General features: G+C 53.0%; 40 protein-coding genes (2 of these 40 only partly in view). 7 read left to right on the top strand and 33 right to left on the bottom strand.

Annotated elements, in window-relative coordinates; genetic code table 11:
* The 5 genes from ACFSKT_RS12145 to ACFSKT_RS12165 all read right to left on the bottom strand — a co-directional run.
* A protein-coding gene (locus tag ACFSKT_RS12145; protein ID WP_377721272.1) for a response regulator transcription factor crosses the window boundary here: on the bottom strand, positions 1-1158 show its 5' portion. 204 nt of this gene lie to the left of the window's left edge; the window shows 1158 of its 1362 coding nt (coding positions 1-1158); its start codon is at positions 1156-1158; its stop codon lies off the left edge, out of view.
* Positions 1155-2894 (bottom strand): sensor histidine kinase, encoded by a 1740-nt coding sequence (locus ACFSKT_RS12150; RefSeq protein ID WP_377721273.1) that lies wholly within the window; start codon positions 2892-2894, stop codon positions 1155-1157. Before ACFSKT_RS12150 ends, ACFSKT_RS12145 begins: the two co-directional genes overlap by 4 nt.
* Before the next feature lie 166 nt (positions 2895-3060).
* Positions 3061-7410: an InlB B-repeat-containing protein gene (locus ACFSKT_RS12155; RefSeq protein ID WP_377721274.1), complete on the bottom strand. Its 4350-nt coding sequence runs from the start codon at positions 7408-7410 to the stop codon at positions 3061-3063.
* Between the two features lie 464 nt (positions 7411-7874).
* Positions 7875-9800, bottom strand: coding sequence for an ABC transporter permease (locus tag ACFSKT_RS12160; protein WP_377721275.1), 1926 nt, complete (start codon positions 9798-9800; stop codon positions 7875-7877).
* A complete protein-coding gene (locus ACFSKT_RS12165) occupies positions 9787-10554 on the bottom strand; it encodes an ABC transporter ATP-binding protein (RefSeq protein ID WP_377721276.1) in 768 nt (255 codons plus the stop codon). Before ACFSKT_RS12165 ends, ACFSKT_RS12160 begins: the two co-directional genes overlap by 14 nt.
* 202 nt (positions 10555-10756) lie before the next feature.
* Here ACFSKT_RS12165 and ACFSKT_RS12170 point away from each other — a divergent pair, with 202 nt between their 5' ends.
* Both ACFSKT_RS12170 and ACFSKT_RS12175 read left to right on the top strand, forming a co-directional pair.
* Complete coding sequence (locus ACFSKT_RS12170) at positions 10757-11428, top strand: response regulator transcription factor (RefSeq protein WP_377721277.1); 672 nt, start codon at positions 10757-10759, stop codon at positions 11426-11428.
* Positions 11425-12456: a sensor histidine kinase gene (locus tag ACFSKT_RS12175; RefSeq protein ID WP_377721278.1), complete on the top strand. Its 1032-nt coding sequence runs from the start codon at positions 11425-11427 to the stop codon at positions 12454-12456. Before ACFSKT_RS12170 ends, ACFSKT_RS12175 begins: the two co-directional genes overlap by 4 nt.
* A 168-nt stretch (positions 12457-12624) precedes the next feature.
* Here ACFSKT_RS12175 and ACFSKT_RS12180 read toward each other — a convergent pair whose 3' ends face one another.
* The 5 genes from ACFSKT_RS12180 to ACFSKT_RS12200 all read right to left on the bottom strand — a co-directional run bounded on the left by ACFSKT_RS12180 (position 12625) and on the right by ACFSKT_RS12200 (position 19547).
* Positions 12625-14421 carry a sensor histidine kinase gene (locus ACFSKT_RS12180; RefSeq protein WP_377721279.1) on the bottom strand — a complete coding sequence of 599 codons (1797 nt, stop codon included), beginning with the start codon at positions 14419-14421 and terminating at the stop codon, positions 12625-12627.
* Positions 14418-15878: a response regulator gene (locus ACFSKT_RS12185; RefSeq protein ID WP_377721280.1), complete on the bottom strand. Its 1461-nt coding sequence runs from the start codon at positions 15876-15878 to the stop codon at positions 14418-14420. The genes ACFSKT_RS12180 and ACFSKT_RS12185 overlap by 4 nt, the downstream gene beginning before the upstream one ends.
* A gap of 117 nt (positions 15879-15995) precedes the next feature.
* A complete protein-coding gene (locus tag ACFSKT_RS12190) occupies positions 15996-17588 on the bottom strand; it encodes an extracellular solute-binding protein (RefSeq protein WP_377721281.1) in 1593 nt (530 codons plus the stop codon).
* A 118-nt stretch (positions 17589-17706) separates the two neighbouring features.
* Complete coding sequence (locus ACFSKT_RS12195) at positions 17707-18603, bottom strand: carbohydrate ABC transporter permease (RefSeq protein ID WP_377721282.1); 897 nt, start codon at positions 18601-18603, stop codon at positions 17707-17709.
* On the bottom strand, positions 18597-19547 hold the full coding sequence (locus ACFSKT_RS12200) for an ABC transporter permease (RefSeq protein ID WP_377721283.1): 951 nt from the start codon (positions 19545-19547) through the stop codon (positions 18597-18599). Before ACFSKT_RS12200 ends, ACFSKT_RS12195 begins: the two co-directional genes overlap by 7 nt.
* 260 nt (positions 19548-19807) lie before the next feature.
* Between ACFSKT_RS12200 and ACFSKT_RS12205 the strand changes: the two genes are divergently transcribed.
* On the top strand, positions 19808-20749 hold the full coding sequence (locus ACFSKT_RS12205; protein ID WP_377721284.1) for a ribose-phosphate diphosphokinase: 942 nt from the start codon (positions 19808-19810) through the stop codon (positions 20747-20749).
* Positions 20750-20887: 138 nt separating this feature from the next.
* Here the strand turns inward: ACFSKT_RS12205 and ACFSKT_RS12210 are convergent, their stop codons facing one another.
* The 3 genes from ACFSKT_RS12210 to ACFSKT_RS12220 form a co-directional block, all read right to left on the bottom strand.
* Positions 20888-22681 (bottom strand): response regulator, encoded by a 1794-nt coding sequence (locus tag ACFSKT_RS12210; protein WP_377721285.1) that lies wholly within the window; start codon positions 22679-22681, stop codon positions 20888-20890.
* A 175-nt stretch (positions 22682-22856) separates the two neighbouring features.
* Entirely contained in the window at positions 22857-24197 is a 1341-nt protein-coding gene (locus tag ACFSKT_RS12215; RefSeq protein ID WP_377721286.1) for an erythromycin esterase family protein, read from the bottom strand.
* Between the two features lie 43 nt (positions 24198-24240).
* A complete protein-coding gene (locus ACFSKT_RS12220; protein WP_377721287.1) occupies positions 24241-24819 on the bottom strand; it encodes a sensor domain-containing protein in 579 nt (192 codons plus the stop codon).
* Positions 24820-25150: 331 nt separating this feature from the next.
* Here ACFSKT_RS12220 and ACFSKT_RS12225 point away from each other — a divergent pair, with 331 nt between their 5' ends.
* Positions 25151-25633: a DUF2975 domain-containing protein gene (locus ACFSKT_RS12225; protein ID WP_377721288.1), complete on the top strand. Its 483-nt coding sequence runs from the start codon at positions 25151-25153 to the stop codon at positions 25631-25633.
* A gap of 14 nt (positions 25634-25647) precedes the next feature.
* Here ACFSKT_RS12225 and ACFSKT_RS12230 read toward each other — a convergent pair whose 3' ends face one another.
* Positions 25648-26538: a TetR/AcrR family transcriptional regulator gene (locus tag ACFSKT_RS12230; protein ID WP_377721289.1), complete on the bottom strand. Its 891-nt coding sequence runs from the start codon at positions 26536-26538 to the stop codon at positions 25648-25650.
* 139 nt (positions 26539-26677) lie between these two features.
* Here ACFSKT_RS12230 and ACFSKT_RS12235 point away from each other — a divergent pair, with 139 nt between their 5' ends.
* Positions 26678-27253 carry an isochorismatase family protein gene (locus tag ACFSKT_RS12235; protein ID WP_377721290.1) on the top strand — a complete coding sequence of 192 codons (576 nt, stop codon included), beginning with the start codon at positions 26678-26680 and terminating at the stop codon, positions 27251-27253.
* Between the two features lie 41 nt (positions 27254-27294).
* Here ACFSKT_RS12235 and ACFSKT_RS12240 read toward each other — a convergent pair whose 3' ends face one another.
* The 18 genes from ACFSKT_RS12240 to ACFSKT_RS12325 all read right to left on the bottom strand — a co-directional run bounded on the left by ACFSKT_RS12240 (position 27295) and on the right by ACFSKT_RS12325 (position 53260).
* Positions 27295-29829 carry a beta-mannosidase gene (locus ACFSKT_RS12240; RefSeq protein WP_377721291.1) on the bottom strand — a complete coding sequence of 845 codons (2535 nt, stop codon included), beginning with the start codon at positions 29827-29829 and terminating at the stop codon, positions 27295-27297.
* Positions 29830-29950: 121 nt separating this feature from the next.
* Positions 29951-31243 carry an ABC transporter substrate-binding protein gene (locus ACFSKT_RS12245; RefSeq protein WP_377721292.1) on the bottom strand — a complete coding sequence of 431 codons (1293 nt, stop codon included), beginning with the start codon at positions 31241-31243 and terminating at the stop codon, positions 29951-29953.
* A gap of 62 nt (positions 31244-31305) precedes the next feature.
* Positions 31306-32136, bottom strand: coding sequence for a carbohydrate ABC transporter permease (locus ACFSKT_RS12250; RefSeq protein WP_377721293.1), 831 nt, complete (start codon positions 32134-32136; stop codon positions 31306-31308).
* Positions 32136-33053, bottom strand: a complete 918-nt coding sequence (locus tag ACFSKT_RS12255) for a carbohydrate ABC transporter permease (protein WP_377721294.1) — start codon at positions 33051-33053, stop codon at positions 32136-32138. Before ACFSKT_RS12255 ends, ACFSKT_RS12250 begins: the two co-directional genes overlap by 1 nt.
* Positions 33054-33318: 265 nt before the next feature.
* Positions 33319-34395 carry a LacI family DNA-binding transcriptional regulator gene (locus ACFSKT_RS12260; RefSeq protein ID WP_377721295.1) on the bottom strand — a complete coding sequence of 359 codons (1077 nt, stop codon included), beginning with the start codon at positions 34393-34395 and terminating at the stop codon, positions 33319-33321.
* Between the two features lie 270 nt (positions 34396-34665).
* Positions 34666-35706 (bottom strand): hypothetical protein, encoded by a 1041-nt coding sequence (locus ACFSKT_RS12265; RefSeq protein WP_377721296.1) that lies wholly within the window; start codon positions 35704-35706, stop codon positions 34666-34668.
* A gap of 24 nt (positions 35707-35730) precedes the next feature.
* Positions 35731-36651 (bottom strand): ribokinase, encoded by a 921-nt coding sequence (rbsK, locus tag ACFSKT_RS12270; RefSeq protein WP_377721297.1) that lies wholly within the window; start codon positions 36649-36651, stop codon positions 35731-35733.
* 43 nt (positions 36652-36694) lie between these two features.
* Positions 36695-37699 carry an NAD(P)/FAD-dependent oxidoreductase gene (locus ACFSKT_RS12275; protein WP_377721298.1) on the bottom strand — a complete coding sequence of 335 codons (1005 nt, stop codon included), beginning with the start codon at positions 37697-37699 and terminating at the stop codon, positions 36695-36697.
* 40 nt (positions 37700-37739) lie between these two features.
* Entirely contained in the window at positions 37740-38102 is a 363-nt protein-coding gene (locus ACFSKT_RS12280) for a Rieske (2Fe-2S) protein (RefSeq protein WP_377721299.1), read from the bottom strand.
* Between the two features lie 3 nt (positions 38103-38105).
* Positions 38106-39215 carry an amidohydrolase family protein gene (locus ACFSKT_RS12285; RefSeq protein ID WP_377721300.1) on the bottom strand — a complete coding sequence of 370 codons (1110 nt, stop codon included), beginning with the start codon at positions 39213-39215 and terminating at the stop codon, positions 38106-38108.
* Positions 39216-39343: 128 nt separating this feature from the next.
* Positions 39344-40171, bottom strand: a complete 828-nt coding sequence (locus tag ACFSKT_RS12290; RefSeq protein WP_377721301.1) for a helix-turn-helix domain-containing protein — start codon at positions 40169-40171, stop codon at positions 39344-39346.
* Between the two features lie 56 nt (positions 40172-40227).
* The gene (gene uidA, locus ACFSKT_RS12295; protein WP_377721302.1) at positions 40228-42018 is read right to left on the bottom strand and encodes a beta-glucuronidase; all 1791 of its coding nucleotides are present in this window, start codon (positions 42016-42018) and stop codon (positions 40228-40230) included.
* Entirely contained in the window at positions 42003-43256 is a 1254-nt protein-coding gene (locus ACFSKT_RS12300; RefSeq protein ID WP_377721303.1) for a polysaccharide pyruvyl transferase family protein, read from the bottom strand. The genes uidA and ACFSKT_RS12300 overlap by 16 nt, the downstream gene beginning before the upstream one ends.
* Before the next feature lie 251 nt (positions 43257-43507).
* Entirely contained in the window at positions 43508-45277 is a 1770-nt protein-coding gene (locus ACFSKT_RS12305; RefSeq protein ID WP_377721304.1) for a choice-of-anchor Q domain-containing protein, read from the bottom strand.
* 177 nt (positions 45278-45454) lie between these two features.
* Positions 45455-49549, bottom strand: a complete 4095-nt coding sequence (locus tag ACFSKT_RS12310) for a sugar-binding protein (RefSeq protein WP_377721305.1) — start codon at positions 49547-49549, stop codon at positions 45455-45457.
* A gap of 192 nt (positions 49550-49741) precedes the next feature.
* Positions 49742-51325: an extracellular solute-binding protein gene (locus ACFSKT_RS12315; RefSeq protein ID WP_377721306.1), complete on the bottom strand. Its 1584-nt coding sequence runs from the start codon at positions 51323-51325 to the stop codon at positions 49742-49744.
* 50 nt (positions 51326-51375) lie between these two features.
* A complete protein-coding gene (locus ACFSKT_RS12320; RefSeq protein WP_377721307.1) occupies positions 51376-52257 on the bottom strand; it encodes a carbohydrate ABC transporter permease in 882 nt (293 codons plus the stop codon).
* Between the two features lie 37 nt (positions 52258-52294).
* A complete protein-coding gene (locus ACFSKT_RS12325; RefSeq protein ID WP_377721308.1) occupies positions 52295-53260 on the bottom strand; it encodes an ABC transporter permease in 966 nt (321 codons plus the stop codon).
* 256 nt (positions 53261-53516) lie between these two features.
* Here ACFSKT_RS12325 and ACFSKT_RS12330 point away from each other — a divergent pair, with 256 nt between their 5' ends.
* The gene (locus tag ACFSKT_RS12330) at positions 53517-55886 is read left to right on the top strand and encodes a helix-turn-helix transcriptional regulator (RefSeq protein ID WP_377721309.1); all 2370 of its coding nucleotides are present in this window, start codon (positions 53517-53519) and stop codon (positions 55884-55886) included.
* A 63-nt stretch (positions 55887-55949) separates the two neighbouring features.
* Here the strand turns inward: ACFSKT_RS12330 and ACFSKT_RS12335 are convergent, their stop codons facing one another.
* Positions 55950-56879, bottom strand: coding sequence for a LysR family transcriptional regulator (locus ACFSKT_RS12335; RefSeq protein WP_377721310.1), 930 nt, complete (start codon positions 56877-56879; stop codon positions 55950-55952).
* A gap of 113 nt (positions 56880-56992) precedes the next feature.
* Between ACFSKT_RS12335 and ACFSKT_RS12340 the strand changes: the two genes are divergently transcribed.
* Positions 56993-57671, top strand: partial view of an oxidoreductase gene (locus tag ACFSKT_RS12340; protein ID WP_377721311.1) — the 5' portion only. It continues 413 nt past the right edge of the window; the window shows 679 of its 1092 coding nt (coding positions 1-679); its start codon is at positions 56993-56995; its stop codon lies off the right edge, out of view.

Below are 57671 nucleotides of genomic sequence, written 5' to 3' on the forward strand. Positions count from 1 at the left end.
GAAGCATTGGCTGAAATAGCTGCTGCTCATGTTGACCATCTGCGCCATCTCGGCTGCGCTTACCGACTGATCCATCCTCTGCTGCACGATATTCATCGCCTTGGTAATGCTCGTCTGGATTTCCACCGAATATTGAGGCTTAAGATTGGCTTGGAGGATAAGTTCCCTGGCTCCTCTCAGCCATTCCTCGAACTGGACCCAGCTGGCGAACGTATCTTCGATCTCGATCGGCGCCGCCGCGATATGCTGATACAGCTTATTCCACTCATCGGTCAGCGTATAGAACATTCTCGCCAGCCGAATCGGGGGCAGTCTCATCGCTCTCAGCGCCTGGATCCGCTCCGCGAACAAGGCCTCATCGAAGATCCACTCCGAGGACAGCCAGCCTTGTTTGATCGCGCTAATGGAGAAGCTCGCTTCTTCTCGATTCCGATTCAAGCGGACTTCACAGTCGGAGACAACGGTGCAGGACGCGGCAGGATCATAATCGTAGAATAGGTCATGATTCCGGTACACCCGAAGCAGCTGCATCACGGATTTATGGTCGAGCTCCGCCAGATCGCGGAAGCAGACGAGGGCGGCCTCCCGTCCTGCAGGAACGGACTTGGGCCTGCTGGTCCAATACCAGACGCCGGCATCCGCCTCGACCGCCCCTTCCTCCCAAGTCTCGTCCGGCTTCGCGTCCGCCCCTTGGTCGACCAGCTTGTACAGCACGTATACTTCATCGGCCTCTGTCAGGTCTCCCTTATTCGGCGCTGCCGGAGCTCGTTCGGTTCCCTTCTGGCGCATCAAGGCCGCAATCCGGCCAAGCACATCCTCCAGCTGCTCCTGCTCGAGCTGCGTCTTCGAAATGTAGTCGATAGCGCCGAGCCGAAGCGCCTCCTGCACGTATTCGAAGCTTTGATGCAAGGTCAGCACCACGATTTGAACATGCGGGTATTTCGATCTTGTCTCCCGCATTAATTCGATGCCGGACATCACCGGCATGGAGAGATCGGTAAGCATTAAATCCACCTTATTGCTCGCCATGAACTGCAGCGCGTTCTCTCCGTTATTCGCTTCTCCGACCACGACCATCCCGTAATCCTGCCAAGGCATAAAGGTCGCAATTCCTTTACGGACGATCTTCTCGTCGTCCACGATTAGTACGCGAATCATCGCTCTTCAGCTCCAATCACCGGAATGATCAGCGAGACGGTCGTTCCTTTGCCTACCTCGCTCTTCAGGGCGAAACGGGCCTGTTCCCCGTAGTTTGCTTCCAGCACGCGCTTCACGTAACGCATGCCAATCCCCATTCCCATTCGCTTGCTCGCTTCCGCTTCGCCAAGCAGCAGCTGGTCGATTCTCTCTTGAGACATGCCCGCGCCATTATCTTGAATCGTAATTTTCAATTCGTCGTGCAGTTGAATATTCACGTGAATGTAACCGTCGTCGCTCACGCCGTGATAGAGCGAGTTCTCCACGAGCGGCTGCAGAATAAAGCGGGGAATGGTCAGCGACATCGCTTCCTCTTCCACGTCGATATCGACATCGAACCGGAAATCATAGCGAATCTGCTGCAGGGTCAAATATTCCTGCAACGCTTCGATTTCGGCGCCGATCGTCGTCGCCTCGCCCATTTTGCCTAAATTGTAATTGAGCAGCCGGTTGAGGGAAAGCACCAGCTTGTCGATCTCTTTCTGCCCGTTCATCGTCGCAAGCCAGTGGACGGTATCGAGCGTGTTCATCAGGAAATGCGGATTGATCTGGTATAAGAGCTTCTCGACTTCCAGATCGGCTCTTCGCTTCTCCTTCTGCTCGATCTCTCCGTATAGATCCCAGATTCTCGTCTTCATATTGCGGATCTGGTACAACAGATAGTCGAACTCCGGTATATGAATCGCATCCGTCGGCTCCTTTACGTTGGAATGGAGCAGCGATTTAATCTCTTTATTGAATCGGTCGAGCGGCCGGTACACCATCTTCCACAGAATCCATGCGGTTAACGCCGCGGCCAGCAAGAAGAAGAGGAAGAAGCCGGTGATCTGCAGCAGCCATTGGTTTTTCTCGCGGTTGAGCTCGTCTTTGGGAAGCACGGACACGAGACTCCATCCCTGATTGCTTGTCTCGATATACCAGGCATAGCTTCCATAAGTTCCGGAGACTGTCTCCTGGCTGCCCCTCGGGAACGGCCGATCTTGGGGGAAGCGGTCGCCGAGTTGACTATAGGCGATGCGGTCGTCGTTGTCCAAAATGAGCAATCGGCGATTCGACGTCTGCCCATGGGTAGGCTCGAGAATATTTTTCAGCACGTTGAATCCCGTCTCTATGTACAGATACAGGTTCTGCTCCGGCAGATTGACGCGGCGCATCGTGCTGATGACAGGCTGATTAATGGAGCGATTGATGCTCAAATGCGGACCGAAATACGTAATATCCGGATACTCCGCCATGACGGGAAGCTCGCCGGGCTCGAAGCGGTTATCGCGGACGAAGAAATTCTCGAAATCGTAGGTATGCGTATCCGGGGCATAATACATGGTCAACCCGACATTCGGATTGGAAAATACGATCACGTTCAGCTCGCTCTTGATCTCGTTGCGAAGCTGCAATTTCTCATAGGGCGCGCTCGCGTGCTCGAGCCGTTCGAACAATTTATTCGTCCCGCCGTCGAAAGCGAGCTGCTGGGAGACGTGGTTTAAGTTATTCAGCGTGTTCTCCATCGCGAGCAAATCCTGTTCCAGCTCGCTCTTAATCGAGCTTTCCACCTTGTTCGTAATGATGGAATCGATCGTATAAAAGGAAACCACCCCGAGACAAATAAACGGGATCAAGCTGCTCACGATAAAAATCGAGATGATTCTATTCTTGAAGGTAACCTGTTTGAAACCGCCGCGCAGTATAGGTTTGATCATCGTTCCCCTCCCGTTCAACCATATTAACACGGCCAGCGGGTCTGTCACTACACGTTTCGACACAAAACGAGACGGCTGACTGCCTTTGCGGCGGAAGCGAGTTTAGGGCCTCCCCGCCTTTCAAACCGGCATAGGAGGCCCTGACTCGCAATCGTTCTATTTCATCTTATCGCTTGTTGATCACGTTCAAGATGGCTTGCGCGGTTTCGGCGCGGCTCGCGTTGGACGCAGGGTCGAAGTTACCGTTTCCTTTGCCTTGCAGAAGCCCTGCGGCGATGGCTTTATTGACGCCTTCTACAGCCCATGAGGAGATGCTTGCGCCATCCTTGAGATCGGCTGCAGCTTGACCGGACGCTGCACTGGCGCTGTTCTCGTACGCATAGGCGCGAACGAGCAGGACCGCCATTTGTTCACGGGTGATGGTCCCGTTCGGATCGAATTTCGTCTCCGATATGCCTGTGACAAGCCCAGCTTCATAAGCGATCGCGACTTCGTTCGCATACCATTGGCCCGCTTGCACGTCGTCGAACGGAAGCGCGCCGGCTGCTTTCGTCAGGCCAAGCGCCCGCACGAGCAAGGAGGTGAATGCAGCGCGAGTGGTAGGTCCATTCGGCGTAAAGAGCGTATCGCTCGTGCCGTTAATGATGTGCTTCGCCGCCAATACTTCCAGCGTCCGGGCAGCCCAGTGGTTCGAAGGCACATCCGCGAAGGACTTCGCATATTCCAGCACGGCATACTTGCTCAAGTGCTCAAGCGTGACCGTCACGGTCTGCTTGACGGGATCTACGCTGCCGCCAACATATTCCCATGCTTTGGTGCCTTCGTTGTAATAATAGACGCCCAGCAGGTCTTCATCCGCCTCATGACCATAAGGCAGGGAAATCTCAACGCCGCCGCCTACATGGCGGATATCGGTGACTTGGTTGCCGTGCTTGAGCTTAAGCGTCATGTCGTAGACCGCGCCTGCAGCTTTCGCGCGCGCCCCACCGCCAACGGCCGGAGCATTCGCGAGATCGCCGGCCGTCGCCGAAGCGAAGGTTACTTCCATACTTGCCCCGGGCGGATTGCCCGCCTGAGTCAGCCATTGCTTCAGCGCCTCCGCTTGAATCGTAAGCACCGCATTCGCGGCTTTCACCTGGAGGGATAATCCGCCGATATCCTGTACCGGAATGGACTTCGACGTCATGCCGCTGCCAAGCTCCACAATCGCTTTATCCCCGTCCTTGACTACATCGGATGGTGCAGGCGTCGAGGGCATAGGGGTGCTAGGCGGTGGCGTCGTTGGCCCTGGATGGCTCGTTGTCCAGTGCGCGTAGATGCTCGCGGGCGCGGTCAGCCAGCTGCCCTCGAATACTCGGACGCCGTTGCTGTTGTAATACTGTTGGCCGCTACCGTCTGCGTTTGCGTAGAAACCTTGGAACGTATATCCATCTCTTTCAGGACGGCTGATTCCAAGCGGCAGTTTGCCGCCGTAGGCAACCGATACGCTTTCCGTACCGCCCGACCCGCGCTGAGGATCCAGCGCAACCGTGTAGGTATTCGCCGTAAAGCGGGCGTAGAGGGTCAAATCGCCGACGGAGCCCGATGCAACGCTGGCGAGCTTTGCGCTCGGACGGAATTGCGGGTCGGTAAACCAGCCGTCGAACGCATGCCCTTCCTTCGGGCTCGGGTCGGTCAGATTGAAAGTCGGCGTTTCAATAGTATAGGCGGCCGGTTCGCTGCCCGGCATAACGGCGGAGACTGCACCGTCTCTATAAGTGATGGCGTAGGATGCCAGGTCCCACTTGGCGAAGAGCGTCGTCGCCGCCGTCACGGTGTCGGTGCTAAAGTTCCACGCCGTCGCGTAGGCAGAATCCTTGTACCATCGCCCGAACGTATAACCGTCCCGAACCGGAGGCGCCGGCTCGGCGATGGCGCTGCCGCTCACCACGTTAGGGATGGACGCGACCTTGCTGCCACCCTGGGCATTGAACTCGACCAGGAATTTGTCGGCTTCCAGCTGAATCCATCCGGCGTAGAGGGTCAGCGCGTAGATATGATCGTCGCCGAGCGTGTTGACCACTGGGGTATCGAAGTTATACTCCTGCGTCAAAGCCGAATCGGTGTACCATTTTCCGTCGAACAGATAACCGGTGCGGGTCGGATCGACCGTCGGACGGGTCGCTTTTTCCCCTTCCCGGACATACTGGTTGTCGACCGTGCTGCCGCCCGACGTGTTGAAGATCACGCCGTTGCGCCCTGGCGGGAATATGCCGCTGGCCGCATAGCCGATGTTGTTGCCTGCGGCAAACGCCGTGTCCCAGTTAGCGCGGGCGTTGTTGCCGCTATCGGAGGAGCCATTGATGTTCAAGTTCGATGCGCTGCTGCCATAGAAATATAATTGCTCATCATTAAGCATGGAGGCGGTAATCGCCGGTTGGTTCGTTTGTTGTCCCGCGTTGTTGTTGAAAATAATCCCGCCGACGGCAGACCGGGGCATTGTAATTTTGTACCAATGGGTATCGACGCCGTTATATTTCATTCTCGTCATCTTGCCGCCGGGCCAGCCGCCGAATAGCTCGGGATTGAAGCTGTACGCCCATATTCCCGTGCTCGCCCAGCCTTGGAAGCTCGCGTTACGGTTGATGGACAGATACGCGTTGACGTGCGTCGGCTCGGCGACCGGCGGGGCGACCTCTTCTTCAGGCTCGACCCTCGTGTAGGTAAAGGCGCTGGTGATCCATTTGCCTCCCGCCGCTTGGCCTACCAACGTCACGGTGATCGGATCGTTGTAGTTGCCGCTCACGGTGATCATATCGTCATGGTCAAAGCTAACGGCGTCGCCGTTGTTAATAGCGTAACTGGCGTTGGTCACACGGACAGCCGACATCCGGAGCCGGAGCTGGTTGCCGGTAAAGCTGTTGCCGGCGATCACATCGTCGTCGCTTGGCAAAGCGGCCAGAACGGCGGAGCTTGCGTCCTCCAGACCCATCAGAACCACGAGGCCGGGGTTCGAGCTGGTGTCGGTGTTGGATACTTTCGCCGGGTTGCCGGGTAGGGTCCCGCTGATCCTGCCGCCCGCTACCGTGAAGACGTTGGATGGATTCAGCGCGTTCGCATAGTAGCCGTCCTTCAAGAACTTCACCGGCACGCTGCCCAGAACACGGTCGGTCGTACTCGCGTTAAGCAGCACCGCGCCGCCGCCGTCCGCGGTTGTGCCGCGCTCGATCATGACCGCATTGCTGCCTAGACTGACCAGATTCTCGTCCCGTCCCGCCATCGCGTTGTGGAACTTGTTGACGGCCACGACTTCGGGATGGCTCCACTGCGGCCGGTTGTTATCTACGTTGTCCGCGGTCAGCACGCTGGTTCTCTGGCTTCCGTCGGCGTTGACATTACGGGCGAAGAAGAGAGGGGATGCGTCCTTGCGGGCGGCAATCATGGCCCAGCCCTGTCTGATCTGCTTCGGGCTGAAGCTCAGGGACTCTCCTTCGTTGTTGTAGGTGTCGTGGGATTCCACCCAAGGCACCAGCCGGTCGGCCGTCAGACCCTCGGCCGCGTAATCCGCCCATTTGTCGAGACGGCCGATGTCCCCTAGCTCGAGGACGCCGCGCACATCATGCCCGTACCGGGAAGCGGTCATGTCGATGTACTTGGCATAGCCGGCCATTCTGTCGTTGTCAGGGTCTCCCCCTTGCAGTACCTCGCCGTATTGGAAGTTCTCCTTGCCCTTCTCCTCGAAGTAGGACTTGGCGGCGCCGGTCACGTTTTTCACGTAATCGCTTGCGAACTCCCCTTGCGGATATCGCTCATTCGTCGCGCCTGCAGCCATGCTCGCCGGGGAAGGCGCGTCGTCGTCCAGCTCGATGTGCTTGATGGCGTCATAGCGGAAGCCGCTCGCGCCGGCGTCGATCATATCCTTCAGATACGCGATGAAGGAATCTTGAACGAACTTCGAGTGCGTGTTCAGATCCCTCAGGCCGCTGATCATATTCGGCTGGGTCAGAAGAAAACGGTCGTTATACCCAACGCTTGCGCTCACATTGTGGAAATGGGTGTTGTCATTCCACGGGGCATCCGAGTTGGCGGTGCTCCCCATGTGGTTCGCTACCACGTCGACGATGACCTTGATGCCGAGAGCTTCGGCGGCGGTGGTCAAGCTGACGAACGCGTCCCTGTCGCCGTACCGGTTGCCGTTGCCGCCAGCGAACATGTTGCGGGGCTGATAGGCAAAATACCAGTTGGTCCCCGATGCGCTGCCCATGATGGGCGACGTCTGGATCGCCGTGTACCCGGCGTCCGCGATGGCCTGCAGATTGTCCTCGATGACGCTTAAATTCCAGTCGAAGGCGTGCAGGATAACGCCATCCCGGATGCGTTCCGGCGTAGCGCTGCTCGCCGTGGAGGCCGCCGATGCCGGCACATCCGTTGAAGATTCGGCCAAGGCCGTCGCCGGCAAGACGACCGAGACCATCAGCACCAGCGCGAGAAGCAGACTAAGGAACCGTTTGCGGTTCAGTGGATAGGTTTGTTTCATGGAAATGTGCAGTCTCCTTATTGATCAAATAGAGATGACGTGCCAAAAGGCAGCTTCACAGAATACCCTTTGACGAAACATGCAGACTGTTCCTTAAATGCCGTGCCGCGTAGATCACCGCCTTCGGATGGAAATGGATGTAATCGCTTTCAAAAAGACCTGTCGATTACTTCCTCATGATCGTGATGCCCCCAACTCTTCACCGGCATTTGCATCTAACACGTGGTGAATGATTTCCTCCTTCACTATATCACCGCAGCAATGATCCTAAGGTAGAGATCGGTTGCGAGTGTAGACGATTATGATGCGAGAAAAAAATGCGTTACGAAAATTATCTATCTTCTTTTCATCCGAATATCTAACTAAGTCCGTGCTCATATGGGAGTCGCTCTTTGTGAAAACGATCCAAAGTCGTAACGCAAAAAGGAACAGTACCAATTGATTACTGTTCCCTTCACTATTACTTAAGCTTTCACGATGCGCCGATAAGATTGAACGGTTAATCCGTAGTAGCCCGTATAGATGATCACATAAGCGGCCATCGACATAGCGATCGGGGCGGCCGCTTCCTTGCCGATCAGCTTGAAATCCATGAGCACCTGCAGGAATAGCGCGCCATGCAGCATCCCTACCACGAGCGGAAGTCCGAACACGAATAGCGATTGCATCGCGATGGAGACCGCAAGCTCCCTTCGGCTCACGCCGATGTTCCGCAGCATTTCATACCGGCGGATATCCGATTGCGCCTCCGTCAGCTGCTTGAAATAGATCATGCTTCCCGTAGCGGCCATGAATACGAGTCCGAGAAAGCCGAGCACGAACAAATTGACGCCGCCCGCTTCCAAAATCCCCCGATACACGGCGTAATGCACGATCAGCTCCGCTTCGTTCGCATCCAAACCTAGCAAGGCTTCTGATGTTGCCCGAGCCGATCGCTCCTCCTCGACTTTATAAGCCTTGTAGATCGCGGGCGCCGACTGGCGGGCGAATTCGCCATACAAGGCATCGCTCGCCACGACGATGAGGTCAGCTGAGCTTCCGTTCATGACCCTCTCGTCGAAGAAGCGGACGAACGTCACTTCCCGGTCATCCCCGGCTTGCTTCAACATGATCGACCGCCCGACGTAATCATCCGCTTGATGGTCCGTATTCATCGGTTGGACGATCGCCGCCTCCTGCCCGTTCAGCCGGACCAGCTCCGCTCGGCCCAACGCGCCGGCGATCGCATTGAAGGCGGCAGCCGATATCAGCTTCACCGGCATTTCCCGAGCCGACATTTTCGATGGCACGACCGTAAGCTCTGACGCGTCCGCCGTTGCGCCGATGATCGGAATATCCAACTTGGCCACGATTGGATGCTCCTTATCCGCGGCTATTACCCTCTCGATCTCCGCGTCGAGCTTATCGCCCTGGGCAAGGTGCGTGTAACTGAAAGGAGCCGTCATCGCCGCTTCCCGATCGATTTCGTCATACGAGCTGGCCCCAATGCTGACCGCAATGATCGTGACCGCGCTCAGCAAGGAGACCATCGTCAGCATGCGTACATTGCCTTTCATGCGGAACAACAGCTGCGCGGCGCCGACGAATCGGACGCCCTGATAATAGCGCGCCTTATCCTTGGCTAACAGCATGAGGCATCGTACGGCGGCGAATCGGAACAGCAGGTACGTGCCGGAGACGATGCCGATCATGAACAACAGCAGGGTGATGCTGAATTGCGTACTGGTGGCGATCGGCTGATGGATAAGCCAGTAGCTGGCCGCTAGCACCAAGACCGCCAGAATGGCGACGACCGGCGAACCGTTCGGCCGCGCTTCCGCCTGCTTCTCGGCCTGAAACAGCTCGATGAGCCGGAGTCGATAGATGAGCCGATAGGCATGGATCGAGGTGACCACGATCAATATCATGAACACGAGGACCGTATTCCCGATTGCCGACGGCGACAAGGTGAAGCTGATCTCAACCGGGGAATCGAGCAGCCGGAGCATCATCAAGGTGAACAGCTTGGATAAGAGCGCCCCGATGACGATGCCGACGATCAGCGCCAATGCGCCCATGATCATATTTTCATAGAAGAGCATCCGTCCAATCGTTTTCTTGCGTACCCCTAGCAGCGAATATAAGCCGATCTCCTTTTTTCGCCTACGGTTGAAGAAGGAGCTCGAGTACCAAATGAACACCGCCGCGAACAAAATCAGCAGGATCGAGGCCTGCAAAAATATCGACTGCACGCCGCGCGACGACTGGATCGCATTTGCGATCTCCGTGCTGTATTGCAGCGAGACGAACGTAAAGTAAATAACGATGCTGAACACCATCGACGCCACATATAAGAAATAGCTTTTGAAATTGCCGGCGATGTTTTTGCGCACGAGGCTAGATAACGTCATTGACGCCACCTCCGAACACGTTCAGCACATCGAGCACTTTCTTGAAAAACGCTTGGCGGGTCGCGTCGCCCTTCGCCAGCTCGGTGAACAGCCGGCCATCCTTGAGGAACAGCACTCTCGTGCAATAACTGGCCGCGTAAGCATCATGCGTGACCATCAGGATCGTGGCCTTATCCTGCCGGTTCAGCGCTTGCAGGCTGTCCAGCAAATCCGTCGCGGACTTCGAATCGAGCGCGCCGGTCGGCTCGTCGGCCAAGATGAGACTCGGTCTGGCGATGATCGCGCGGGAAGCGGCCGTTCGCTGCTTCTGACCGCCGGATAGCTGCGTCGGATATTTATCCAGGATGCCGCGTATCCCGAATTTGTCGGCGATTGCGTCCACGCGCCGTTCCATCTCCCCGATCGGGGTACGGGACAAGGCCAATGGCAGCCATATATTTTCTTTGACCGTCAGCGTATCGAGCAGGTTATAATCTTGGAAAATAAACCCGATTTTCTCGCGCCGGAACGTCGACAGCTGCTCCTCGCTCATGTCCAGTAGGTCGGTTCCGTCAATCCGGATGTCGCCGGACGTCGACTGGTCGATCGTCGCCAATAGATTCAGCAGCGTCGATTTGCCCGAGCCCGACGGTCCCATGATGCCGACGAATTCGCCCTCCCGCACCGTAAGGTCGATCTGCTCCAATGCCGTGCTGACGATGCCCTTCGCGCCGTACACCTTCGTCACATTCGTCGTTTCCACAATGTTCCTCATCGCGTCCCGCCTCCATTATCCTTAAGAGTCGTCTTTTTGAACTCTTGCTTTAAACTAAGCTTTATACCTTTATTGTATCGAAAGCTTTCCTCGAGTGGTCTTACAGCTTTAGGGCGCTGCCTTACATTTTTGTCACCCTTGCCGATTCGGTTGTACGGGTATGGGATTAATGCTACTATTTTTTGGTAGGAGGGGATGTAGGATGAAAATCATGATTGTGGAGGATGAGCCGACGATCCGCGACATGCTCGGCGAGACGCTTCGCAAATGGGGCTTCGAGACCGTCGAGGCGGAGCAGTTCGATCAGGTGCTGCAAACGTTTCAGACCAGCAATCCCCATCTCGTCCTGATGGACATCAACCTGCCTTCGTTCGATGGCTTCTACTGGTGCAGCCAGATCCGGCAGCTGTCCCAGGTGCCGATCCTGTTCCTCTCGTCCCGCAATACGCCGATGGATATGGTGATGGCGATGAATATGGGCGGGGACGATTTTATCCAGAAGCCGTTCTATACGGATGTCCTCATGGCCAAAATTAACGCGATTCTTCGCCGAACCTATACGTATGTGGATCCTTCGCATAGCTTCATCGAGCATGACGGGGTCGTGCTGAACGTGAAAGACGCCACGCTGCACTGCGGCGACCGGAAGGCCGAGCTGACGAAAACCGAGTTCATCTTAACTCACATGCTTATGCTGCATAAGGGCTCGATCGTCACCCGCAAGAAAATGATGCGCGCGCTCTGGGAGGACGAACATTTCGTGGACGACAATACGTTGACCGTCAACATGACCCGGTTGCGCAAGAAGCTGGCCGAGCTCGGGAAAGAAAGCTTCATCGCGACCCGGAAAGGCGAAGGGTATATGATCCCATGAGCTTCTATGAATACGTGAAGGATAAGCGCTACTTCTTGGCGTTGTACGGCGGCATCATGCTGTTCGTCTCCCTGCTGATGGCCGTCAGCGTCAGCCCCTCTCTCGGCATGGACAACATCATCTATATGAACGCCGCTTGCCTCCTCGCAGTGACCGCTTATTTGGCGATCGGCTATCGGTATCGACGTTCCTTCTACCGAGAGCTGTCCGAACTCCTGACCCGGGATGGGGAACAGACGGCGGCCGCGCTCCCCGAACCGCAGACCGCCCAGCAACGGCTGTTCGTCGGCGTCATCGCCAAGCTCCAGCGGGAGCATATGAAGCAGATGCAGCGGGCGATCGCCGAGCACCGGGACCATCAAGACTTCATTCTGTCGTGGATTCACGAGGTGAAGCTTCCGATCGCGGCCAGCCGCCTCGTCATGGAGAACGGCTCGGACAAATCGTCCGAAGAGCTGATCGACAAGCTGGAGGACGAGCTGGGCAAGATCGATAATTATGTCGAGCAGGCGCTGTACTACTCCCGCATCGACTCGTTCTCGAAGGATTACTTCATCTCGGAGGTGCCGCTCGAGGCGGTATTGAAGGAATCCGTCAAGAAATTCGCCAAGCTGTTCATTACGAAGCGGATCCGCCTCCGTCTGGACGAGACGTTCCCCTACATCCACAGCGATCGCAAATGGCTGGGCTATATCATCGACCAAATTGTGGCCAATGCCCTGAAGTATACGCCCGAAGACGGCGCGATTACGATTCGCTTCGAGGAAGACGCCTATGAGCGGCGGCTTCGAATCGAAGATACGGGGATCGGGATCAAGCAGGAAGACCTCCCGCGCGTGTTCGACAAAGGCTTTACCGGCACGAACGGCAGAAGCTACGCGAAGTCAACCGGCATGGGGCTGTACTTGGCCAAACAGATGGCGATCAAGCTTGGCCATGATTTGTCCATCCTGTCGGAGGAAGGCCGGTATACGAGCGTGACGATCCATTTTCCTAGAGCAGGGACGTACTTGCACTGGAAGGCGTAACGAAAGGATGGCAGCTGCGGGGTATAACGGGCAAAAAACCGGCTTCCGCCACGAGACGGAAATCGGTTTATACCTGCGACTCATCCCGCGGGAGCTTAATTCCGAGAACCCTCAGGCAGACCAAGGGGGCTTGCCCCCCGCAGCGTGAATACTCGGTTAAGACAGGTGCTATTCCAATGCAGGAATTTTCACCGTCACGGTCGTCCCTTGGCCGAACCGGCTCGCGATGACGATCCCATATCCCTCTCCGAACAGCAGCCGAAGCCTGAGATGAATATTGGTTAGTCCGATGCTTCTCTCCGATGGACCGTCTGGCAAGCGCTTCGGATACGCCATGTCCAGCTTGGTTTGGAGCGCGGCCAGTTCCTCCGGCTCCATTCCCTTCCCCGTATCCATAATACGGAAGCACACATCCCCATTAGCGTCTATGAACCCGCTTATTTGGAGCTGCCCCCCTTGGTCCATCCGCTCCAGCCCGTGATAGACGGAATTCTCCACGATGGGCTGGAGGATCATCTTGGGCGTTTTCATCTCCAGCAGCCCCTCTTCGACATCCATGCCCATCGAGAATTTATGTTCATACCGAATGGAGATGATTTTCATATAAGCCTGCATGCAATCCAGCTCTTCCCTGATCTCGACAAGCTCGTCTTTTTTGATGCTGTAGCGGAAAATCTTAGACATGCATGACGTCATCTGCGCGATCTCTCTGCTTCCGTATTCCAATCCGATGCTGCTGATACAATTCAGCGTATTATAGAGGAAATGAGGGTTGATCTGGCTCTGCAAGGCCGAGAACTCCACCTGCCGCTGGCTCAGCTCGGACTCGTATAATCTAGCCTGGGTATTGAACATATCCCGGGCCATCTCCTCCATCTCATCCATCATCCGGTTGATATCGCGGGCCAGCGAGCCGACCTCGTTCGTAGACCTGACTTTGATGCGGAAGCCCATGTCTCGCCTCCCCACCTTCTTCATATCCATCACGAGTCCCATGACCGGTCGCATCAGATTGTTCATGAAGAAACTGCCGAGCAGGATCATGCTGAGAATAATCCCCATCATCACGATCATGCTAACCTTCCGCATCGGGTACATGTCCGCTGTCAGCTCATGCACCGGAATCATGCTCACAACCCGCCAGCCCTCTGCTTGCTCCAAACCCTTGACCTGAACCAGAACAGCTTCCCCGTCGATGGTGGTCTTCACGCCTTGCTGCAAGATTTCCTTATCCATCGACAGAACATCCTTGATCAAGGCGCCGCGGATATTAGCATTCGTGGACGCAATGACCTCATCCCGGCTATTCAGCATATAAAGGATCGAGTTCGGCGTCAGTTCCGTATTCTCTACAAGCCCCTGCATCTTGTCCCTATTCACCATTATGGTACAGTAACCCGTAATTTGAGCAAAATGGATTCCCCCGATGGATTCCACGATCGGCGCTATATAAAAGAACTGTTCCGCTCCCGTGTTGTCGTCTTTAAACATGGTGGTGAATAGCCCTTTCTCCCGAAGCGAAGGATCATCTTTATACGTTTGGATAAAGGTTCGATAACGAGCTTGATAAAACACATCGGCGCTTGAAGACGTTAGACTCATTCCCCGAATGTCGTTAATGACGATGCCGTCCACATACGAATTAAAGGATCTCATATATTCCATGAGATCCAGCGCATAATTACCGCTATCGAACGCCCGCTTGTAATCATCCGTCGCGACGGCGAATTCCTGAATTAATTTGCTATTGACCGCAATGCTGGTGCTGGTCCTGATATCCTCAAACACCGCATCGATCTTGCGGCGTGTTTGCTCGATCATCTGGTTGCTGAAATTGGCTGCCCTGCTCTGGGTTAAATGAGAGAAACTATAAAAAAAATAAAATTCCATGACGGCGAACAGAAGGATAGAGAAAAGAAAGATAAGCCATAGCTGATGCTTCAATTTCAGTGTACTGGTCTTCATGGCCCCCCGCTCCGTCCCTGTTCGCTCTTCCTGAATTTGGCGGGCGTCATCCCGCAATGCTTCTTGAACACTTTATTGAAATAGTAATATTCCACGTAGCCGGTCTGAATGGCGATTTCCTCAATAGACAGGTTCGTTTGCTTCAGGAGCTTGCGGGCTTTCTTGATTCTGAGCTCCGATATATATTCCGAGAAAGTTTTGCCCAGATTCTTCTTGAATAATTGACAACAATATACTTGATTGATGAAGAATTGGGCGGACAAATCCTTCAAATACAATTTCTGGTCAAAGTGTCCGTCGATGTAGGCGATCATCCGGTTGAAGCAGGACAGGATGTTCCCTTCCTGCAGGGAGCGGCTGTTCCCTTGCCTGATGGAGGTGAGGACGTCGCGCAAAAAGCCGCACAGCGATTCAAAGCATTCAAAACGATCTTGGATCTCGGCATAATTCAGAAATTCCAGCTCCATATCCTGCAATTCCATCGCATAGGCGTTCGTAAGGATCCCGACTGCCTGATTCCACAAGTAGACGACCTCGCACATGCCCAGTCGATGGTCCCGGAAGTATGCCTGCAGCCCATTCATATACCCATCGATATCGTCAAATTGACTCTCCTGAATGATGCGATAGAGCTCGTCAATACACGGTTTCGCCAGATGGAGCTTCGGCTCGTAGAGAACGGCCCCTGCAGCCGCATCCAGAAAAGCCTGGGAGGCGGACAGATCTGCTTCTTTCATCAGCTTGCTCATATGGTGAAGCTGGCTGCCGATGCTGCTGATGCCCACGGTATAGATTCCAGCTTGGACTAGCTTATCCCAATGGCCTTCCAAACCATCTCGATGCTCGGATATCAGAACGATCAGCCTTTTGCGGGTTCCCGCTTCAACCTCCACGGCATGAACAGGCTTTTCCTCCATAGACATGAGCTTCCCGAAATCCTTATGCTCGCCTTCGACATGGATTACGAGCACCCGGTAATAGTAGATCGCCGCATCATTGGGATGCGGGAGAAAGCGCTTTAATTCGTTCGGATCCGAAGAGGTCAGCGCATCCAGAAGGAGGTGATTGCGCGCCGTGCTTCTCTGGGCGAAATGCAGGGCCAACTTCGCCATAAACGCATCCGCCAAATCGATATCCAACGGCTTCAGGAAATAATTCAACGCTCCGTGGCGCAGCGCTTCCTGGGCATACTGGAATTCCGCATACCCGCTTACGATGACGAATTCCATATCCGGATCTTGTTCTTTGGCCCGCTTCATCAGATCCAATCCGGTAATGTCCGGCATACGGATATCCGTAAATACCAAATCGGGCTTCGCCTCTTGTATGGCATCCCACGCCTTGTAAGCGCTTGTAAACTGTCCGATGATTTCGAAGCCGTACTTATCCCAGTCAAAGGCGCTGCGTATGCCTCTAATCGCCCACGACTCATCATCGACAATCATGACCTTGTACATGGGGGCATCCTCCTGAACATATGGATTTCTCCGAATATAGCAAAGCGGTTCGGGAATAGCAACGAAATACGGATAAACCATGTGATGAGCAAGGATGGCTTATCCGTATGCAATGAATTACTTCTTATTCGCTTGAATCTCTCTGTAGTTCTTCACATTCTCATCTTGAACGGCCTGACCGCCAGCGTCCATATATTCTTTCACGAGCTTGTCGTACAAGGCGTCGAATTCCGCCGGCTTGGCCACGATCAGTCGATCCGTCATTTGTTTGTTCATATCGCCTAGCGTTTTGCCGTACTTGATATTCGCTTCATTCGGGACGCCATAATAGAAGCCGGTATAGCCGTCGGTCGTATTGATTCGGTAGGAATCGATGGCCATCTTCTCATAGCTCTGTTCTCCGGTTGCCAAAGCTGCCGCGTACGTTCTGACATTCTTCTCGGTATCCCCGAGCTCTGCGCCGTTCACAACCAGCGTATAATCCAAATTCAGATTGCTCATTTGCATATTTTCGCCGGTTTGCGCAATTCCTTGGGGAATGCCGTTCACCAGCGTGTGGTTGACGCCTTCTTGGCCGAACTGCAGGAAGAACAGCACTTTCGGGTCCGCCATCCAGTTCAGGTACTTGATGGCCAGCTCCGCGTTTTTGCTGCTTTTCGGGATAAACGAGAACAGCCCGTTCTCATTGTACACCTCTTTGAGGTATTTCCCCTCGTAGTTCTTGAACGCGTCGATCGGAACAAATTCGGCGTCTGGCGCATTTTGCTTCAGCGGATCGCGGATTTTTTGCAGCAGCGGATAATCCCAGTTGGCCGCATAGAAGCCTACTTTACCGTTCGTTACATCGGCATCCGCTTGCTTGGTTGTCTTATCCAGCGCAAAATCGGGGCTGATCAGCTTCTCCGCGTACAATTGGTTCAGCCATTTAAACGCCTCCTTGTTGCCGGGCTTCAGCCAACCGGTCGTGGTCACGAATTCCTCCTCGGACATGGGACCCCAGAAGGATTGAATCAGGTTGCCGAAGCCGTAGTTCATGCCCGCAGCTGCGGTCGCCCATGGAATAACGCCGCTTACATTACCCGGGTTCTTGTCGCGGAAGGCAACCAGCGCTTCATATAATTCGTCCTTGCTCGTCGGAACGGGCAGGCCCAGCTTATCCAGCCAATCCTTGCGGATGAACATGCCGCTCCAGGCAATCAGCGTCCGCTTGGCGGGGATGGAGACTTGTTTGCCCTCGTATTTCCCGTAAGCAAGGACGTTCTCGCCCAGGTAAGACTTTAATTGCTGGCCATGCTTCTCCAACAATTCGTCCAGTGTATAGAGGCCTTTGTTTTTGGCGAAGCGGTTCACGGTGGTCCCGTCATACGTGAAGGAAATATCAGGAGCTTCGTCAGCCGCCATCAACACATTCAGCTTGTCGACTTCCTGGGAACGGGGGACAGGAACAAATTTGACAACCGCGTTATTGGGCTTGCCGAAATGTTCATTGACATATTTGGTCCACGTGTTGTTGTTCAAGTCCGGCTGTCCCTGAATCCCTCTGTCGAACACCTCCACCGTCAAGGTAACAGGAGGATCGGAAGGAGCTGCCGCCGTACCGTTATTGGATGCCGCCGTCGACGGCGCCTCGTTACTTTGACAGCCTGCCACAACACCAGCCAGAAGCACGGAACTAAGCAGCAGCGCGGTATTCTTCATGCCTGTATTCACGCTTAACCACCCTTTCAATTTGTATAGGATGAAATCGCCTATCGCTATCAATCCCAAGCATCTAGATCTTTCTACCGAACCCCCGTCAATCCCCCCTTTCATCCGGATCCGGATCCCGTCAGCCCTTGATCGCTCCGGTCATCACGCCATCGACGAAATACTTTTGCAATTTGGGATAGATCAATAAGATTGGGATGGTCGTAAACATCACGCTGGCCGCCTTTAACGACTCCGGCACAATATAGGTGCCGACGCTCCCTTCGCCTCCTTGTTGGCTATCCAGCTGCTGATTGGCCGATATGATCTGGTACAGCTTCATCTGCATCGGATACAGATTTTTGTCCGTAATGTAAAACAGCGCATCTTGGAAGCCGTTCCATCTGTCCACCGCATAGAAGAGGCTTAAGGTGGCAATCGAAGGCAGCGAGAGGGGAAGCACGATCTTGATGAGAATGCCCATATCCGAACATCCGTCAATGGCGGCCGATTCTTCCAGACTATCCGGCAGATTGGCGAAGAAGGTCTTCAGGATGATCATGTTGAACACGCTCATGGCGCCCGGCAGCACCAAACTCCACATCGTATTCATCATGCCGAGCTCTTTAACCAGCATGTACGAAGGAATGAGACCGCCGCTGAAATACATCGTGAAGACCAATGCCGACAACATAACGTTTCTGCCCATCAGCCGCTTCTTCGTTAACGGGTACGCTGCGCAAATGGTCAGAAACATGGCCGCCACGGTGTATACGATCGTAAGCACGATACTGTACCCAAGCGTATACAGCATCTCCGCATCGCTTAAGATGGTTCTGTACGTTTCTACGGTGAAGTCCACCGGCCACAGCCCCACCTTTTGGGAAATAATCGCTTCATTCGAGCTGAAGGAAAGCGCTATCATGTATAGGAACGGAACGATGCAGGTGAAGGACAACGCCACGATAAATGCGATAATCGCGATATCGGCCAGGCTCATTGGTTTCTTTTTGCCCGTATTGCCCGCTATGCTCACCATATCCCATCCTCCCCCAGCTTCTTCGCGATATAGTTAGCCGCCACCAGCAGGATAAGGCCGACCACGGATTGGAACAGTCCAACCGCCGTTGCCTGGGAGAAATCCCCCGAACTAATCCCGACTCTGTAGACGAACGTACTGATCACATCGGAGTACTCGCTGACTAGTGAATTGCCCATCACAAAGGGACGATCGAACCCGATCGAGACCATCCTGCCAATTTGGAGAATCAGCAAAATATTGATCGTGGCCTTAATGCCTGGCAGCGTAATGTGCCACATCTTGCGCAGCCTGGTACAGCCATCCATCTCGGCGGCTTCATACAATTCCTTATTAATTCCGGTCATGGCCGCCAGATAGATGATCGTGCCCCATCCGATATTCTGCCATACGCCAACGGTGATATAAGTGATCAACCAAGGCGTTCGCTGCGATAGAAACTCGATTTTCTCCAGACCGAGGCTCGACAGGAACGTGTTCACCATGCCGGTGTTCGACAACATCAGATAGACCATGCCGCCAATAATAACCCAGGACAAAAAGTGAGGCAGATACAGGACGGTCTGCGTTATTTTCTTAAATCTGGCCAGCCTCACTTCATGGAGCAAAATAGCCAGCAGAATGGGCGCCGGGAATCCCGCGACCAAGTCCAGCACATTCAGGAGCAGCGTATTCTGGAGCGCCCGGTAGAAGCTGTCCTGCTGGAAAATAAACCGAAACACCTCGAGTCCTACCCACTCGCTCCCCTTGATTCCCTCAAAAATGTTGTAGTCCTGGAAGGCCATAATCACGCCATAGATGGGAGCATACCTGAAGATTAGAATATACGCGAAGGGCAGCAGCAAGAGCGCGTATAACCAGGCGTCTCTTTTGATATTGTGCAGAAACTTGTTTTTCTTCTTTCTGGCCGCATACGCTCCAGAGCTGTCTAAAACCGCTTTCATTTCTCGCATCCCTCCGGTCGTCATAGGAGCTATCCTGTGTTCAATTATAGCTGCTGGAGGAAATTAGAAAATGTACTCGCTTAAATGAAATTGGTCATAACTTAAAAGAGTGAAGAACGGTTCGGATAGGAAAAACCAAGGAGCCGGACGGGAAATAACCGCCTGGCTCCTTACGTTTGCGTGTATAATATACATACCATTAGCGAATGTAACGTTCTCTGACCGAAACCTGCATTCGCTTTACGCATTTGGAGGGTGTCATGTCGAAAATCAAAATTTTTGCAGGTACGTCTAACCCGTCCTTAACCGCTCAGATTTGCGATAATCTCGGCGCCCCGCAAGGGCAAATCCAAATCTCGCGCTTTAAGAGCGGCGAGATTTACGTGAGATATTTGGAACCGCTTCGCACTTGCGACGTCTTCATTGTCCAATCGCTCTCCCACCCGGTGAACGATCATTTGATCGAACTGTTGGTCATGATCGATGCGGCCAAACGAGCTTCCGCGAAAACCATCAACGTGCTGATCCCTTACTTCGGGTATGCGCGGCAGCTGCAAAAGGTAGCGCCGCGCGATCCGATCTCCGCCAAGATGGTGGCGGACGTCTTGACCTCCGTCGGCGCAAACCGCGTGATCACGATGGATCTGCATGCGGATGCGATCCAAGGCTTCTTCAAAATTCCAGTCGACCACTTGACCACGCTTGATTTAATTACCAAGCATCTCTTGGGGGCCAACATTCCGAATCCGGTCGTCGTCTCCCCGGACGCCGGGCGCGCCAAGATCGCGGAGAAACTGGCGGAGAGCCTCGACGCGCCGTTCGCGATCATGCTGAAGGAACGTCGCGAGGACAGGCCTCCGGAAGAGTCGCATGTCATCGGGGACGTGCGCGGCCGAACGCCGATCGTGATTGAGGACATTATCGATACCGGTCGAACGGTACTCGATGCCGTAGCAGCCTTAAAGCGGCAAGGGGCGAACGAGGCGTACGTCTGCGTGGCGCACGGGCTGTTCTCCGACAGCGCATTGGACAAGCTGCACCAAGCGCATATCCAAGAGATCGTCGTCACGAATACGATTCAGCAGTCGCCGGAGCGGCATCCGAAGCTGCGCGTCCTCTCCGCTTCGCAGCTCCTCGCGACCGCGATTCGGATTATTTACGAAGGCGGATCGATCGACACCCTCTTGCACAATCCCCGTTAACGCACCTGCACGGGCGCAACCCGGGATGGGTGAATACAGCCTAAGTGCCCGACGCGGCGGCCACGACAACAACCCCCCGAATCTTGGACTCGAGGGGTTGAGTGGCGCTTCAGGCCGCACGCTGAAGACGGCCCTCACTTAATGAATGATCCCCAGATCCAACGCTTTCTGGGAAGCCTCTTCCCTATTGTTGACGCCTAGCTTGATATAGGCAGAGGAGGCATAGTTTCTGACCGTACCGTCCGACAAATTCAGTTTGGAGGCGATCGTCTTGTACCTCAGCCCCTTGGCAACAAGCTGCAGGATTTCGACTTCCCGGTCTGTCAGCTCATAGTCAGCGGCCGCTTTCAATGGGGGAGATGGGATGCCCCCCTCGAATCTCTCGAATATTTTGTGGGACATCTCCTGATCGATTAACGTACCGCCTCGGTGAACAAGCCGAATCGTCTCGGCCAGCTCAAGCGGTGCGGCCGATTTCAAGAGGAACCCGTCCGCACCGTTACGCAATAAGTCCAACGCTTGATCCGTATCCTGAAACGTCGTAAGAATCAATACCCGGATATGCGGCCATTGCTGCTTGATCAATTTGGTTGCCTGGACGCCGTCGATACGAGGCATATCGATATCCAAAAGCACCACGTGGGGCTGAAGCGATTCGCACAGGTCGACGGCTTGCTCGCCATCCTCAGCCAACCCGACTACGTTCAAATCGGGGTACTTGTCAAACAAGGTCCGCAGACTTTCCCGAATAAACGATTGATCGTCGGCAACCAGCAGACGAATATGTTCGTCCGCCTGTTCTTCCGCTGGTCTCGGCAAATTACAGACGACAAGCGTCCCGCCACCCGGCTTCGTATAGACGGACACTTGACCTTGCAGATTCATGGCCCGCTCCTTCATGGCATTCATGCCAAAGCCCTCCCGCCATTCTTCCATCCCTCTTCCGTTATCCTGCACCTCGAGCCTCGTATATTGCTGCCCGAAATGCAGCGTAACGGTAATTTCCGTTGCCTGGCCGTGTCGAACCGCGTTGGTCAGCGACTCCTGCAAACAACGAATGAATGTCATTTTCGCTTGCCGGGACAGCGGGGACTCCTCTCCGTACGCGCTAAAGTTCACCTCGACTTGGGCATGCGCCTGAAATTCATCTCCAAGCTGTTGCAAAGAGAGCACCAAGGAGCGCGACTGCTGCGCAGACTCCATTTGATGCAGGTAACGCCTCACGTCCTCGATACTTTGGCGGCCCAGCTCCAACAAGGCATCCAGCCGCTGCGAACCGGTATCGGTCGCAAGCTCGGACCGCAGCGTTTCCATGCCCATGAGGATAGAGGTATACGCATGGCCGACGGTATCGTGAAGCTCCCTCGACAGCCGGTTTCGTTCTTCGGCCAGCGTAATGCGTTCGATTTGGGACATATACTGCTCAAGCACCTTATTTTGCTGGCGGATCGTGGTATTCTGCCGGTGATTGACGATCAACAAATGAAAGGCGAATCCCATCACATAAGCCAGACCATAGTACGTGACCATGAACCAATAGCCGTTGCTGGGCGCAACCGCATGGAATACGCCCGGCAATAGAAAGACGGTCGCCGGGGCCGTCCACCGATAGGATCGATGAGCGCTGTTCGCCGCGGTAAGAAACGCGGATACGAGGAAGGTAAGATAGGCCTCCGGAAATAGCGAAGTTAAATGTATACATAGTCCGCCAAATAGCAGGATTTCCGCGAATAAATAATAGCTATAGTTCAGCTGCAAACAAACCCATGGTATAGAGAAAGCGGCAATCTCTAAAAAAATGACGGTCCACAACGGCAGCGCCAGACCTTCTTGAAAACGTATCGTCGTAAGGATGAGTGAAACGCTGGCAATAAGGCGAAGCCCCAGCATAATCCAATCATACCAAATCCACTGTTTCACCATATCCAACAAGTCGTTCCACTCCTAAGCTGCTTCTGTTTTGTTTCCCATCCTATTATAGTCTATACCTTATGCGGTGCCCATTTTGTTATTTAGGCTGAACGACACACCTTCGCGGTACTTGGGGGGAAGGGAAAACAGCAAAAGATGGACGCTAGCGTATAGCGGCCATCTTGAACATGATCCGTTATGGATGCAGTAGAGATGGAGTCACCTTCTGAATGTGAACAAGGATATCGAATGTTTGACCTAATGCGATATCAACCGTGGTTGGGATATCCGGACCTACGGTCGTGATTCCGGCGAAAATGGGATGCTGCTCGTTTAGCCACGTTTTTGTCACTCCGCTTGCCTTACGCAAATCAACCAAAAACTGGTCGTAATTGACTTGTCCAAACGTATAGTTATACGTATTCGGGTCATCGAATCGTAATGTGCCATAGGGCCCAAACTGTTGATTGCTGTTGTAAACATTGTAACGCCCCTCAAAGACGGAGGTTCCAATGGATACATACCGCTGCCCATAATGTTCGGCCAAATGCTGCCCGGCTACTTTAGGGTATACGAAAGGGATCATATTGGTTTTCGAAACATGTCCATTATGGCCCCACACGATTGTTTTTCCTACATGCTCTTCGGTCCACTTCGCATTCTCATACATGGCCCTATCATGTTTCAAATAAAAGTCGTTCGGGTCATCCGGATAGGAAGCCGCCATTGTCGTAAATTGCTCAATAATACGCGCATTTTGTTTGATCCAGGCGAACTCTCGGGATTTTCCATTCAGGTTTCGTTTATGTTGTTCTAATAAAGCGCTGATCTGTTTCGCATCGGAAACATATTTCGCTTTCATTTCTTTCTTAAGGCTGCCAAAGGTATCGATATCCTTTGTGACCGGAATAAGGCCTTTCATCTTTATTTCCAAACGAGCTGCAAGTTTGGGATGATGTTTCTTTACATACGCAAGGATAGGGTTGTAAACCTGCTCGTTTACGGTTTGTATATCCATCCCGATGATCCTTATTTTGGATTTATGATGTGGATCAGCATTATATTGACGTATCCACTGAAGCAGATCTATCATTTCTTTCGTGTTGAATACAGGCGTTAGATACTGGCTGGGGTCACCTTTACCCGTAAGGACGTAACGATCGAGTCCCAATGCTCGGTCCCATCCCTCTTCTAACACGAGGGCGTTAAAGCCCATCTCAAGCGCCAAAAATTTCACCAGGCGATGTTTCATCGTAAAAACTTCATGCGCGCCATGCGTCGCTTCGCCTAGACCAACAATTGCTGCTGACCCTACCATATCCTTCAGCGGACTTAAATCATGAAGAGATGCTGCTGGATCCGTTGTTTTTAATGGGCTTGCATGGTCTTCTAACCATTTGATCTGGTCCGCTTTTGGATTGGTGTTGGAGGACGCTGTAATAGCAGCGTCTGCTTTTGGAGTTGCATAAGTACATCCTGTCACACTAGTCAGTGTAATCACCGAGGCAGCCATTGCGATAACCATTTTCTTTTTCATATCCTAATCCTCCTTATATACGTGAAGACTTGCATCCAAACCACTATCGATTAAGCTCCCGAACCATGCTGCGTGTATAACCTCCGAATTTTTTCGCCGCACCCTCAGCCAGCTTGACGCTAATTGCCGCAAGCACGACTCCCACAGCCATGAAAAGAAGAGATTCCACAAACGTGTCGACCTTCATGAAAATGAAATTCATCTCGACGTGCCGATACAACAGCGGGGCCAACAGGCAAGCAACGGGGGTTACATAGATTACGGCAGCACAGACGAGACTACCGAGTCCAACCCCAAATTTTTGCATTAACCAAAAGACGGCGCGCCAGTTGCGGCGGTCCGTAAGCTCTACTTTGGATTGAGCCCAGACCGACCCGCCTGTTGTTACCTTGCTCTCATAAGGCTCTGTCGTGATCTCGGTATACAATTTCGTCTGCGCCCGTTCGTATTGGATGAACGTCGTCGTCGTTCGCAATACGCGTGTAACCAGGGGAATCCCGATTACGGTAAAGGAAAGACTTAAACTGAACGACAACGCCACCGCATAAAAACAAAAGTAAAAAAAGCCTGTAACGAACGTGAACAATAAAAAGTAACCATGCTGGATGAAACCTGATTTCATAAGGTTCATCGCTCCTCTCCGTGTGATATCCGCATCCTACGACTACTTGTGTCAACCCTACCAGTGCAGGAATGTCATATGACATTTTTTTGGCTTGAGCGAGATGAAATCAAACAAAAAAACCTTAGCTCAGTCAGCTTGAGCTAAGGTTTTGCCAGGTATAGACGTTATGTATGATTTCTCGCGCTCGTGTGAAATGGCTAGCCTTTTCCGACCGAGCGGCGATCGCTTTGATCCATATTCATTTAATATAAATCGACACTAATTTATTGTTACACGATAATTTTTTTGCTAAAATCAATGGTGTCACGATATAAATGAGGTGTTGGATATGAAGGTTAAACGAGGTTCAACGACTTTCTTAAAAGGAATCATTTGTCTGATTGGAATTGCCGTGCTTACCGTGTGTATCGTCTTGCTGCCTGAAGCAGCCAGAAGAGACGCGATCGAGCGTCCAGGTGATTATTCGCTATATCCCCTTTTGGTATGTGCATATGGAATATGTATGGCGTTTTCGGTCGCGTTGTACCACGTATTTAAGCTATTAGCCTATATCGAGAAGAACAACGCTTTCTCTGCGTTATCTTTTCAATCTTTGCAGGTCATAAAAAAATGCGCTTTTACTGTTATTTTCTTCATTTTGTTAGCAATCGTATATTTAAGAGTGCATGCTCAATTCACAGGTGATGATGCAGCAGGTCCAATAGCTCTAGGTCTAATGGGGGTTCTAGCAACAAGTATCATCGCAGCCATGGTGGACGCACTTCAAAAGCCATTAAAAAACGTCCCAGATATAAAGTCAAAAGACGAATGAGGAGACGAACCCATTCACCCCTGCTCTCCCAGAACGATCTGCCTCAACTGGATGACCAAGCTTCTCAGCTCCTGCTCTTGTTCCAAGTATGCGCAAAGCGCCTGAATGAGCGGCCTTCTAGGCTGAGCTTGAGCGATCTCCTCCCCTAGCAGTCGGGCTATCTCTTGCAGTTCCTTCCGCCGAGCGGTCCCGCCAGGCCAAACCTCAAGCCGTGCGGCCACTGTGCCGAATAGCTCCTTGGCAATCCGGCCTTTTTCTTCCTCCCAGTCGTTTGCGCCTGAGTGAATGAATTTTTCGTAAGCGCTTCGCCCAAGCAGTCCCTTGGAATCCGATCTCGTCATGTGCTCGACTAGCGCATCCAGTTTATCGACGATAAACCAAGCTGTATCTTCGATCGACAACTGCGTGAGCTCGTTGATCATGCGCTGTAGATAGTCCTTCAGAATCGCGCGATAGATAAAAATGAGGTCCCAAAGAAACGGCTCGATGCTCTCCCCATAGACCTCAAGCAGCCAAGATCGATGCCACTCCATCATGCGGGCGCGAACATGAGTCCTTATCGCGTGAAAAGCCGGGTACTGCGTAATCGGAAGATCTGTAAAGTCGACCATAATGTGACGGTATTCAATAAAATACTGAAAGCGAAATACGATCTGATTGACAAGTCCCTCCTTGGGCGTACCCGTCTCGGTTTTTTGGAGGTGCTCCGCCCGATCAAAATAATCCGTCTGGCATTCGTCGAAAACCGCGCACAGCAAGTCCTCTTTCGATGGAAAATATTTGTATACGGAGCCCTTGGCAATGGAACAGTCCAAGGCGATTTCCTGAATCGAGGTCGCCAGAAACCCTTTTTCCTTAAACATTTTTGAAGCCGAACGAATGATATCCTGCTTGGTTGCGCTCATTCTCACGTATCCCCTCTTGACACCTTTGAACTTAGAGTACAAAATAATGAACATAGAGTCAATTGACCCTTTGTTCATTATTTTAAACCTGAAGTCATATGAGGGACGGCTCGATTTCTCGGTTGGAGTGTGATCAATCATGGAAGACCTATTATTTCATTTTCCTCAGACCGCATTAATTGTTATCGACTTGCAGAAATGGCTTGGAAACAGCTATGCACCTTACTCGAAAGAACACGTCATCGACCGGTCAGCCGCCATGGTTCGAACCTTCCGCGAGGCAGGCGCTTTTGTCGGGATTGTTCGCGTCTCCACGAAGGACTTCAAGGATATGCCTCGCCCGCTGCTGGATCAAGCACCTCCGCCCTTAAATCTGGTGCCGGGATGGGATGAGATCGTCCCCGAAATCGGAGTCGCCGACACCGACCACTTGATTACAAAGCGCCAGTGGGGCGCTTTTTACGGCACGGACTTGGATCAACAGCTGCGCCGGCGGGGCATCACGACCATCGTGCTTTGCGGGATTGCTTCTGGTATCGGCGTAGATACCACGGCGCGTGAAGCGCTCGCTCATGGCTATCAGGTGGTATTCGCAATCGACGCCATGAGCGGCTTCAGCCAGGCGGAGCATGATCACGTGCGCAAGGTCATCTTCCCGCGCATTGGGCGCATCCGTACGACCGAAGACATTCTCGCTTGCGCCGCGCTCCAATGAACGAGGTATAGTACGAACAAGACAGACACCAAGTGACAGGTCTAACGATGGAATAACGGCGTTGTCGAAGCCGCATTCAGCGCGCCAATTCGAATTCGGTCTAGCATCAACGCCTGTCCGTCAGCTTGCCTTAACGTGATCGATTTAGGCTCTCCCGGCAGCAGCTCGAAGAAATTGTCGCTCATCCGGACGTTGCCCTGCGGGATATCAATGGTTACCAGCCTGGCGACTGCGCCTATCGTCCTAACGGTCACAACTCCTAGCTCTGCGTCCACGCTTGCCGTCAACTGCGCCTGCGGCAAGTCGAGCTCCTTAGGGTCCCGGAGATAATAATAGTTGTCCTCGCAATCCCATCCCGGTGCCGATAGCCTCACCAACGCCCTCTCTGGAGAAAGTCCGCCGAGGATGTCGAGCTCTTCCCATTCTCCCAGCTTGACGGCCGTATTGGCACCAACTTCGGCAGCCGTTTCCAACGTTCTCACAAGCTTGCCTTCAAAATCGTACACCTGCAGCGTCACCTTGCCCGAGTAGGCTTGCAGACGGTCATTGACGATCCACAGCTTGAGCGGCTCTCGGGGATCGTGATCCAGCGAAAGGTGCAGCGGATGATAAAATTTGCGAGCATAATAGAATGAAGCCTTCGGCAGCAGCTCATAATCGATCAAGGACCAGCTTGTTCCTGGCCAGCTGTCGCCATGCTGCCAGATGAGCGAGCCGCTTGTTCTGGCCTTGTTGCGGCGATAATGCTCGATGCCGTATTTGAGTCCTTCTGCCTGCGTCAGCATCGAAAACCTCATATATTCCTCGATGTCGGAAGGAATGCCGGTAAATCCCTCCATCAGCAGAATGCCTTTTTGATGATTCGTATCTTTGTTCCGGTAAGCCATCTCGACGCTTCCCCAATAGAACTCCTCGTCAGGCACGTATTTCTCCAGCGTATAGCGATTGGCCGAGGCATGCATGCCGAATTCGCTGCTGAACAACGTATCGTCTTTTTTATAATTTTTGAAGGTGACGCCTTCGACGCTGTAATCAAGCATCGTTGGGTCGCCGAATTTGCGCGGATAGACCGACCCGTGCCAGACTTGCCAGTTATGCCGGTCACCCACCTCCGGATCGTTAGCGTCGTTGCCGCCATAGGGCGAAGACGGCCAATAAGGGCGGGAATCGTCGTATTGCTCCAGCACCTCAGGCAATAACTGATGGTAGATCGACTCGCCGTAGAACGGGCAGGTGATATCGCCGTCCGACGACTTCATATCGTACAGCCAATCAATTTCGTTGTTCCCGCACCATAAGGCAAGCGATGCGTGATTGCGCAATCGCTTAATATTGCAAATCGCTTCCTGTCTGACATTGTCCATGAAATCGGCATTGTAATCAGGGAAGAGCGCGTTGGCGAAAGCAAAGTCCTGCCAAACAAGGACGCCCAGCCGGTCGCACTCGTCATAAAAGAAGCTTTTTTCGTAAATGCCCCCGGCCCAAATGCGCAGCATATTCATATTCGATTCAACGGCCAGTTCAATGAGATCCGTATAACGCTTATCGGGCGCCGAGCCGATGAAATTGTCCACTGGAATCCAGTTGGAGCCTTTAGCGAACAAACGAACGCCATTTAATCGAAAAGCAAAAGCATGCCGGCCATGTTCATCCTGCAGCATCAGCTCGATCGTACGAATGCCGAAAGGCTTGCGGTAGCGATCCGTTTCTTGTCCATCCGCGTACAGAATGACTTCAAGCTCATACAGGTATGGCTGGCCAAGATCATGGGTCCACCATAGCTTTGGACGGTCAATATTCAAACTCACTTCCGCACGCGAGCGCGCAAGCTTGCCGGCCGCTTCTGCCGCCGTGCCGCCAAGAGCGTCTACCAGACTGGCTCGATAGGTCATTTCGACGCTGCGATTGAAGCATTTAGCCTCAATGGAAGCCCGCACGGTCGCCATGTCCTTGTCAGCCGTCTCCGTGCGCGCATACACGCTGTCCAGACGAGCGAGCTTGCTGCGCTTTAGATGAACCTTGCCCCAGATGCCCGTCGTCACCATGCGAGGGCCCCAATCCCAGCCGAAATTCATGGCCGCCTTGCGAATCCAAGGGCGCTCCTTCGTATAGGAGGACCATTGCATCTGAGCTTTATCTCGATTATGCAGGAACAGCGGGTCGAACTTGACCGCCACCGTGTTTTTACCGCGATGCACAATGCGCGTCACATCGTAAACATAACTGCGGTGCATATTGGCCGATTGCCCAATCTCCAGACCGTTCACATAGATGGTAGCGAACGTATCCAATCCTTCGAACACCAGCTCCAGCCGTTCCTCCTGGCTTGGCGCTTCATCCAGCTGGAACTTGGTCCGATACCACCATTCCTTCTCCTCGATCCATCTGCATTTGATGTCGTTATGGCCGTAATAGGGATGCTCGATCAGCTTTCTCTCCATCAGTGTGGAATGAACGTCGCCCGGCACGGCAGCCGTAATCCAGAAGCGATCGTCCAGACCGGCGTCCGCGAGCTGAAGCGGCGGCACCTGTCCGACCTCATAATGTTGTAATCTCCATTCGCCCGATAGTTCCATAAGGTCCTCCATGTTACCCCATAAATTTTTGGTCCGACTCAAGCTCCGCCCATAGTCTGCGTAAGCGTTGTCGGACCAAATGGCTGTCTGTCTATTCGTTTACCGTTTGCATCCAGAATACTTATTTCAGTTTGGCTTCCGCCGCTTTTCCTTTTTCAACTAGCGTCTCATACGCTTGCTCCAGCGTCGTTTTGTTGAACATGACCGCTTCCATCTCGGATTTGTACGTAGACACGAAATCTTCCGCGCCTGCGGGAGCCGGGTAGAACGGCAGCGCTTTTTCTTTGGCCACGTCCAACAAATCGAGGCCAAGCTGCTCGCCTGCCGTAAAAGAGCTTTCGATCGATTTCAATATTTCATGATTGATCGGAATACCGCGCACTGTGCCGAGCGTTTTGCCCGCTTCCGCATTCGAAATGAACCATTTAATAAATGCCTTCGCCTGAGCCTGATTTTTCGATGCTGCGCTTACCGAGAAGAAAATCGTCGATTGCGCCCAGCCGCCGCCGGCTTCGCCAATCGGGTAGCTGTTAACGGCAATGCGTCCGCCAGGGAGCAAGGCTTCAATTGCGGTTGCAGAGCCTACCGATGCGCCTCTCAGCATCACGCGTCCAGTGCCGAACGTATCCGTCTGCGGATCGTTCTCCTTGGATGCAAGTTGAAGGTCCGCCGGCGGTACAATGCCTGCTTTTTGGAACTCGGCATATTTGCTGTTGAATGCAAACCAAGTATCCTTGTCCAGGTTAAACGTCGTGCCGTCCTTAAAGATCGGGCCTAGTCCTTTGGACGTCTGATAGAATTGGTACCATTCCCAAATGTTTCGGAGATCATCGATCGGGTATTTGTCTTTCGGGAGCTTCGTGCGGGCTTCCTCTGCGTAGGCGAAGAAGTCTTCCCACGTCCAGTTGTTGGTCGGGAGCGTAATCCCGGCTTCCTCGAGCGCAACTTTGTCGTATACCATGCCTTGCCCATTGTAGCTGAGAGGAACGCCGTACACTTTGCCGTCGATCTTAATATTCTCGATGACCTGCTCGTCAACAATACCGGACAAGTCAATGTCGGACAGATCCGCTAACAGGCCGCGCTTCACATAACCTTGAATATAGGCTGCGTCCATCTGCATAATGTCGGGAAGCGTTTTCGACGCGGCGAGCGTCGGAAGCTTCTGCCAGTATCCGTCCCAAGCGGTGAACTCGGGCGTGAAGGTCACTTTCGAATGAGCCGCCGTGTACATATCCAGCGCTTTTTGGGTCGCTTCGTGACGCACGTCGGATCCCCACCACATAATTTTCAGATTGGCCGCTTTATCGGTGGAGCCGCTTCCGCTGCTGCCGGCATTGCAGCCGGACAATACGACGACGGATGCCAGAGCACCGACCGCCAACGTTTTTAACCAAGGTCTAGTCTTTGTCATGTGAACACTCCCTTTTCCATAATCAAATGGGAAGCCGTAAGTCAGATGGAGCATGGATGAGCTTAGCCCTTAAGGCCTGTTGTCGCGATGCCTTCCACGAAATGCTTCTGAGCCAGGAAGAAGATGATGGCCGAAGGAACGACGGATAGCAGCGACATCGCCAGCAATTGTCCCCATTGCACTTCAAACTGATCAATGAACATCCTCAGCCCCAAGCCTACCGTAAACTTCTCGACGGAGCTCAAGTAGAGCAGTTGAGAGAAGAAATCGTCCCAGCTCCACAAGAAGGTGAAGATGCCTACCGTGAATAACGCCGGTTTAATCAAGGGAGCGATAATGCGGAAAAAAATGGCGTAAACCGATGCACCGTCAATTTGTGCCGCTTCGTCCAGCTCTCGCGGAATACCGCGGATAAACTGCACGACAAGGAAGACGAAGAATGCGCCGCCGCCGAAAAAATGCGGCAAGATGAGCGGAATGTAGCTGTCTGTCAAACCTAGTTTGTTATACAGAATGTACTGCGGCACGACGGTAACCTGCGATGGCAGCATGAGCGTCATTAGCAGCACGGAAAACCAGAAGTTGCGGAAACGGAAGTCGAGGCGGCCAAAGCCGTAACCGACGAGAGCGGCCGTCACCACGCCGCCGAGCACGCTCCAAAATTCCATGAAGAGCGTATTGGCAAAAAACGTTGTGAACGTATATTGGGATGAGTACGACCAGCCGTTCGAATAGTTTTCCCACATGAACGTTTCGGGCCATAACGTCGGCAGGGATAGCTCCGCTTGGCTTTTTAAAGAAGCGCCGATCCACCAGATGACCGGGTAAATCATGAGAAGGGAGAACGGGATCAGAATCAGATGGTTCTTCCAAGAGCTTTGTTTTTCCGTCATCAATTGGATTTGCCCCCTTCCGACTCGTAATGGACCCAGTACTTGGACACTGTGAAGTTAATAAGCGTGAACACGCCGATAATAAGAAGAAGGATCCAAGCCAGCGCCGATGCATAACCCATTTGATACTGCCGGAACGCTTTCTCATACAGGTACAATACGTACATGTAAGTCGAGTTGGCCGGACCTCCGCTCGTGATGACGAATGCCGAGGTGAACATCTGGAAGGCATTGATAATGCCGAGCACCAAATTGAAAAAGATGACCGGAGAGAGCATCGGAAGCGTAATGCTGTAAAATTTGCGCAACACCCCTGCGCCGTCTACGGAAGCGGATTCATAAAGATCTTTAGGAATCTGCTTCAAGCCGGCCAAGAAAATAACCATCGTGGAGCCGAACTGCCAAGCATTGAGCAAAATCAGAGTGCCGAGCGCCGTATCCGGATTGGCGATCCAACCGACGCCCTGAATGCCAAACCAGCCCAGAATATGATTGATGTACCCTTCAAGGCCGAACATGTTGCGCCATAATGCTGCGACTGCGATGCTGCCCCCGATTAGAGAAGGGAAATAAATGAGCGTCCTGTATATGCTCATGCCTTTTACATTTTGGTTGAGGAGCATGGCAACCAATAAAGAGAACATCAGCTTGATCGGCACCGCAAAAAGCACGAATGTAAACGTAACGGCGAGCGACTTCACAAATAGCCTGTCGGAAGTGAAAATATTCGAATAATTCTCCGTTCCTACCCAGACCGGAGAATCAAGCAGAGAATAATCGGTAAAGGACAAATAAAGCGATTGCAAAATCGGCCATAGAGTCAGAAGAAGAAACCCTATTAGCCACGGGGAAATAAAAAGATATCCAGCCGTGTTATGCTGAAACTTTTTGCCGGATCCGCTTTTTTTACCAAACATGGCATAACCTCGTTTCTATCGAATTCAATCTATAAAGCGCTTCCATTTACTTCCTCAGGAACATATTAGTTGATCGAGTCTCATTTCGTCAACTAAAATTGTTGATTTATTATGTTTACAATTATCATTTATGTTTACAACAATATATTCACTAATAACAAATTATCTTTTAGTGGAGCTAGCTTATGGACCCATAAAAAAAATCCCTGATTCGCATAGCTGCCAAATCAGAGATTTTGGAGGATCCATTCGCGAGAATGCGCAATTAAACGGAATGCTGCTTTTCCCCGGCTGTCCGGGGAGGCGCGATGCTGCCCTTAATGATGAGATCGCTTTGCAGCAAAAGCTTTTCATGCGGCATGTGAAGATTGGCCAGTCTCCAGAACAGCATCTCTACCCCCTTGATCCCCAGAGCCTCCGATTCAGCATTGACTGTGCTAAGCTCCGGGAACTCTAGCATAATTTCCGCATCGTGATCGAAGCCAGTGACGCATGTATCTTCCGGAACGCGAATGCCAAGCTGCCGCATGGCGCGCCATACATGCGAAGCGATCTTGTCATTGGCGCACACGAAAGAAGTAGGCAGCGAGCTGCTTTGCAATTCCGCGAGGGTAGAGAGGATGAGATCGAGATTCTCTTGATCGTTTGTGGGCTTAACGCGAATCAACGACTCGTTTGGCGTGTACGGAATCCCGCTTTCCGCCAATACCGATTTGAAGCCGTTCCAGCGATCCGCGAAGCTTCTCGCAAAACGCCAATCTCCGACGAACTGAACGTCGGTATGGCCCTTGCCGATCAAATATTTAACCTGTTTACGCAATAGATCATAATTGTTCATGAAGACGCTGTCGGAACTAACCAGCTCGTCCTCGTGATCGACAAGCACGAAGGGTATACCTTCATTGCGTAAATGGACAAGCATGGAGGTTTCGATTAACCCGATTCCAATGATCCCGAGCAGCCCTTCAGGACGCATAATTTTATGGAAATTGCGAGGCGAATCGTCCGTAATGAGAACAGAGCCTATGCCGCTTGACTCTAACCCCCTGAACACCCCTTCCAGGATTCTGCCCCAATAACCGGAGTCTCTGTTCTGACTGCGAATATTCGGGAAGAGAATGCCGATCATTTTTTCATCGTCCGCATCCGGCTCCTGATGATTCATCGTTCTTTTGATCAGCTTCTGATCCAGATAGCCGAGCTGCGAGGCCACCTCGAATATTTTTTCCCTCGTAGATGCGCTAATCCCCGGTTTACCGGACAGCGCTTTGGATACCGCATATTTGGATACGCCGACTTTATCGGCAATTTCCTGCATTGTTATCTTTTTAATCTTAGCCATGATGTTCACTCCGCAACTTAAAATACAAGTCGTTAGTTTACTTTTCAGCCGTTTGTAAACCAAACTTTTTATCATCATAACAAATTACTTCTGACGTGTATATAAAAGTAAGACCTAAGCGGGATTGACTCTTCCCGCCTTACTATTGCAGAATTTTAACCTCAGAAGCAAAAAGACGATCGCTCTTAAACAGTGCGATCGCCCTTATTGAAAAGTTACCCCGGTGTTATCGAATTTTTTGACATTGTGAACAGGTGTAATTTTTCACTTTTACTTGAATTCAATATCTTCCGGCAAACCGGTCTTCTTGTGGTACTCCCGGAAGAGATGACGATGCGGCATCGGCACCATCCCCTTCTCTACCGTTGCTCCGGACTCAATAAACCGGTAACGGTCAAAAGGAATTTTCCTCAATCCGTCCTCATCCAACATGCCGTTCCAGCTTTTGTCCGGATTGGACCACAGGCCTTCCCCGTACAAGGTTACCCCTCCCGCATAATCGGTCATAACGGCCCCGTATTCCTGCAGCGCAGTAGCAATGATCTTCTCTTCCCGGGAAAGCCCGAACGCCTCCAGATCAAGTTCAGGGTCCAACTGGATCACCGCTCCTTCCGGTATTCCATTCGGGTATGCACCGTCCGTCCAGATCGCCGGAGGGAACGAATGCTCCAGGAGCCCGACTTTTTCGCAGGCGCATGCCAATTTGTGTTCAATCCTGCCGTCCCTAATTTCGTCATGCATAATCAATCCGGCGATAATCGGAACCCCCGAGGCACGCGAAGGTCCATACAGATGGATGCTTTCACCGTTATGGATTGGAAAGTCGGACGGATCGAACACGCCGCTGCCATACAGGTCGTACTTCATGCCGGTACATGACCACCAGGAACCGTCCGGTCTTTTTTCTGCTGCCCACATGTCCCAGGCGAGGCCTTGCTCGTAATCGATGAGCGCCATATGAGAGTCGGACTCCCGATCCGGTATGGCATGCTCCGGTATCGGAACATCTTCACCGAACCCTTTGCCATGACCAAGCGGGTGATGCTCGCCGATGAAAGGTTTGGAATTCATATAGAACGTCCGGCCTTCCCCAGTGTGGTGCATCATTCTCTTGCCGATGTTAAACCTCGGCGTATCTTTCGTAACCTCAAAGACCGGTATCGTCCACGCATGCAGATTCATATGAAAGCCGTTCTTTTTGTCCGCTTCATAGAGAAGGTCAATAAAATGCGAAGAACGGCTTAAGATCTTCGGGTTATTCTCAATTTTGGTGTTCCAGAAGCTATTCTCGGCAAAAAATCGCTTGGTCATCTGTTCACGCTCCCCTTAAACCTTTCATGATCCGTACGTGGCCTCTACTTCCGCGAGTGTCGGGAGCGCTCCTTGGGCGCCGAATCCCATGACAGATCGCGATGCTGCCCGGGCACCGAAATCAACCGCGTCTCCGAGCGCACAGCCTGAAGCAAGACCATAACCGAGCGCGCCATTGAAGGCATCTCCTGCTCCGGTCGTGTCGGCAACCGCAACCTCTAATGCGGCAGCCGTTCTCATTTCACCTGCATCATCCAAGTATGAACTGCCTTTCCTGCCACGGGTTACGATGACCTTCCCCTCGAAGCGCGAACGCCAGGCTGCAAGCTGTTTCTTGAGCATTTCATCCGTCCGGGCCACAGGCTCGTTCGATAGCAGCGCAAATTCCGTCTCGTTCGGCGTTAGGATGTCCACGAGCGATAGAAGCTCGAAGGGAAGAGAGACGGCCGGCGCAGGATTAAGAATGGTCATCACCCCTGCACCACGCGCGATTCTCAGTGCTTCCAGCACCGACTCGAGAGGAATCTCCAATTGAACGAGGAGCAGGTCCGCCTGCTCGATGATTGCGCGGTGACGTCGAACCAGATCCGGCGTGCATCGGCTATTGGCGCCAGGGGTCACCACTATACAGTTGTCTTCCTGGGCATGGAGGATCACAGCCGTTCCGGTTTGCACATCGTCGAGCGCTTCGATCCCCTTATGATCGATGTTGAACGCTTGCAGATTAGCCGTCAGCTTCTGGCCGAACGGATCTGTACCGACAGCACCGATCATCCTGACGTCCGCGCCTAATCGGGCGGCGGCAGCCGACTGATTCGCGCCTTTCCCCCCAGGGACATAATGAATAGCGCTGCCCTGCACCGTCTCCCCGACTTGCGGCATTCGCAGCATGGTAACCACGATGTCCATATTCATACTTCCTACTACGGCAATCCTCGGTTTCATCGCCTGTGCTCCTTTTAACGATGCAGCTTCTTGACTATCGCATTCATGCCCGTTTCATATGGCTGCTATGGCCCGGAGACAGCTTGGCATCCGGATCGACATACACCTTCGCATTGTTAATGGCGGTTGGCGCTTCACCGAAGCCGACTGCGATCAGCTTCAGCTTGCCCGGGTAGGTCGTAATATCGCCTGCCGCGAAAATACCCGGAATATTCGTTTCCATGCGGGAATCCACGACGATAGAGCCGTCCTGAATGTGGATTCCCCATTGTGCGATCGGTCCGAGCGACGAGCTGAAGCCATAATTGACGATGAGGGCATCGACTTCGACACGAAGCTCTTCGTTCGACTTCGAATCGAGCAGCGTAACCGCCTCAATGCGATCCTCGCCATGCAGCGCCACGATTTCCTTCGGCGTGAGGATTCGGACGGTGGAGGCCAATAAATTCTGCACGCTATGCTCGTGAGCGCGGAACTTTTCCCGCCGGTGGGTGAGCATCACCTGCTCTGCGATCGGCTCGAGCATCAGCGACCAATCGACCGCGGAATCCCCGCCGCCGCTGATCAGCACCCGTTTTCCTTTGAAGCGCTGCAGGTCGTCGACGAAGTAATGCAAATTCGTTTTCTCGTAGCGGGCCGTTCCTGGCAGCTCGAGACGTTTCGGCTCGAAGGCGCCCACTCCGCCTGTAATGATGACCGCTTTCGCATAATGAACGGCCCTATCCGTCTTCACCTCGAACAACCGCTCGTCATGCTTTATCACATCCAGAACCTTCTCCTCTAGACGAATGTCCGTTTGGAAATGGCTTAATTGCTCCTTCAGGCGATTGACCAGCTCCTGGGCGGTTACCTTCGGAAAGCCGGCCACGTCGTAGATATATTTCTCCGGATACAAGGCGGCAAGCTGCCCGCCAAGCTGGGGCATGCTCTCCACCAACTTGACGGAAGCATGACGCATCCCGCCGTAGAAGGCTGCGAATAAGCCGGCCGGGCCACCTCCGATAATGAGAAAATCAACCGCATTGGTTTTTGAACACGCGCTGAACAACGTGATTCCCTCCCTTTCACTCTCGATGTCTCTTCCTGTATTAAATGAGCACGTATACACGGCCGTCTTCGACCTCGACCTCGTAGCCTCTGAGCTTGACCTTCCCGTCAACCAAATGCTGGCCCGTTAATAAGTCGAACTCCCAGCCATGCCAAGGGCAGCGTACGATTTCACGGTCTTTCCCGTATTTGTACTCGTACACGAGCGATGGCAGCCGCGTGCCGCATACCGGCCCCTCGCATACCGGCGCCCCTGCATGGGGGCATGTATTGCGCCAGGCATAGAACCGGTCCCCGACCGCGAACAAGCCGATTTCCATCCCTTTCACGGTTACGATCAGCCGTCCGCTCTTTGAGAGCTCCTCGGCAGTCCCCGCCTCGTAACGGATGCGTGTTTTCTCCATGCGTTAGGCCTCCCCTTCTGCCGCAGCCGCCGCTTCGCCCTGGCTGGACGGCACTTCATGCAGCCCGTACAGCGCAATCGCGTTGTCGGCTAGAATCCGCTCCCGGAGATCCTTGCGGATCGGCTGCAGCGCCATCTTCGGATTGTCGAAGTCCCAGTGCGGATAGTCGGACGAGAACATGACGGTGCTGCCAGCGTCCACCATATCGAGAATCTGGTTCAGCTGCTCCGGATTCCCCGGCTCCTCGATCGGCTGCGTCGTCAGCCGGATATGCGCCTTGATATATTCCGACGGCAGTCGCTTCAGCCAAGGCACCTGATCGCGCAAGCCTTTGTAGTTTTTATCCATCCGCCACATGAGATGAGGCAGCCAAGCGATGCCGCCTTCGATCGCGACGAATTTCAGCTTCGGGAATTTCTCGAATACGCCTTCGCATACGAGCGAGTTGACGTGCGCCATATAGTTGATCGGCAGGATGTTATGCCACTCGAAATAAGACGTCGGATAGCCGGAAGGCGTAGGCGCTCCTGCGATGCCTCTGCCCTCCGTTCCGGGATGCACCGCCACCGGAAGTCCGTTCCGCTCGGCCGCTTCATAGATGGGATGGAAGAAACGCTGGCCGTAAAGCATGCGTGAACCGCTGCACATAATGACTTGGACCATGTCCTTATGGACCGCCATCCGGTCGATTTCTTTGGCCGCTGCCTGCGGGTCCGCATGATTGATAAGGATCGACCCCTTGTACACGGGGCTTGCTTTCAGCCACTTCTCGACCAGCCAGTCATTGTAGGCGCTGGCGACGACGTTCCCGTAATCCGGATTCGGATTCAGGGAGATGCCAAGAATGCCTGAGCCCGTTAGAATCCCGTAATCGATCCCATATTTCCGAAAGTGATGCTCAAGCATGAAATGCGGATCGCTGCCGGGGATGCCGCCGTCCGCCGTCTTCGCGTCGGCACGGAATACGCCGATCGGGGACTGCCAGCCGCCGCCATATCCGGGGCCAGCCGACAGCCAGTATTCATGCCATACCCTCGGGAGATAAGGAAGCAACTCTGTATTGCTGGCGATCGCGTTATGCACGTCGGCATCGATAATTCTAGGTTTCACCATTCCTAACCGCTCCTTCGCATCCGTTAATGTCATTTCATAGCTTAACTTTACATCCGTGACACGGGGGCGTACATGAAGAAAAGGCATGGAAATCTGGATAATTGTCAGATTCCCATGCCTCTACTCCATTAGGATTTTCGGTAGTCTCTGGGAGACATCCCGGTCTCTTTCTGAAACAATCTGGAGAAATAAAAGGAGTCCGGGAAGCCGCTCTCCTCGGCGACCTGGCTAATCGCCAGTGTCGTATTCCGCAGCAGCAGCTTGGCCTGATCGATCCGGATTTTGGTCAAATACTGAATCGGGCTGTGTCCCGTATGCGCCTTGAACAATACGGAGAAGTAGCCCGGCGATAACGCAACGCTGTCGGCCATCTGATCTCGCGTGAGCGCCTCCTTGAAGGAGGTCTTCATGAGCTGAATCGCATTATGCACGACGGATGCGGCCCCGGCCGTTTCCGCGCTGCTCCTGCCCAGCCGGTTTAGAAGTTGGATCGCATGCAGCAACTGGAGCTTTACATGCCACTCGTACCCGTTGTTTTTCTCCGACCACAGCTCGTACGCTTCCCGAAACACCGACTCAACCGCCTTCCGGGCGGCGCCTGCGTTCCCGAGCTGCAAGGGAAGCGGACCCGGCTGCTCGCGGCAGCTTATGCTGCCTCCATCCCATTGAACGAGGCCGTGCTGGAATTGAAAGGAGTAGAAGTGAAGCGGATCCGCTGGGCTCGATCTGAGCGACATCATTTCGCCGGGCCAGATCTGGAACAGATCGCCTTGCACGAGCAGCTGCTCTTGCCCGGCGAACGACAGGCTTCCTTCGCCTCCGTAAACGTATGCTAACGAATGAAGCCCCGTCCTTTCCCGGTCAATCCCGCCATTCAACTGCTCCCATACCTGCTTGTTCCGGTTAGCCACCTCGATAATACGCGGGGTAAAGCCGTTAAAATACATATAATCCATGCACGCTCACCATTCGCCGATAAATTAAGCCTCAGCCCTTACTCACCTGCCACCCGCTACCACTTGGCGTTCTCGCCCGTCCATCTCTCCCGCAGCTTGAACGCAGCCGCCTTCGGCTGCCGCTGTCTGGTGAAAATCCCCTTCTTGTTGCCGACAATCCGGGTTAAGCCCTGTTTGGTGGCAAAATCGGCGAAGGCCCATACCTGCTCCCCGATCACGAACGGATGCTTGTCGAACGAACGGTGATACGACGCCAAGAATTCGTACTGAAACTCTTCCGAGAAGGAAACCGACGGCAGCTGGTGGTACCCCGGTATGGTGTCGGCTCCGTACTCGGTAATGATGATCGGCTTGCCGTACTTATCGTGCCATCCCTTCAGCTCTTGGTCCATGTGCCGTTCGATCACGGAGAGCTGCCCATGATCGCTGTACCAGCCGAAGTACTTATTGAGGCAGATCACATCGACAAGTCCGCCGACTCTGTCGACCGAGGGCCACATCGTCTGGACGATCGTAATCGGGCGCGTAGGATCAAGTCTGCGGGTCTCTTCCGCCACGGCCGTGAAGTACGGGACGGAGGCCTCCTCATTGGTCGCCGCTTCGTTGGCAATGCTCCACATGACGACGCAGGGATGATTCTTATCCCGGCGGATCATCTCGCCCATCGTATCCAAATGATGCCGCAAGGTCTCCTCATTCACCCGATCTTCACGAAATACCGTATTCGTCTCGCTCCAAAAGCACATGCCCACTGCCGGCACTTCGTCAATGACAACGAAGCCTTCCCGGTCGGCCAACCGCAGCAGCTCTTCCGAGTATGGATAGTGGGACGTTCGGAAGGAGTTGGCCCCGGACCATTTCATCAGATTAAAGTCCCGGACATTGAGCGCCTCGTCAAGCCCCCGGCCACGGATATCCGCGTCCTCGTGTTTGCCAAAGCCCTTGAAGTAAAACGGCTTGCCATTAATCAGGAACTTATTATCCTTGACGGCTACGGTCCGAATTCCCACCGGCAGCTGATAGCTGTCCATGACGGTCCCCTCGCTGTCCAGCAGGCTGGCTTCGAAGGTATAGAGATACCCCCGCCCGGGCTCCCAAAGGTGTGGTTCCGGTACCGCAAGCGAGCCCGCTGCTCCCGTTCCCTGCGCGACCTCGACGCCATCCGCATCAATCAGCCGGACGTGAACCGAAGCGCCATTGCCCTGGGCTTGTACGGAATAGCCGACGAGGCCGCTCGTCCCTTCAAGTTCCGTCGTCACCGTCATGTCTTCGATGTAGTCAAGAGGCGTCGTATACAGCCGGACCGGGCGGTGCAGGCCGGAATAATTGAAGAAATCGAAGTACGTCTCTTGGACCCGGTGACCTTGGGGATAACGGCCTTCCGGAGCGTCGTCAAAGGTTTTCACCTCGCCGGACGGCAGGCAGGTCCAATCAAGAACGTTGCTGACCGCCAAGGTCACCCGATTCTCGGCCCCCCTCCATACGCGGTCCGTAATATCGGCTTCGAAGGGAAGAAAACCACCCTTGTGACGGACCGCTTCTTCTCCGTTAATCCACAGCACCGCATGATGCGTGGCGCTTCCAATGCGGATCACGATCCTCCGGTCTTTCCAGGAGCTCGGGATGTGGAACGTCCGCTCGTACCATACGTCTCCGATATGGTCGCGGATGGCGGCTTCCGTCGTGATGTCGTTATAGCTGGCAGGAACCGGCATGGCGATGGCATCCTTCAGCTTCTCTTTATACCATTCTTGCGCATAGCCCTCGTTGGCCAAATCCGCTTTGAACTGCCAGATGCCCGATAGCTCCTTTACTTCCCGGATTCCGTTGTCTAGTGGGTATAACATGTTGAACCTCCGTCTGACATTCGTTTTGTCTCCTCATTGCCCGAGCGCTTGTTCAGCTCCTCATGCAAGGTCACGGTCATGGCTTGGAGAAGTTCTCCTACCCGCTCTTTCGCGGCCCTGGCTTTATTCCGTGCTTCTTCCTGATTGTGGACGAGTCCAAGCACCGCTGGAACTACCGCGCGCCTCTCCTCTTCTTTATCCATATCGAAGAGCCACTCCCCAAGACCAATATCCTGCCACATATATCCTTTCGTCGTCTGTTCCTTCCATCGACATACGATAGCGGGTATCCCGCTGCCGATGCACATAATCGGCGAATGCATTTCCGTGCCGAATAGTCCTGCCGAGCGAACATAGACGCTAAGCGCTTCATCCGGAAGCCAGAACGTTTCGCGCCAGACGACATGCGGCCGGACATCTTCCGGAAGTTGATCCAGCAGCAATTCCTTGCCAAGCTCCATCTGACTTTGATCTTCCGGACAAATCAGAACTTTATAGGAAGTCTGCCGGACCACCTCGATAATGGCCTGCCGGAGAGCGGCATGATCCTGCTCTTTCATCGCCTCGTTGACGGCATGCTTTTCCTCGCTGAAAGGCACGTCTTTCATCTTCCAAAACGGGGTGTACCTGTTTCTGGCAATGCAGCAGAGAAACTTCCCCTCCTCCAGCTCATGATTAGCGAGGAAGGTCAAGGCTCGAGCATCGTCTCTTTGATCAAAGGCAAAGGCAGCGTCTGGTCCGAACTGCATCAAAGGACATGATATGCCGTCGCTTATGGCGCGCGCCAAAGAAATGGAGTCTCGGAAATAAAGAAAGGACGCCTGGGATAAAATCCGCTGCACTTCGGGCCAGTCCGACTCGTTATACCCTCCATACGTAATCCCAAAAACCCCGAACGGTTTCTTCCAGTGGTTGATGTATGCCGATACGTCTTCATGGGCAACTAGCAGAGGGCCCGGACCATGCAGCAGAAATTGACTGGCGTCCAGTGCCGCCTGAAGTTCAGCGTTAGACGCTATTCCGTCGCTTCCGATGCTTCCCTTCACGACTTGGAGGCTGGGGAAACGTTGACGGATCATGGCCAAGACTTCATCGGAGAAGTCAACGGAGGGCCAAAGAATGACATCCGCCTCCGGCAGGCTGGTTTCCAGCAGCGCAAGAACACCCGGTGCATGGGCGATATCGCCTATATTGACGATCTGCCAAGATGAACGAAGAATGATCGTTTTCTTATTCAAGGTTCACACTCCCTATACGCGCGATTTGGTCGGTGCTATTATCGGTTCTTCCCCACCATAGCTTTCGGCTTCCGTTTCCGGCAATAAGAGTATTTTAATCGAGGGGCCATCGTGCGTGATTCGTGATGAAAAAGAATCCTATGGAAGGAAATGGATGGATAATACCAAAAAACCCCTTGTATAATCCGAAATCAGGATTACACAAGGGGCATGTGTCGATGGAAAGCTCGTCGGTTCGTGCCGGTTAGTCGCTACTGTACCGACACGTCATCGATTGCAACCCAGCCGTTAGCTGTCTGCGGAGCGCTGATCCATACTTTGACGGTTTGTCCTGCTGTCGCGCTAACGGTCAACGTTACTTTCTTGTATCCGCCTGAAGCGACGGCTTGCTGAGCCTTGTTCACGCCGGCCACATCCGCCCCGAACGAGACTCCGCTAGCGATATTCGTATTGATATAGGCGGTGACCGTATACGTCTTCGTCTGAGGTGCCGTCACGGTTTGAGACATTTTCGTAGCGGAGCTCGTGTTGAAGGCGGCCTTGTAGGTACCCGAGTAGGCCCCCGTATTCTGAATCGTAATGCCGGCTCCATTCAGTTCCTTGGTCCATCCGTTCAAGTTCGTCCATTCGAAGCTCGGATTGCCGATCAAATTCTGGCTCTCGAACGCCCCGCGGTCCGGACCCGCTCCCCTTGGCCTTGGATTGTAGCTGAGGTCGTTGGCCGGCGCCAAGCTCGTCGTCCCGGTGTCGATAGCCCTCGAGCCAATCTGAACACGGAAGTCTCCGCCGGCTGCGTTCACGAACAGGGGATCTGCCCAGATGTCGTTCGCTCCGCTGACGACAGGATTACCGTTATGATAGATGTTGTAGTTGACCGTTACGTTCGTGTTGTTATGATTCGAATTGATGTTTTTACCCGCCCTGGCCACTAGAATATTATTGAGTATGTTGACATTGTTGGAAGAATTGGCGTAGATTTCTCCCTCATTCAACCTGGCATTGTTGGTATAAGCCGTGTTGTTGATCATATCCACGTTATAGCTGTAGTAGGCATGAATACCGGACCCGCCGTTATTATAGCTCACGTTATTTGTTACCAGTGTTTTTCCCTTATAGCCCGGGTATTTGCCATTTAGTTGTGAATTCTGGTTGTCGTCGATAATAATCCCGTTCCCGTCGGAATAATCCTTTGTTTTCTCCCACTTCACCATTGTCTTGTTGTTATACGTCCGATTATTGCGAATGATATTCTTGTAGACGGAAGTATTGGTGTCCGTATCCACGGAATGGAACAAAGAGATTCCGCTTGTAGCGTAGAGTGTATACCAAGAGGTATTGTACACGGTATTGTTCTCGATGGTGATATAGTCCGCTTCCATCGAGACAATCCCCGCACCTGGTACATCGTGAACGGTATTGTTCTTAATCACAATGTGGTGGGGATTCGTAGAGGTTGATGTCTCCGGTTTAATCACAATGCCATTCGTTTGGGTTTTGCGGACGTAAGCCCAGTCGATCGTACCCGTCGGTTTATGCTGGACGAAGTGATTATAACGCGCCTCCCCCTCGCTTAACGTCAGATTGGCATTGTCGCCTTCCATTTCGAAGCCCTCTATCCGGATATATGAAGCGCTTACAACAATATGATTCCAAGCATCCCGTGCCATGAGCTTCGGCGTATGGCCCGGGTAGGCTAAGTAGTTAATGAATGCGGTGGAGGTTCCCGACCGGGTAACGTGGAATACGTCCTGATCATTCGTCTCGTTGTAGATGCCGTTCATGACATAGACGGTGTCACCCGGGTTCGTCAGATCGGCCGCATACTGGATGTTTTTAAACGGTTTGTCAGGCGTGATTCCATAGTCGCTCCGGTTGATCCCCGTATCGATGTCGACATAATACGTTTTCGGATCTGCGCCATGCACCGATTCCATGGATAGGAATGCGGAACAGAATATCGCAATCGACACGATCAAGCTCGTTAACCTAGCGGGCTTCCTGCTTACCAATCCAATCATCATCAATTTCCTCCTTTATGATCGCGATGAAGCAAGGTGAAACGGCTAGCGCCGTCCTTGGCAGCGAAGCGCGTTTCATTCCGGTGAAATACAAGATGATTTATAAGTGTGAAACTTATAAATTCTTGTATTTAGATAAGAATCGGGGAATACCATTTCGATTCCCCGACTCTTTTTCTTCTACTTCCCGTCTTTTGTGACGGTGAGCTTAATGGGTGCCGAGACGGAGGACGCCCCCTTATTGTCATAGGCTTTGGCCGTTATGCTGTATGTTCCGGCAGCAACCTGGGTCCAGCAAAAACTGTAGTTGCCCGCCGAAACGGACGTCGCCGTTCCGAGCAGCGTGCTTCCCTGATAGACCTCCACCTTGGTGATGGTTCCATCTTGATCGGATGCCGCTGCCTTGAACAGGATACTTGCAGGTTTCTTATAGGCCGCACCATTAGCAGGGCTAGTTATGCGGACAGTCGGCGGTACGTTAGGTATTTCCACCGCTTTTACCGTTACATTCGCAACGGCTTTTATCGCCGTCCCCTGAACCGTCCCGTAGACCGCAAAGCTGCCTGCGCTTGCATATCGGCTTGCATCCACCGGTTCCCACTCCACGCTCTTCGTGGATGTAACCCCATTGCTGAAGATCGCCTCCACGTCGGCAGGCAGCGTCGGTGCCGTTCCAGCCGTCGTGCTTACCGCAACCGGCGTTATCGCTGTTATGGTTGGTGCTGCGACGAAGGCGATGTTCCCGAAATATTTCGGAGAAGCATGCGAATTGAATCGTTGGTTGCTCCACATCGTGGCATTATCCCGGATTCCGTCAAAATTGCTGTCATCGCTGGCACCTGCATCAAATCCGATCACGTTCCCTACGGCACCTGTTATCGTTCGCAATGGGAGCGCAGCTTCAATGATATAACCGCCTTCTACGACTTTGGCCGACGAGGTAAACCCGTCTGCCGTCGCATTTTTGCCTGCGCTTCTAAGATTCAAGTAATTGACGCGGTAATGGCTGTCGTCTGCCTGGTAACTGAGCGCTTTGGCATTGTTCTCATCGACGAAAAACTCCATCGAATCATGTTCCCACAGATTCCCGCCTATCGCGCTCAAATTGGCATCCTTCACTTCGGCCAATACATACAATTGGTGTTCATCCCACAGCACCCGCATCGTTGCTGCCGGCGCTTCTTTGGTCGTATCGCTGATCTTAAGCGCCTGGAAAGGCTCCGTTGACGACCAAATTGGATCGATGTTCCCGTCAATGGAAGGCGTGCCTTGTGCCGCGGTCGCTTCCAAAATGACATCCGGAGGGGCCGGATTGAACGTCACCGCATCATCGATTAGCGGCGAAGCACTGTTAAAGGCGGTTTCATAGGCCCCGATATCCACCCGGGCATGTGCCCCTTCTCCGGCATACGGACGCGCATTTCCTTCCGCGTCGCCTGCAAGGGACATATCCGTACCGAACCACGGGGTGCCATAAAGGATGCCATGGTCCCTTGTGCCATTATCGATGGCAGGCGAATCCGGCTGCAAATGGAAGTTCCCTTCGGAGAGGGAGACGAAACCAGGGTCGATCACCCGCTCATTCTGACCCAAGAACCGCACGCTGCCGCCGTAAATATTGTTGGCGAACAGGTTGTTCCATCCGCTATTCAAATTCGCATATTCGCCCTCTTCGTCTCTTGCGATCGAGATGTTGTTCAGGAAGACCGAATTATCGCTGGCCTGAGCATCCATATTGGGGTACTTCAGGTGCGGGCTTCGGCTATTATGGACGATCGTATTGTTGATGACATGGACATTGTTGCTTCGATAGGCATGAATGCCGCCGCCGCCGTTATTGTAGACGATGTTGTTGATCGCCAGTTTCTTGCCCTTCGTCTCGTCGTACAGGTCATCGACGTCAAAGATGATGCCGTTGCCATCCGAGTAGTTTTTGGTCCGATCCCACTTCACCTTGGTTTCATTGTCGTAGATGATGTTATTGCTGAGAATAATTCTGTAATCGGTCGTGTTATGGTCGAAAGGAACATTATCGATCGTCCCCATGCCGCTCGTCGCGAACATGGTGTACCAGCTGTTGCTGTTACTAATATTATTGTGGAACCATAAGTAGTCCCCGCTGCCGCCGATCCCACCGCCTGCCATATGATGGACATGGGCGTTCCGGACAATGATATGGTGTCCTTTTACGCTAATGCCGTTGGTATTGGTCAATGCATATCTGGACCAATCGGTTCCCCCGGCAACCTTATGTTCGTAGTTCGCTTCCGCTTCAGCCAAGGTAAGATTCAAATTGTTGCCTTCGATCTCAATTCCCTCGATGATGATGTAGTTGGCATCCACTTGAACCATATCCCAAACCCCTCTGATATTCGGGGGAAGCAGCAGCTTCGGTTTATTGGCCGGATCAAACGCTTTGTAGGTAATGTAATGCGTAACCCCGGTTTTCACATCTTTCGCGCCGGAGCGATTGATGAGGACGAAGTCATTCGCATCGTTCGCGGGGGAATAGATGCCGGGCATAATGTTGACGGTATCCCCCGGGTTGGTCGCGCTGACCGCCTTATTGATCGTTTTGAACGGCGTCGTTGGCGTGAGACCGTTATTCGTATCCAAACCAGTCGGACTGACATAATAGACGACAGGGGTGCCAATGTAAGGCTGCTCCACAAATAGCGCCCCGGGATTCGGGTTGACGATGGGAGCCGTGCCTGCGGCATTCGAACCGGACAGCTGGATATCGTCAACCCAAATTTTGGTCTCCATCCGGGCGCCGTCCTTCACGTCCAAGAAGAAGCCCTTCAATCCGCCTAAATAAGGATCGTCCTGCATCGGTTCGCTGTTTACGATTCGGGCGCCGTTCCAATACATGTCGTAGCTCTTCGTATCCAGATGAAACACCAGCTTCACGTCGTACCGGGTATTTAGCGCCCAATCCGCTCTTGCCGCCAATGCGCCGCCTGCTTTATTGTCCGATCGCGCATAAAGTTTGTTATCCAACCCCAGCACGAAGATAGGACTCTCCGCGCCAGCCGCGTTGACCAGCTTGAAGATATAGTTCGCCTTATCATCCTTCAGCATGAAACTGGATTCCAGGGTATAGCTCTTCATCGGCACCGGAGCTGTCCAGCTGGAATGGAACGGGAAGCCCACGGCGCCTGGTTTGAATGCAGGGGTCGTCACTTCAGCCCAGCGGTTTCCATCTTGTTCTACAATTTTAGCGGTGCTAGCCGACGTGCTCTTCATGGCCGATCCATTGATCAAGGGCGTATTCAGAGCCGCATTGGCAGCCGTTCCCGCGATTACGGGATCCACATCGTTCGTCTCAAAGGTAGTGGTCCGGAAGGTTTGATCGCCCACTTCGAACGCCTTCTCGTTCACAATTTCGAACCGGTCGATAACGGGGGTCGAATTGGCGCCGATTCGTTCGATCTTCAATGTATTCGTTCCCGCTTGCAGAGGAATGCCGGTCAATTCTTCAAACCTCCACATATTCCACCCGCCGGTAGCAAGCGCCTTGGCATCTTGAACCCGGACATCGTTCACGGTTACCGCATAGGGCCGGGTTCCGCTTTGCAAGCTGTATCTGACCCGGATCGTATAGGTCCCCGTCTCCGGCACAACCACCTCATTATAAAGCAGGTAACCGGCCTTGGGTGCGGCAATGCTGACGTATCCGGTTCCGGAAAAGCCCGCGGCCGTCCCCGTATTCGCGCCGATCGTCGCCTCCAAGTGGGCAGCGCCTCCCCCGTTCTCCGCTTCAAAAATGGTCGCATAAGGCGTGACTTCAAGCACATCCACCTCAGGACCGTCGGCGCTCTTCGAAGCGACCTTGATTGTATTGGCTCCTTGATTCAGGAAGACGACGGCGGTCAGCGAATTCCATGTCAGCGTTGACTCCGTCCCCGTCTGCTCCCCCGCGAAAGCGGTATAGCTTTGACCGTTTACGATCAAACCTACCGGCTTAGCGTTCGTTGTATCGTTACTGTAATGGAGTTTAAGGATATAGTTACCGGCATAAGGCGCCTGGATATTGCTCCAGGTTAGGCCGGCGCCATTCGCCTGATCGCCCAAATCGACATAACCCGTTCCCGAAAAAACGGTCCCCTCGCCAGGCGTCCGCACTTCCGCATCCATGATTGCGGCATCTTCAGCCTCGTATTTCGTTTCCCCTGCAGCATAAGTCTTGGCAGCCGGCAGAACGGGAGCAAAGCATGCCGTCAATACCAGTGCAACCATGACGATCCATAATCCAGCCTTCCTCAAGTCATTCATCCTCCTCGTATGCATTGTCCACTTCAAAAGCCGAATTTGTGCAAGCATCCCCCCTCCCAAGGATGAAGATGAAGCGCTTACATTTTGAACAATTAGAACGGCGCTTCCTGCTCCCTAAGATAAGAATGGACAGCGTGGTTAGTAAGCGATAGCCGCCTACCAACCACTTTGCTCTGTCCTCATTCTTGGTCTCTATTTCGTTCCGAACAGTTCCTTATAGCTGGCTTCCCGTTCGCTCAGGATCTTCTGCAGATTCGCGTCATTGTTCATTTGCTCCACGAACTTGTCCCACGCTTCAATCGTTTCCTTGCCCATGATGACCTTGACCTTCAAGTCTTGGAATTTCTTATACAGCTCATTGCCGACCTTCAATTCGGTCTCGGAAGTGACGCCGCTGTTGTTGATGAAGACGCCATACTTCAACCGCTCTTCAATCACTTGCTTATCCCGTTCGAAATATTCCTTCGGATAGTCGGGCGCCGCTTGCAAAATCCGGCTATACGGGTTGACGTTCGTCCAAATATTGCTCAGCGACGGGCCGGCGATATTTTTGAACTCCTCATTGGTCACTTTCGTGCCATCTTCCGCGATCGTGAAGTGCACATCCTTGAGCCCGTAGTTAGCCAGCTCCATCCCTTCCGGCGTGGCACCGTAGTCGAAGAACGCCAGGATCGCTTTCAGCTTCTCTTCCGACACTTTCTTGGAGATGAGGTAGTTCCCGAAGAAGCCGCCTTCCTTCATGGCATATTCTTTACCGGTTGCAGGCGAGATCAAGTAAGGCACGTGGGCAATATTGGCTTCCGGAGCTGTTTTCCGAACCGCAGCCACTACTTCGCCGAGCTGCTTGGCATCCATGGCGGTCGGATACATGCCGACTTTACCCGCCTTGGCCATATCCAGCACCTGACTGCCTTTCATGATGGCAAAGTCCGGCGCCAGTACCCCTTCCTTATACGCACGCTGCAGCCATAACAGCGCCTCGCGGGCAGCTGGCTGGGCATCCCGGAGGAAGGTCGGTTTATCCGCCGAGCTCACCACCATGCCATTAAATCCATGGAAGGTACTCTCGACAAAGTCAAGCGTTCCCATCCAGCCTTCTTCCACCGCTCCCGTAAACCCATAGGTATCCGCTTTGCCGTTGCCATCCGGATCTTGTTCGGCGAATGCCTTCAGCACCGTGTACAGTTCATCCATCGTCTTCGGCATCGACAGTCCCAGCTTCTCCAGCCAATCCTGACGCAGCGCCGGGAAGGCCGCGCCTCCGACTAGCGGACGAGGACGGGGCAGACCATAGATTTTGCCATCTACCTTCGAGTTCTCAAAGCTCTCCTTCGGATACGTCGCCAGCAGGTTCGGATAGTCCTTGATGTACGGGGTCAGATCCCAGAAGGCGCCCTCTTTGATCGCGCTGGTCACGTTCGAGCTATAGATGAATGTCGTTAAGAGCACATCCGGAATTTCGCCCGAGGCCAGCATGACATTGAACTTGTCCCCATAATTGTTCGACGGCAGGTACGTAATATTAAGCTTGGTATTGGTCCGCTTCTCCATCTCCAGCTCAATCGGATTATCGTTGACCGGCGCTTCCGTATTATAGTTAATCGTGGTGATGCTGATCTCCGTGGGCGCAGCTTGTTTGTCATTGGTACCGGTGCCGGCATTCGATGTCGGCTCCGTTTCTTTCTTCTCCGAACAGCCGACGAGCGTTCCCGTCAGAGCCAGCGACGCGCTGAGCGCCAGGATCATCGTTTTCTGGTTCAATCTTTTCGTTTTCACTTTGTTGTCCACCCTTCTTCTCCCCTAGTATGGAACTATAACCTATGTGATCATCCCTTAACAGAACCAAGCATGACTCCCTTGGCAAAATGCTTCTGCAGGAATGGATACACCAACAGGATCGGCACGGTCGCGATGACAACCGCAGCCATCTTGATCGTATCTGCCGGCACTTGATGCTCGGATGACAATTGCGCTGCTGCAGTTGGATCCGCGATCCCCGTCTCCGACTTCACGAGCATGCCTTGCAGGAGAACCTGCAGCGGACGCTTATCCGGATCGGTGAGGTAAAGAATCGCATTAAAGAACGTGTTCCAATACCCGACGGCAAAGAACAGACCGAAGGCGGCCAGTGCCGGCAGGGACAGAGGCAATATAATTTGGAAAAAGATTCTCAGGTCATTAGCGCCATCGATATAGGCTGATTCCTCCAGGCTTTCGGGTATGCCATCGAAGAACGTTTTGAGCAACAGGGCGTTCCAACCGCTGAGCAAGCCCGGCAAAATAATGGACCACAGACTGTTCATAAGACCGAGTTCTTTGATAACCAAGTAGTTCGGAATAATCCCGGGGCTGAACAGAATCGTGATGAGCAGCGCGAATGTCAGCACCTTGCGGCCGAACAATCGTTTTCGGGATATCATGTAGGCGAAAGCGGCGGAAACCATCAGACTTAGTGCGGTCCCCACGACCGCCAGGTAAGCGCTTACCCCGATGGAGCGAATAAACGTGTCCGTCGATAGAATGTATTCATACGCCGCGAACGACCAGGATTGGGGGAACAGCGTCAGTTCGCTGCTCGAATATTCACCTGGAGCCGAGAAGGATACGATAACGACGTAATAAAACGGGAATATAGATACCAATCCAATTAACACTAACGCGAGCGCGTTGAGGTTCGAAAACAACCTTTCCCCGAATGATTCTCTCACGGTGTGCACTCCTCTCTTTATGCTTCGAGCTTGTATGTCAATAAAAACCTTCTCCGCCGGCTTTTTTGACCAGCTTATTGGAGATCACGACGAGCAGAAGCCCGACAGCCGCCTTGAACAATCCCACGGCCGTGGTGTAGCTGAATTGAGATTGATTGACGCCTACGCGATAAATATAAGTGTCGAATACGTCGGCCACATCGGATACGACTGAATTTTGCAGCAGGAATACCTGCTCGAAGCCGACATCCATGATATGTCCGAGTTTGAGGATCAGCAAGATGACAATGACATTCTGGATGGCCGGAATCGTAATGGCTCTCATCTGCTGCAGCCGGTTCGCCCCATCCATTCGCGCCGCTTCATACAATTGGGGATCCACGTTCGCCATCGCCGCCAGGAAAATAACGGTCCCCCAACCCGCTTCCTTCCATATACTCTGGCCCGTGAGGAAGCCCCAGAAGTACTCCGGCGTCGTCAGCCACTCCACTCGCTCGAAGCCCATGCCGATCAAGAGCTTATTTACAAGCCCTTCTCCCGTAGCAAACAGCGTAAACGTCAAACCCGCAATGATAACCCATGACAGAAAGTGAGGCAAATACACGATGGACTGAATCGTCCTTTTGAACCGTTCGTTACGGACCTCATTCAACATGAGCGACAAAATGATCGGTGCCGGGAAGAAGAAAACGAGGCTCAATAAATTAATCGCAATCGTATTTCGCAGCAAGGTAAAAAAATCCGGATTGGAGAAAAAGAATTGGAAATGCTCGAATCCAACCCATTCGCTCTTCCAAAATCCGAGAAAAGGCGAATAATTCTGAAACGCGATTAATACCCCCCACATGGGAAAGTATTTAAAAAGGATCAAACACAGTAACCCAGGCAGTCCGAGCAGATAAAGGTATTTATCTCGCCTCAACGCATGCCATATCTTACTTCGCCAAAGCTGTGACTTCATCTTGGAAGGCGGCGTCAAGATGGTCTCTCTCACCGTACTCATATGCTGCTCCCTCGCAATCTTTCAATTTTGTTTCCGTTGCCCTGCCTTGACTATAGGAAGCCGCCGTCTTTCCTGCAATAAGACTTAATTGGATACGGGCTTTTCTTGGGCATTCACGTGATTTTCGCGGGCTTTCTCAGCACGTTCAAAAAAGTCTTAGGACCGGAAAACTCGTGACCGGTTGCAAGAATAAGGGGGGGCATATATAGTAGGAATCATATTAGACCCGCCTATTGCGCTTAAGGATGGTGTGAACGTGCTGAATCTCATTACCGAAAAGCTACACTACAAAAAAAGCAGAGCCACCGCCTTCTCGTCTTCCTTCTTCCGAAAGAGTCTGATCATCGTCTTGCTGATCACCTGCTTGCCGACGTCTCTTCTTGGCGTTAGCTTGTACTTCATCGGCGTCAACCGAGTTGAAGCCGAAGTGAACCGCACCCATCAACTCCGGTTGAAACTCATTTCCGAACAGATCGATCAAGAGCTATCCTTATTGGAAGTCCGCCTCGCCAAATGGGTGTTCAATCCCACTTTCGGCGAACGCGTCAAAACGACGAACTTTGCCGACGACTTTCAATTCACCAGGGATCTGCTTCGGACTCTGCTGGTCATGCAGGAAACCAATCCATTCATAGCCGAAATTTATATGTATGTCGAAGACAAAGCCTTAATCAGCAGCTCCAAAGGCGTAAATGTGATAACGGCATCCGAAGCTGGCCGCTACGAATCGCTGCAGCGGCTGATGCATGCGGATCAAACGATGTTCTGGACCAAATCACTCGAGCTGCCGGGCATCTCTGAAAGCGCTTTAACCCAGACGGATTTCAAATACAGCCTGGTTCATAAGCTCACCGGCAATACGGCGTCCCCCTATGGCGTCCTTATCGTTCGTTTAAACCCAGCCAAGCTAAGCGCCTATTTCGACAAGGATGAGGAAGCACAGTTCGCGATCTTATTGGACCAACAGGGAGATTGGTTAATCCGGGGTCATCAACAGCAAGGCGACGACCTCCGCTTCGAAAGCCAGCTGCATGCCAGCGTCATGAAGCATTGGCCGCAGCGCAAACAGGACACCTTCCTGTCCGCCTTCCGGGACACGGAATATACCGTTTCTTACTACACTTTCGCAAGGCTCGGGACCGAATGGATTTTCACGACGGCTTCAGACCTCTCCAATTTATCCAAACCGGTCATGTTCATGTCCAGATTGATCATCGTCGTCAGCATGATCGGCTTCTTCACCGCTATCCTCTTATCTTGGTTAGCTTCCCATAAGCTGTACCAGCCGATCGGCAGCTTGATCCGAGCCATCGGCAAAGATAAGACGGATCGGGCGATGGAGCATGGGGACGAGCTGAAGTTCATTGAGAAAGAGTGGCAGCATCTCTCGCGCGAGAGTCATATGCTCCAGACCCGGGTCGAGGAGCAGCTTCCGACGCTGCGGGAAGGGTTCATGCTGCAGCTTGCCCAAGGCCGGCTCTACTATCTCGCGGAGGAAGAGCTGCGCGCAAGAATTGCCTATTATGGGTGGGACACGGACGATCGGCAATTCACCGTCATGGTCGTGCAGCTGAACGGACTTGACGCTTCCGGAGGGAAGTTCAAGGAGGACGATGAGCAGCTGGTTACGTTCGCGGCAGCAAATATTATCGAGGAATTAACCCGCGTTCGGCTGGAACAGGCGTACGTGATTAACTTTCAGGACCTCTCGGTCGGGATCGTGATCGGATTCCCATCGGGCTCGGATATCGCTTCGGTGAAACAGGAATTGTCCCAATTCGCGCAAGACGTCATCTCCACCTTGAACGCGGTCCTGCATCTCCAGTTAACCGTCTGTATCGGGCAGCTAAGCACAGAGCTGGGCAGCATGCCAACCATGTTCGAGGACGTCCATCACACGCTCCGATTCCGGAGGCTGATGGAGAGCAATCAAATTATTCATATTGATGATGAGCTGCTTACAGGCGATTTTACGTTCCGATATCCGTTCGAGATCGAGAAGGAACTGATCTATGCGCTTCGATTGGGGCAAGAAGAGGAAGCGAACGCCAAAGCGGAAGCGTTCATTCGGGAACTGGAGCGCAATGCAGGGGTTCAGTTGTTCGTGCATCAAGCAATGTCCCAGCTCGTCGGCAATATTAACAATGCCCTGCTGCAAGCCGGGTTCCATGTTTACGCGTTCCATGCCGGCCAACGTCTATACGAGGAACTGCTGGGGCTGCGGCATACGGAAGAAATGCTCAAATGGCTCCAGAAGACCATTATTTCTCCTTATGTCAAGGAAATGAATCAAAACCACCAAGCCCATCTGACGCAGACCGTCGAGAAAGTTGTCCGTATGGTCGAGGAAAGCTTTATGACCGACCTTTCGCTCGAAGCATGCGCCGACCAACTGGGCGTCAACGTATCTTCGCTTAGCAAGTTCTTCAAACAAGTGAAAGGCATCAATTACGTGGATTACCTGACGAACGTACGAATCGAGACGTCCAAGAAGCTCCTGCTCGAAACGGATTTGAAAATCAGCGAAATTGCGGAGAAGGTCGGTTACCAGCATTCCTGGTACAACCGCGTGTTCAAGAAATCCGAGGGCGTCACGCCGTCCCAGTATAGAGACCAGCACCAGTGATTGCCACCCTACAACAGCACGCCACCAGATAGTAAGCATCTGGTGGCGTTGTTTACGTTTACTCTAGAGGGATCCCAACGCCGGAGTTTTTCCCGCCGTCTCTAGGCATTTCGCGAAGGCCGAGAACGCTTTGCTGCGGAATTGCTCCTTCCGGGCAATAAGACGCGTGGTAACGAAGCGATATTGCTGCGGTACCGTGTGGGCACGGAGCCGCTGATCGTCCGCGGACACGACCGACTCGGTCAGAAGCGCGTAACCGATTCCGGAACGCACGCAATTCAGCATCGTATCCAACGTACTCACCTCAATCATATTTATGGAAGCCACTCCCTTGGTTTGAAGCCAGTCTTCAATGGCTGCGCGCAAAGGACACCCCCTAGGAAACACAATCCATGACGCCTTCGCTACATCGGGATCGGAGGCATCCGGTTCTTGGCCGCCTTGCAGCAGGAATACTTCTTCCTGAATCTCATAGGCGACTTGCATTAGAGACAGATCGAATTCTCCCGTGCAGAAGGCGCCGTCCAGCTCGCGGTTTTGCACTTTGGCGTAATTTTGCGGCGAAGTGCCGGTCACAAGCGATAATGCAACCTCCGGATATTTGCTTTGAAAATCGGTTAGCGCGCTCATAAATGCTGCAGACGATGCGAATGTCTCCACAACGCCGATGGCAAGCGGCCCGCAAGGTTGATCCGGCTCTTTGACAGCTAGGGCGGCATCCTCGACCATATGCAAAATGCTGGAAGCGTATTGACTGAATATACGCCCTTTCTCAGTAGGAACCACACCCTTCGTGTTCCTGGTGAAAAGCTGCACGCCCAGTTCCTGCTCCAGTTTGCGAACCCTCGTTGTGATATTCGATTGGACATAACCCAGCTTCTCCGCCGCCCGGGTAATGTTGCCTTCCTTCATGATGGCCAAAACCACTCTCAAATCGGTAAGTTCCATTTGAATCTCCACGCCTTTTGTCATCATTTTTTTTGATAACATCATCTCATTTGATCATTTTACTATATGGATTTGCTGAATTACAATGCTTTACAAGTACACGAAATCGCAGGCAAGCAGCGATTAAACATGCGGTCCTATTGAAGGAGGTTTTTGAGATGATACGCGTTACTCATCTTTTATCAGAATTCCAATTAGGTTCATTCACCTTGCCGAACCGGGTGGTGCTGTCGCCGATGACCCGAACCAGTGCGGAACCATCCGGCCAAGCGAACGACCGTATGGTCCGCTATTACGCCCGCTTTGCGAAAGGCGGCTTCGGCCTGATCATCACGGAAGGGATTTATCCAGATCTGGCGAACAGCCGGAGCTATAATCACCAGCCCGGCATAGCCAGCGATCAGCAGGCTGATTCTTGGCGGCCTGTCGTTCAAGCCGTTCAGCAAGAAGGGGGCAAGATTGTCGCGCAGCTCATGCATGCAGGCGCGCTCGTTCAACACGACGGCTTTACGCCTATCGCCCCATCGGCGGTGAAACCGGTCGGGACGATGCTGGAAGACCATGGCGGGAGCGGAGAGTTCGCCGTTCCGAAGGAAATGACTCTGGCGGAGATCCGCGCTGTGATAGAAAGCTTCGCACAAGCCGCTATCCGTGCGAAACAGATCGGATTTGACGGCGTAGAAGTCCACGCGGCAAACGGTTACCTTCTGGATCAATTCATCACTGACTATACGAACCGTAGGACGGATGAATACGGCGGTTCGACGGAGCGGCGTATCCGGTTCGTCGTGGAGGTGCTGGAAGCGATTCGCGCTGCCGTAGGCCCGGATTATCTGG

It is taken from the genome of Paenibacillus xanthanilyticus, assembly GCF_042682185.1.
In the GTDB taxonomy this organism is placed as follows: Bacteria; Bacillota; Bacilli; order Paenibacillales; family Paenibacillaceae; genus Paenibacillus_Z; species Paenibacillus_Z xanthanilyticus.

Bases quoted from the DNA above. Each gene is read 5' to 3' on its own strand.
- ACFSKT_RS12155 (WP_377721274.1), bottom strand. From the start codon at position 7,410: ATGAAACAAACCTATCCACTGAACCGCAAACGGTTCCTTAGTCTGCTT.
- ACFSKT_RS12280 (WP_377721299.1), bottom strand. From the start codon at position 38,102: ATGGAGAAAACACGCATCCGTTACGAGGCGGGGACTGCCGAGGAGCTC.
- ACFSKT_RS12325 (WP_377721308.1), bottom strand. From the start codon at position 53,260: ATGAGTACGGTGAGAGAGACCATCTTGACGCCGCCTTCCAAGATGAAG.
- ACFSKT_RS12235 (WP_377721290.1), top strand. From the start codon at position 26,678: ATGGAAGACCTATTATTTCATTTTCCTCAGACCGCATTAATTGTTATC.
- ACFSKT_RS12205 (WP_377721284.1), top strand. From the start codon at position 19,808: ATGTCGAAAATCAAAATTTTTGCAGGTACGTCTAACCCGTCCTTAACC.
- ACFSKT_RS12200 (WP_377721283.1), bottom strand. From the start codon at position 19,547: ATGAAAGCGGTTTTAGACAGCTCTGGAGCGTATGCGGCCAGAAAGAAG.
- ACFSKT_RS12265 (WP_377721296.1), bottom strand. From the start codon at position 35,706: ATGACCAAGCGATTTTTTGCCGAGAATAGCTTCTGGAACACCAAAATT.
- ACFSKT_RS12165 (WP_377721276.1), bottom strand. From the start codon at position 10,554: ATGAGGAACATTGTGGAAACGACGAATGTGACGAAGGTGTACGGCGCG.
- ACFSKT_RS12305 (WP_377721304.1), bottom strand. From the start codon at position 45,277: ATGATGATTGGATTGGTAAGCAGGAAGCCCGCTAGGTTAACGAGCTTG.
- ACFSKT_RS12335 (WP_377721310.1), bottom strand. From the start codon at position 56,879: ATGATGTTATCAAAAAAAATGATGACAAAAGGCGTGGAGATTCAAATG.
- ACFSKT_RS12310 (WP_377721305.1), bottom strand. From the start codon at position 49,549: ATGAATGACTTGAGGAAGGCTGGATTATGGATCGTCATGGTTGCACTG.
- ACFSKT_RS12240 (WP_377721291.1), bottom strand. From the start codon at position 29,829: ATGGAACTATCGGGCGAATGGAGATTACAACATTATGAGGTCGGACAG.
- uidA (WP_377721302.1), bottom strand. From the start codon at position 42,018: ATGTTATACCCACTAGACAACGGAATCCGGGAAGTAAAGGAGCTATCG.
- ACFSKT_RS12225 (WP_377721288.1), top strand. From the start codon at position 25,151: ATGAAGGTTAAACGAGGTTCAACGACTTTCTTAAAAGGAATCATTTGT.
- ACFSKT_RS12220 (WP_377721287.1), bottom strand. From the start codon at position 24,819: ATGAAATCAGGTTTCATCCAGCATGGTTACTTTTTATTGTTCACGTTC.
- ACFSKT_RS12170 (WP_377721277.1), top strand. From the start codon at position 10,757: ATGAAAATCATGATTGTGGAGGATGAGCCGACGATCCGCGACATGCTC.
- ACFSKT_RS12230 (WP_377721289.1), bottom strand. From the start codon at position 26,538: ATGAGCGCAACCAAGCAGGATATCATTCGTTCGGCTTCAAAAATGTTT.
- rbsK (WP_377721297.1), bottom strand. From the start codon at position 36,651: ATGAAACCGAGGATTGCCGTAGTAGGAAGTATGAATATGGACATCGTG.
- ACFSKT_RS12260 (WP_377721295.1), bottom strand. From the start codon at position 34,395: ATGGCTAAGATTAAAAAGATAACAATGCAGGAAATTGCCGATAAAGTC.
- ACFSKT_RS12290 (WP_377721301.1), bottom strand. From the start codon at position 40,171: ATGGATTATATGTATTTTAACGGCTTTACCCCGCGTATTATCGAGGTG.
- ACFSKT_RS12250 (WP_377721293.1), bottom strand. From the start codon at position 32,136: ATGACGGAAAAACAAAGCTCTTGGAAGAACCATCTGATTCTGATCCCG.
- ACFSKT_RS12180 (WP_377721279.1), bottom strand. From the start codon at position 14,421: ATGAAGACCAGTACACTGAAATTGAAGCATCAGCTATGGCTTATCTTT.
- ACFSKT_RS12160 (WP_377721275.1), bottom strand. From the start codon at position 9,800: ATGACGTTATCTAGCCTCGTGCGCAAAAACATCGCCGGCAATTTCAAA.
- ACFSKT_RS12195 (WP_377721282.1), bottom strand. From the start codon at position 18,603: ATGGTGAGCATAGCGGGCAATACGGGCAAAAAGAAACCAATGAGCCTG.
- ACFSKT_RS12255 (WP_377721294.1), bottom strand. From the start codon at position 33,053: ATGTTTGGTAAAAAAAGCGGATCCGGCAAAAAGTTTCAGCATAACACG.
- ACFSKT_RS12175 (WP_377721278.1), top strand. From the start codon at position 11,425: ATGAGCTTCTATGAATACGTGAAGGATAAGCGCTACTTCTTGGCGTTG.
- ACFSKT_RS12285 (WP_377721300.1), bottom strand. From the start codon at position 39,215: ATGGTGAAACCTAGAATTATCGATGCCGACGTGCATAACGCGATCGCC.
- ACFSKT_RS12150 (WP_377721273.1), bottom strand. From the start codon at position 2,894: ATGATCAAACCTATACTGCGCGGCGGTTTCAAACAGGTTACCTTCAAG.
- ACFSKT_RS12215 (WP_377721286.1), bottom strand. From the start codon at position 24,197: ATGAAAAAGAAAATGGTTATCGCAATGGCTGCCTCGGTGATTACACTG.
- ACFSKT_RS12245 (WP_377721292.1), bottom strand. From the start codon at position 31,243: ATGACAAAGACTAGACCTTGGTTAAAAACGTTGGCGGTCGGTGCTCTG.
- ACFSKT_RS12185 (WP_377721280.1), bottom strand. From the start codon at position 15,878: ATGTACAAGGTCATGATTGTCGATGATGAGTCGTGGGCGATTAGAGGC.